The sequence below is a fragment of the Aeromonas sp. 19NY04SH05-1 genome, from assembly GCF_040581895.1.
In the GTDB taxonomy this organism is placed as follows: domain Bacteria; phylum Pseudomonadota; class Gammaproteobacteria; order Enterobacterales; family Aeromonadaceae; genus Aeromonas; species Aeromonas enteropelogenes.
In genome coordinates, this window is record NZ_CP095328.1 from 1,662,583 (window position 1) to 1,720,253 (window position 57,671).

Here is a 57,671-nt window from a genome sequence, read left to right on the forward strand (position 1 = left end):
ACCACCCCGGTCACTACTGTGGGAAAGAGCGGCATCAGGCGGCCGATGAGGGGCACCAATAAGGTTGAAAGGATGCCCGCGGCTATGGTGGCCCCGAAGATGCCGGTCAGCCCCAGGTCCGGGTTGGCGCCGATGGCCAGCATGGGCATCACGGCGGCAAAGGTGACCGACATGATGACCGGCAGGCGGATCCCGGCAAAACGCCCGATGCCGAGGCACTGGAGCAGGGTGACGATGCCGCAGCAGAATAGATCCGAACTGATGAGATAGGAGATCTGCTCCTTGGGCAGTCCCAGACTGCCGCCGATCACCAGCGGCACCGCCACGGCGCCGGCATACATCACCAGCACGTGTTGCAGGCCCAGGGTGAAGAGCTGACCCGGCGGTAGCATGCGCTCTACCTCATCGACCGGGCGCTGGCATTGCCCCGCTTGGGGGAAGGGGGGATTGGTCTCGTTCATGAACACATCACTCCTTGCAACCCGGGCGACAGGCGCGGGCAAGATAGTGAAAGCCGAAGCTTCCGGTCATTGCGATCGTCTCTGGACTGGGCCCTTTTTCATCGACACAGGGGATGAGGGGGCCAGGCAGTCGTGGCCAGAGGGAGTGCACAAAGCGTGCTCGCTTGGTTATCAAGAGGCGCAGGGAGGAGGAAAGAGGGCCGTTTTGCGGAGCGGGTCACATCCTGGCGACCAGGATGCCGGGTTGGCGCTGTTTCCCGGTTGGGGGGCGATCTCAGATTGGTAGCCGGGTTATCATTATTCGGCCGTGCCCTCTCAGTTTGATAGAGAATCTGTGCCAACCGCGCTATCACTGGGGTCATGGCCCCTGCCAGCGGGGGCATCTGGCGTGATCCAAAGCAAGAAAGCAGGATGTTTTGGTGGCGCATGAGGCTAGCGCGGGGTAGTTTCGATAGAACTGACACAGATCTTGAGGTCTTATCCATGATCATCTATCTGCATGGCTTTGATGCCACCAGCCCCGGCAATCATGAGAAAGTGCTGCAGTTGCAGTTTATTGATGATGATGTGCGTTTCGTCCACTACAGCACGGTTCACCCCCGTCACGACATGAGCCATCTGCTCAAGGAAGTGAAGAAGCAGCTCGACATGAGCTCGGATCCCAAGCCCCTCATCTGCGGGGTAGGGCTCGGTGGCTACTGGAGCGAGCGTATCGGCTTTTTGTGCGGCATCCGCCAGGTGATCTTCAACCCCAATCTGCACCCGGAAGAGAACATGCAGGGCAAGATCGACCGGCCGGAGGAGTACGAGGACATAGGCACTAAATGTGTAACTGAATTTCGTAAGAAAAATTCAGGAAACTGCCTGTGCATCCTTTCCGTTGCGGATGAAGTGCGAGATAATCGGGACACTGAGCGTGAATTGAAGAACTATTACGACATCGTATGGGATGAGCGCGAGACCCATAAATTCAAGAACATCTCGCACCATCTGCAACGGATGAAGGCCTTCAAAGAAGCCTGATCCGGTACGTCGACCGATTTCGTTTTAGGGAGCCGAAGGCTCCCTTTCGTTTTGAGGAACCGAGGAAAACCATCATGATGAATATTGTCGTTGTAGGCGGCGGCGCCGGAGGCCTGGAGCTGGCCACCAGTCTGGGCCGCAAGCTGGGCAAGAAGAACAAGGCCAGGATCACCCTGGTGGATCGCAACCGTACCCACCTGTGGAAACCCCTGTTGCACGAAGTGGCCACCGGCTCCATGGACGCGGGTATCGATGCCCTGAGCTACCAGTCCCACGCCAAGAACCACGGTTTCGACTTCCAGCTCGGCACCCTGACCGATATCAAGCGTGAAGAAAAGCGCATCGTGCTGGCGCCCATCCACGACGAAAACGGCGAAGTGGTGGTCCATGAGCGCGAGCTGCCCTACGACTACCTGGTGATGGCCATCGGCTCCGTCTCCAACGACTTCAACACCAAGGGCATCAAGGATCACTGCATCTTCCTGGACAGCCCCTCCCAGGCGCACCGTTTCCACAACAGCATGATGAACCGCTTCCTGCAGTTCGCCACCGAATACCAGCCGGGCGACAAGGTGAAGATCGCCATCGTGGGTGGCGGCGCCACCGGCGTCGAGCTCTCTGCCGAGCTCTACAACGCGGTGGAGCAGCTCTACGCCTACGGCTTCAAGAACCTCACCACCGACAGCCTCAAGGTCACTCTGGTGGAAGCGGGCCCCCGCATCCTGCCGGCCCTGCCGGAGCGCATCAGCGGCGCAGCCCATCAGGAGCTGGTCAAGCTGGGCGTGGACGTGCGCACCGCCACCATGATCACCGAGGCGACCGCCGAGGGTCTGCACACCAAAGATGGCGAGCTCATTGAAGCAGACCTCATGGTGTGGGCGGCCGGCATCAAGGCGCCGGATTTCATGAAGGATATCGCCGGCCTTGAAACCAACCGCATCAACCAGCTGGTGGTGAAAGAGACCCTGCAGACCACCCGTGACGAGAATATCTTTGTCATCGGTGACTGCGCCGCCTGTCCGCAGCCGGATGGCAAGTTCGTGCCGCCGCGCGCCCAATCTGCCCACCAGATGGCGACCCAGGCGTTCAAGAATATCCTGGCCAAGATGAACGGCGGCGAGCTCAAGCCCTACCTTTACCATGACCACGGCTCCCTGGTGTCCTTGAGCCGCTTCTCCACCGTGGGCAGCCTGATGGGCAACCTGATGCGCGGCTCCATGATGGTGGAGGGCTACATCGCCCGTCTGGTCTACATCTCCCTCTACCGGATGCACCAGATTGCCCTGCACGGCTACATCAAAACCGGTCTCATCATGCTGGTGGGCCGCATCAACCGGGTATTGCGCCCGACTCTGAAGCTGCACTGACAGCGACCAGGACCCGGCGGCTGCCGGGTCCTACCCATCTTGTAACCATCGACGAGGCACGATCATGAATACGACCTCTTGCGAAAACATCCCTTTTCTCGGCCTGACCGGCCCCTTAAGCATCCTGCTGCGCGCCATCTGCGACGTATTGTTTCTCCTGGTTCTGACCCTGATGCCGGCCGTGACGGTCGTGCTCGATCTGCACTGGTTGCACAACGGGGTCGGGGAAGACTCCATCACCGAGCTGCTGCAGGAGGGAGTGCTGCTCTCCATCGTCATCGGCCTGTACTGGAAAGGGCGGACCATACCGGCGGTACGCGCCTTTCTCTGGTTGCTCGCCGGTTTCTTTGGTTGCCTGCTGATCCGTGAACTTGACGTCTACTTCGACAGGGTGTGGCACGGCTTCTGGCTATATCCGGCCCTGCTGTTGGCCAGCCTGACCCTGGTGCATACCTGGCGTCACGGGCGTGACACCCTGCTAAGCGGTGGTGTCCAGTTTGTCCGGCACAGAAGCGCGCTGTTCACGCTCTTTGGCCTGCTGCTGGTTGCCGTCTTCAGCCGCGTGTTTGGCAGCGGCTCCCTCATCTGGAACGATCTGCTGGGCATGGACAGTGGCTTCGATTTCAAAACCGCGCTGCAGGAAGGGATCGAGCTGCTGGGATATAACTATGTCGCCTACGGGATCCTCACCCAGGGCGGTTACATGCGCTGAGGCGCACTCCCTGCCAATCTGCGGTCAGCCTTCTCTTCTGGCCGCATGCTTCTCTACTCCTTTCTTGACGCCCGGTTTGGTCGATAACGCCGGGCAATGCCTCTTCGACCGCACCGCTCTGCCATCTTGTTCATGTTGATTGGAACGATGAGCCGGGCTTGTGGCGGGGCCAGCGAAAGAAGCCGGCCCCGGCGTACATGGCGGGTGACAAGAGATGCCCCTCGATCGTGCCTCTTGTCAGAACTGCTTGCTGTAGTTGACTGCGAAGAAATAGAAGCTGGGGTTGTCGTAGCTGCCTGATAGGTAGTCCGCCTGGACGCTGGCGCTCTCCTGATCGATGTACTCCATGGCGGCCCCTATGCTCTCCCTGGGATTGAGGGCATATCTGGCCCCGAACCCGATCCGGACGGCGGCGCCGCTCGGAATGGTCAGGGAGGTCTTGTCCTGATCCTTGTAGACGCTGCTGTCATAGGCCAGCCCGCCATTGAGCACCCACTGGGGTGTCAGGGTGTGCTGCAGCCCCACGGCCACGTGATAGGTATCCTGGAAGAGCCCCTTGTTCCCCTTGCTGACGCCGACGATGCTCACGTCGTTGCCGTTGTAGCGGCTCCAGTCCTGCCAGCCCAGGTTGCCCATCAGGGCCCAGTCGGGGGCCAGTTCGTGGTAGCCGCTCAGCATCAGCTGCTGCGGGCTGTTGACCATGCCGGAGATGGGCAGCTGGGCAGAGATCCCTGGCATGCTGGGCCTTTGCAGGGTGATCTGGGTCTGGACATCAAAGTGATACTTGATTTCGCTGCTGTAACCGAGGCCAAAGCGGGTCGCCGGGGTGAGCTCATAGAGCACGCCAACCTTTCCATTGATGGCCCAGTCGCTGTCGTCGAGCTTGCTCTCGCCGTGGTCTGTCTCGCGCTTGAGGGCAAACAGTCCGTAGTTGAGACCCACTGCCGCTCCGAGGGACCAGTGCTCGTCGATTCGGTAGGCGACGGAGGGTTGCATCGTCAGCGCCATCAGGGTGGCCTCCTTCACCAGCTGTTGCCCGGCCCAACCGCCAAAGTCGAGCCCCAGGCCGAAGTTACCGTAGGTGGCAAAACCCAGGGTCCAGCGGTCGTCGATCTGCTGGCTGTAGTAGAGGGAGGCAGAGGGAAACCAGCCCACCACGGTATCGACATCTTGGTAGGCGGTGTCCGCCAGATCGTAGGGCACGTCCCCGTAGAGCGCCTGGCCACCCATGGTGAGATGGCGCCCCTGCAGGCGGCTGAGGCCAGCCGGATTCATGAACTGCACCGTGGCATCCTGTGCCCGCGCGGCCATGCCTGCCGAAGCAAGGCCAACATCATCCGTGCCCGTTTCATAGAGGTAGAGGCCGCCAGCCTGGCTGGTGGCGGTGAACAGCAGACACAGGGACCACAGCGAGTCGAGTCGTTTCATACAAGTTCCTTTTTCATGCAACGTTGAGCCGGGTAGTGAGCACGGGTGATCCGGACAGGCATCAATGGCGCTATCTCCATTTATATTGGGTTCTGTTGGGGCTGGCGAGAGGAGGCTCAGCGCCCCAGATAGGTACGGTCGAAAAAGGTGTTGACCCAGTGGGGGCGATAGATGGCCAGCACTGTCATTGCCATGCCGTTGAGCAGGGCCTCCGGAAACAGCAGGAGCGGCCAGATGGAAAGATAGTCGGCACTGATGGTATGCCAGGGATAGGTGCCGCTCACTCCCATCAACAAAGCGCTGGCTACCACCTTGACCGAGATGGTGACGGCGCCGCCGAGAAAGGCCGCGACGAAGAGATAGACGAACAGATGGCGGGGCAGCCAGGCCCAGCTCGCCAGAAACAGCAGCCAGCTGGTTGCCACCGGCAAGCCGATACCGATGAGGGCCTGCCAGCCAAAATCAGCCAGGTTGGTGACGCCGAAATAGCCGAGCACCAGCAGGGTCAGGCAGGGAGCGAGCAGAGCCAGTCGCCAGCCCAGCAGCAGGGTGAGGGTGGTGAGGCCGAGAAAGTGGACCTCCAGCCCCTCGTGTAGGCCGGCGCGCAAATACCAGAGCGGGATCAGGGCGATGGCGCTGCCCAGCAGCAGATGCTGGTAAAGGGGATTGTCATGGAGGGTTTGCCACAGAGGGCGGCGCAGGCTGAACACCAATAGCAACAGCCAGATCAGCAGGGCGGCGAGTTGTCCTTCACTCATGGGGGCGTCCATTGCCTGGAGAAGTTGCCGGGCAGCGCACTCCCTGCCGCCCGGGCCTGAAGCAGGCTAATGGTCCAGCCTGCCGTTGGCATCAATATTTCACGTTGGGGTGATACTTGCCGATGATGGCCTTGACCCTGTCCATGGTCTCCTTGCTGGGGGGCTTGATACCGCTCAGCTCGTAAGGATCCCCCAGCACGTCCCACTTGTGTTTGCCGAGTTCGTGATAAGGCAGCAGCTCCACCTTCTCGACGCTCTCGCCCAGCTCGGCGATGAACTTGCCCAGCTCGTCGGCGCTCTCGTCGTCGTCGCTCCAGGTGGGGACGACGACGTAGCGGATCCACATGGTCTTGCCCCTGGCGGCCAGGTGACGGGCGAACTCCAGGGTGTATTTATTGCTGACGTGGGTCAGGGGAATGTGTTTCTCGTCATTGATCTGCTTGATGTCGAGCAGCACCAGGTCGGTCTGATCGAGCAGGGCGTCGACCTGGTCGTCGAGATGGCGGACGAAACCGTTGGTGTCGAGGCAGGTGTGAATGCCCTTCTCCTTGCAGGCGGTGAAGAGCTCGGTGATGAAGGCCGGTTGCAGCATGGCTTCACCGCCCGATGCGGTCACACCGCCGCCGGAGGCATTCATGAAGTGGCGGTAGCTGGTGATGTCCTGCATCAACTCCGGCACTGTCACCTCACGGCCACCCTGGGTATCCCAGGTGTCCCGGTTGTGGCAGTACTTGCAGCGCATCAGGCACCCTTGCATGAATACGATAAAGCGGATTCCCGGACCATCGACAGTGCCGCAGGTTTCAACGGAATGGATCCGGCCAATGACCCCTTGGGGCTTGGCTTGTTCGCTGATTTCGACGGCAGGGATCCGGTTAGTGACAGACATAGGCAACTCCAACGATTCGCGCAGGCCGTTATTTTATTACATAAATCCTTATTGTTCCTACACCTTTAGTCTGCCGGATGGCCGCCGAGCAGTTGTTCGAGTGCCCTGACGGGGAGCGGACGGCAAGTGAGGAAGCCCTGGTAGTGCTGGCAACCCAGCTCCTTGAGGATGGCTAGCTGGGCCTCATCCTCGACCCCCTCCGCCGTCACGGTGAAACGGAACACCTGGGCCAGATCCAGGATCGCCTTGACGATGGCCTTATCCTGCTCGCTATGTACCAGGGTCTGGATAAAGCTTCTGTCGAGCTTCACCTCGTCGGCGGGCAGGTCGCGCAGATAGGCCAGCGACGAGTAGCCGGTGCCAAAGTCGTCGATGGAGAGCAGGATGCCGAGCTCTTTCAACTGGTGCATCCGGGCGATGCTCTCGCGGCGGTTTTCCAGCACCACGGACTCGGTCACCTCCAGCAACAGGCGGGAGGGTGGGACGCCGGTATCGCGCAGTATGTACTCCACCTGCTGCACGAAGCCCTGGGTGTGGAATTGGCGGGCGCTGACGTTGACCGAGAGGTGAGGGATCTGAAGCCCCTGGTTGAGCCAGAAGCTGTATTGGGCGCAGGCGGTTTTCATCACCCAGTAGCCGATCTCCAGAATGAGGCTGGTCTCCTCGGCGATGGGGATGAACTCCCCCGGCGGCACCATGGTGCCATCGCTGCGCTGCCAGCGCAGCAGGGCCTCGATGCCGGAGAGGCTGCCGTTGTCGACCCGGTACTGGGGCTGGTAGTGCAGCAGCAGCTCATGGTGGCGCAGGGCATCGCGCAGCTGGTTGGTCAGGGTCAGGCGATTTTTCTCCTGCTGGGCCATCGCCTCGCTGAAGAAGACATAGCTGCCCTGACCGGTACGCTTGGCTATGTGAGTGGCGGTATCGGCCTGCTGCATCAGGGTCAGGTGATCCATGCCGTTGCTGGTAAAGAGGCTGATCCCCACAGAGGCGCTGCAGTGCAGCTTGTGATCGCCGATGTCGAACGGGGTACGAAACAGCCCCATCAACTCGCGGGCGAAATGTTCCGCCAGGATCTTGGCGGTGACCTCTCCTTGCCCCAGCTGGGTGAACAGCAAGGCGAATTCGTCTCCCGAGATGCGGGCCTGGATCAGGTTGTCCTGGGGCAACTCCCGAAAACGGCGCACCACCGCCTGCAGCAGCTGATCGCCGCAGGCGTGGCCAAGGGAGTCGTTGATCGACTTGAAGTTGTCAAGATCCACCAGCAAGAGGGCACCCCACTGGCCGCTGGATTCACCCAGGGTGCGCTGCAGCGCATCGTTGAGACTGCGGCGATTGTAGAGACCACTCAGATCGTCGTAGTAGGCGAGCTGCTCGATATGTCTGGCAGCCTCCTTCTCCTGGGTGATGTCGTAGAAGCTGCAGATGAAATGGCTGATCTCTCCCTGCCCATCCTTGACCCCGCTCACCATCAGGCGCACCGGAAAGAGGTGGCCATCCTTGTGCAGGCACTGCTCTTCGCCGAGCCAAAATTCCTGTTCGGTGACCGCACGTCGCACCACTTCCTTGAGATCGTCCCCATAGTAGGTGGGGCGCAGCTGGCGAATGGAGTGACCAATCACCTCCACCTCGCTAAAGCCGGTGATCCGGCTGAAGGAGAGATTGACCTTGAGCACGATGCCATGGTGATCCATCACCACCAGGCCGTCATGGGTATTGAAGGCCACTTCGGCCAGGCGCAGCGCATCGTCGGCAGCGAGTCGGCGCAGCTCGATGGCGGCCCGCTCATGCTGGCTGCTCAGCTGATCGAGCAGGGGCTCGGGATCGGCCAGCGGCGCATCGAGCAGCAGGGAGAGGTGACCCATGATGGTGCCGTCGGCGCCGTGCAGGGGGATGCCGACATAGGCGTTGGCATTGGTGGCCAGCAGCTTGGTGGCATTGGGATAGCGCAGGGGCAGATCTTCCACATAAAGGGCCTGACCGTGCTCAAAGAGCTCCCTGCCCGGCCCCGGGTCCATCTGGATGGGCTTGAGGGTGGAGAAGGTTTGCTCATGAAAGACGCAGCGGGGGATGATCCAGAGCTCCTGGCCGCGAGGCTGGTACTCACCGATGAGGCCGATTCGGGCCCCGCTGATGGTCATGGCCCACTGCACCAGGGTCTTGCAGTAGTCGATGCCGGTCAGCCGGTGCAGCTCGGCGGGCAGGGTCGGCTCGTCGTCATGGGATTCGTCTCCTGGCTGCCAGTGGCCAAGCAGCTGGGCGCTGTGGCGCACCAGCTGCAGCATCTCGTCGCTGATGGGGGTCTGCTCCAGGTATTCGAGGCTGAGGACACCAAACAGCTTGTCCTGCTCAAGCAGAGCGCAATCGAGACGTGAGCGGACGCCGGCGTTGGTCAGATAGAGATGCTGGCTCAGCATCGGCTGGTGGGCTGCCTCGGAAAAACTCAAGGATTTGCGGGTGCGCAGGGCGCGAATGTAGCGACTGTCACCCCGGATCGGATAGAGGCTCTCTACCCCCAGGGTAAACACCGGGCTGAGCTGTTCACCCCCCAGCTCGCCATTGGCCTGGTAGTGCCAGAGAATGAGTCGATCGGCCCCCAATGTCTCTTTCAGCGTCTCCAGCAGCGGCGCATACTGTTGCTGGCTTGCCATCTGGCTCAGCCGCGGCAGTTGCAGGGCAAGATCGGCCACCGGAAGCTGGCGCTGATGCTGCAGGCAGATCAGCCAGAAGTCATTTTGTTCATGAGCGATGGCGATGTGCCACTGCTGCTCGGCAAAGCGCAGGGAGATCTTGCCCCCCTGGCCATTAGCCAGCAGCTGTTCGATGGGGTGGCGCAGGGCGTCGGGAAGCTGGGCTGGCCAGGAGGCTCTGGGCTCATCGAGCCAATAGAGCGGTGTCTGCATCACGTCGGTCAGTGCGACCAGCCGTTGGCTGTGCATATCCAGACGAAAAAAGAGCGGCGTCTGGCGGGGAGAAGAGATCTGACTGAGTGCGGTAGACGACATGAACAAACAACATCCTGTTAAGCAACCGTCGGGCTTGCAAGAATACTGCAAAATCGAGGGAAACAAAATTTCATTGAACTCTAAATTAGAAAAAGCTAATTTATTGGTCATTAACGTCCATGAGGAGTCATGCTGATGAAAAGGATCCTGATTATTGGTGGTGTAGCGGGGGGCGCATCGGCGGCCGCCAGGGCCCGTCGCCTGAGCGAGGATGCGGAGATCGTGATGTTTGAGCGAGGCGAATTCGTCAGCTTCGCCAACTGCGGTCTGCCCTATCACATCGGGGGGGATATCCCTCATCGGGATGCCCTATTGCTGCAGACTCCCCAGAGTTTCAAGCGCCGTTTCAACGTCGATGTGCGTGTCTTCCACGACGTCATCGAGATAGACAAGGCCGGCAAGACCCTGCTGGTGCGCAATCTGCAAACCGGTGAAGAGCAGCGCGAACCCTATGACGTGCTGCTGCTAAGCCCGGGGGCGGCTCCCATTCGTCCGCCTTTCCCGGGCATCGACAGCCCCCACGTCCACACCCTGCGCAATATTCCGGACATGGATCGCATCCTGGCCGCCCTTGAGCACGATCAGCCACGGCACGTCACCGTGGTGGGGGGCGGTTTCATCGGCCTGGAGATGATGGAAGCCCTGCACCAGCGCAAGCTGGAGGTCACCCTGCTGGAGCTCTCCGATCAGGTGATGGCGCCGGTCGATAAAGAGATGGCCAATATGCTCCACGCCCGCATTCGCGAGGAGGGGATCGATCTGCGCCTGCGCACCGGCCTTTCTGCCATCGAGAGCCTGGATGTACTGGCGGAAAAAACCGCCGCCGTGGCCACCGAACAACGGGGTGGATTGCGCCTGACCCTGAGCGATGGCACCCATCTCGATACCGGGCTGCTGATCCTGGCCATCGGGGTCAAACCCGAGACCCTGCTCGCCGCCAAGGCCGGGCTGGAGCTGGGCCCGCGTGGCGGCATCAAGGTGGATGCCGGCATGCGCACCTCGGATCCCTTCATCTACGCGGTGGGGGATGCGGTGGAGGAGACCGACTTCGTGACCGGCGAGTCCGTGCTGATCCCGCTGGCAGGCCCCGCCAACCGTCAGGGCCGCATTGCCGCTGACAACATGCTGGGGCGCAGCGAGACCTACAAGAAAACCCAGGGGACCGCTATCTGCAAGCTGTTCGATCTGGCGGTGGCGAGCACAGGTCTCAACGAGAAGCGGCTGGTGCAGCTGGGTCTGCCGTTCGAGAAGGCCTATGTCCATCCGGGCAGTCACGCCGGCTACTACCCGGGAGCCCATCCGGTCAGCCTCAAGCTGCTGTTTGCCCCGGATGGCAAGATCTACGGCGCCCAGGCCATCGGCAAGGATGGCGTCGACAAACGAATCGATGTGCTGGCGGTCGCCCAGCGTGCCGGGCTCACCGTGTTCGACTTGCAGGATCTGGAGCTTACCTATGCACCGCCCTTCGGCTCGGCCAAGGACGTGATCAACATGGCCGGCTTTGTGGCCAGCAACCACTTGAAGGGGGATACCCTGCTCTGTCATGCCGCCGAGGTTGAGGCCCGTCACCCCCATCAGCAGGTGCTGGATGTGCGCAACGGCCCCGAGCTCGACAAGCTGGGTCGCATTCCGGGGGCGATGCACATTCCGCTGGATGAGCTGCGTGGCCGCCTCGCGGAGCTGCCCAAGGACAAGGAACTGCTGATCAGTTGTCAGGTGGGGCTGCGCGGCCATGTGGCCTGTCGCCTGCTGAGCCAACACGGCTTCAAGGTGAAGAACCTTTCCGGCGGCTTCAAGACCTGGCAGATGGCCACCGCCGACTGATTACTTTCTGTGCCTGTTTGCCCCTCTCCCTTGTGCGCGCAAGATGAGGGGCTTTTTATACCCGTCATTCAGTCCCCTCATCCGGCCTGCAACAGATAGACACACTTTTTTTGCTGACATTGTGAAAAATTAACGTGTTGTTCAGGGGCGTGCGGCTATAACGCGAGCCTTGTACACGAGAAACAGTGTGGTAGGGAGTGTGACATGCTGGATATGCTGATCGCCATTTGGCATCAGGACTTTGATGCACTGGTTCAGATGCAGGCCGTGCCTATGCTGATCGGCTGCCTGATGCTGGTGCTGCTGCTGGAATCCGCCTTCGTCTTTCTGCCCCTGCCGGGAGACAGCCTGGTGCTGCTGGCCGGTGGCCTGGTCGGGATGGGAGTCTTTGGCCCCGAAGTCACTCTCGGTTATCTGCCGCTGGCGGCGGGGATTGGCTCAGTGCTCGCCTACCTGCAAGGACGGGCGCTGCAGCGCACCCGCTTCATGGACCATATCGAGCGAATGCTGCCCGCAGAGAGCCTGCCAAGGGCAACCAACCTGTTGAAACGATATGGTTTTCTGGCCATGTTCTCGTCCCGCTTCATCCCGTTCGTGCGGGTGCTGACCCCCATGCTGATGGGGATTGGCCGCCTGAGCGTGCTGCGGATGTGCATTGCCAGCTTCGCCAGCGCCTTCCTGTGGGCGCTCTGCCTGAGTTTGGTGGGCAAGCTGGCGATGAAAACCTCCTTCTTCGCCCATCACAGCGAGCTACTGACCCGCCTGCTGCTGATCGCCTCCCTGGTGCTCTTCCTCGCTGCCGTCATGGCCATTCTCTTTCGCTGGTTCAAGGGGGGAGCGAAGAGGGAGACGACCCACGAGTAACGGATAATCTTGACTCCCGCTGGTGGAGTGCGGCGGTTGCCTGCCAAGGGATCGCCGCGTCGATAATGGGCTTTGTGTCGAGGGGGCGGGATGCCTTATCCTGTTCCCTGTCACGCTGCCATGGCAGCGCTTTACCCCGGGATGGATCCTATGCGCCTCTTTACCCTTCGCCCTGTTTTCCACCACGCCGTCCGTTCACCCTCTTTCCCCTTTATGCGCCGCGCAGCGGCCTTGCTGCTGGCCGGGGTTACCAGTCTGCTGCTGGCCGGCTGTGGTCCGGACAAGCCGGCCACTAAGGCAGAGGCTCCCGCAGCGCAGCAAGAGATCGGAGCCCCGGACGCCGTGGTGCAAGCCAATGCCCGTCAATACCGGGATGCACCGGCGCTGGCGCTGGTTTTCTCCGGTCCGCTCACCCCCAGCGCAAGCTGGCAGCGCTGGCTCGCGGTGAGCGAGGGGGGCAAGCAGGTGCAGGGGGAGTGGATCCTGGCCGATGATGGCCGCACCCTCTATTTCCCGAACGTGCAGCCCGACAAGCGTTACGAGGTGAGCCTGAAGTCGGGGCTGGGCCCATCCCCCCAGAGCTGGATCCTCAAGACCCGGCCACTGGAAGCGGGGGCCGCCTTTACCGCCAGCGGTATGGTGTTGCCGCTGCGCGAAGAGCTGCGCCTGCCCATCAGCGCGGTCAACGTAGACGAGGTCAATATCGACTTCTTTCGGGTCGATGCCGCCTATCTGCCGCGCTTTCTGGCCGAGTACAGACCCGGTTCCGGCATGGGCAACTGGGAGCTCGAACAGATCACCAAGCGGGCCAAACGGGTGTTCAGCGGTCGCTATGCGCTGGAGCTGGATCCCAACCGTCGCGAAACCCGCCTCATCAATGTGAAAGAGCCCCAGCTGGCCGAGGCCGGCGTCTATTTTGCGGTGATGTCCCCCCTTGGCAACTACGACTGGCGCAAGGAGACCACCTATTTCGCGGTGAGCGACATGGGGCTCAGTGCCCGTCGCTATCGGGATCGGCTGGAGGTGTTTGTCAGTTCGCTGGCAACGGCCGACCCACTCAAGGATGTGCAACTCTCTCTGCTCGACGAGAAGGGCAACCGGCTGCAGGTGCACGCCACCGACAATCGCGGTCATCGCCGGTTCGATCAGGTGCAGGGGGCGCGTCTGCTGCTGGCCGAGCAGGGCAAGCATCTGGCGGTGCTGCGTCTCGATGGTGCGGCGCTTGACCTCTCCACCTTCGATCTTGGCACCCAACCCTGGCAGGCCCAGCAGTTGTATCTGTTCAGCGGGCGCGATCTCTATCGCCCCGGCGAGAGACTCGACAGCGAGATCCTGCTCAAGGGGCAGGATGGCCAGCTGCTGCCGGGGATGGCGGTGGAGCTGGAAGTGAAACAGCCGGACGGCCAGCTGCTCGAACAGAAACGGCTGCTGCCGGACAACCTGGGCGCCGCCCACTACGGCCTGCGTCTGCCGATGGATGCGCCGCTCGGGCGCTGGAGCATCAACCTCAAGACCGTCGCCGGCAGCCGCTTCGAGTGGCCCTTCCTGGTGGAGGAGTTTTTGCCGGAGCGGCTGAAACTACAGCTCGGCAAGGGGCCCGATGGTGAAGTCACGGATCTGGACGCCGCCCTCACCCTGCCGCTCAGGGGGGATTACCTCTACGGCGCGCCAGCGAGTGCCACCAGGGCGAAGGCGGAGGTGAAAATAAGCCGCGCCACCATGCCCTTTACCCGGTGGCAGGAGTTCACCCTGGGGGACGTGCTGCTCGGCGAGCAGGCCAGGGAGCTCGAGCCGCTGAGTCTCACCCTCGATGCGCAGGGGCAGGGGACTTTTTCGTTATCTGATGAACTCGACGGCGTGCGTGCCCTCGGGCCGCTGGAGGTAGCCTATCGGGTGTCGCTCTCCGAGCCCGGCGGCCGCGCCGTCAATCGCAGTCGCACCCAATACGGCTGGCCCGAGGGGAGCCAGTGGCCGGCGCTCAAGGCCGATTTTGTGGCCGATCGGGTGAAGGGAGGCAGGCCGCTGCCGTTCCAGATCCTCAACCTCGATAAACAAGGGCAACCGGTGGCGGGTGAGGTGAAGGTGCGCCTCATCAACGAATACCGCGACTACTACTGGCACTACGCCGATGGGGAGGGGTGGAAATACGAGTTCAACAGCCAACCCTATCTGGAACAGGAGCAGACCCTGCAGCTTGACGGCAAGGGGCCGACGTCTCTCAGTCTGACGCTGGCTGCCGGCTGGTATCGCTTCGAGGTGGAAAACAGCCAGGGCCATCAATCCAGTCTGCGGCTGGAGATCGGCAGCTACGCCTGGGGCGGTGGTGGCGAGCAGGCGCGGCCCGACAAGATCGTCATCACCCTCGACAAGCGCGCCTATCAGGCCGGTGACAAGGCAAAAGTGACTCTGGTGGCGCCGCGCCCGGGCAAGGGGTTGCTGCTGGTGGAGGATGGTGACGGTCTGCGCTGGTGGCAGCGTATCGAGCTAAAAGCCGAAGGTAGTGAAAAAGAGGGGCGTGGCGAGTTCGAGATCCCCGTCAGTCCCGAGTGGCAGCGTCATGATTTGCATATCTCGGCCCAGATCGCCGCACCGGATAGCGACTCCAAACCGGCCAGCAGCCAGCAAGGGCAGAGCCTGCGCTCGGTCGGGCTGGTGCCGCTGACCCTGGACAGGGAGTCCCGCCGCCTGCCGCTCACCCTGAGTGCGCCGGACAAGGCGGTACCGCTAACCCGTCTTGAGGTGACCGCTACCTCGACCCCGAATAGCCAGGGGCGGGTGGTGCTGGCGGCGGTGGATCGGGGCGTGCTCAACATCAGCGACTATCGCCCCCTCGATCCGTTCGAGCTCTTCTTCGGTCGCAAGCGCTTCGCTCAGGATTTGTTCGATAACTATGGCCAGGTGATCCCGCCCCAGGATGGCAAGCTGGCCCGTCTCAACTACGGCGGCGATGCCCCGGCCCTGAAAAAGGGCGGCGCGCTGGAGAGCAGGGTCGAGATCGCCGCGCTCTGGAGCGGCGAGGTGAGTTTTGACGAGCAGGGCATGGCGCTGATCCCGCTCGAACTGCCCAATTTCAACGGCGAGCTGGCGCTGATGGCGCTGGCCTGGAACGAGCAGCAGGTGGGGCAGGCAGAGCGCGCCGTCAAGGTGGTGGCGCCGCTGGTGGCCGAGATAGGCTGGCCGCGCTTTGGCGCGAGAGGCGATGAGACCCGCGCCTTGGTGCAACTGCGCAACATGAGCGGCGAGGATCAGACCCTCTCCCTTGATTGGACCCTGAATGGTGGGCTTAAGGCGAACGGCAATCTGCCCAGCACCCTTTCCCTTAAAAATGGCGAGGAGCAGTGGCTGACCCTGCCGCTCACGGTGACCGGAGCGAGCGGGGTAGCGCGTTTGCAACTCGCCGCCAGCGGCAAGGATATCGCGATAAGCCGCGACTGGTCGCTGCCACTGCGCTCTCCCTGGCCGGCCCAGACTCGCCAGCGCTATCAGATGCTGGCCCCCGGCCAGCAGATGAGTTTTGCGCCAGACGAGCTGGCCGGGCTGGATGGCGCCAATTTGCAGGGGCTGCTCAGCCTCTCCGGTACGCCCCCCTGGGATCCGGCCGCCCAGTGGCAGGCGCTGGCCGATTATCCTTACGCCTGTCTGGAGCAGACCTTGTCGCGCGCCTGGCCCTATCTGCTCACTACGGCAGAGGAGCGCAAGAGCTGGTCTAAAGGTTTGCCCAAGGCCGACAAACCGCTGAGCGAGGCGGAGCTGCAGCGCGCCTTGCTGCAACGGTTGCAGCGGTTGCAACTGCCAAGCGGCGGCTTTGGCCTCTGGGACGGCCGCTCCGACGAGGAGCAGTGGCTCACCACCTATGCCGCCGACTACCTGCTGGCTCGCCAGGAGGTCGGCGATGCTGTGCCGGAGGCCATGTTGAGCCAGGCCCTCAAGCGCCTGCAGAGCTACCTCACCGACAGCCAGTACTGGGAGCGCTGGAGCAGTGCCCCCGAGCACAGCCGCCTGGCCTATCAGGCTTATAGCGCCTATGTGCTGGCGCGGGTGGGCAAGGCGCCGCTCGCTACCCTGCGGCTTATCTGGGAGCAGCAGGCGGATCACGCCCGCTCCGGTCTGCCGCTGTTGCACCTCTCGCTGGCCTTCTCGGCCATGGGGGATGAACAGAATGCTGCCAGAGCCCTCGACCGGGCACTGGCCGCCGAGCGTGCTGACGGCTATCTGGGGGATTATGGCTCTGCGCTGCGCGACCAGGCCCTTGAGCTCTCCCTGCTGCGCCGGCACAAGCTGGCGGAAGATCGCTGGTCAGCCCTCAGTGCCCAGGTGGCCGATACCCTGGCCCATCGTCAGTGGCTCAGCACCCAGGAGCGGCTCGCCCTGCTGCGCCTAGCTCAGGCCGATCCGGCCGCCGGGTGGCAGGCGCGGATCACCTCGTCATCCGGTGCTCAACCGGTTGCCGGTGACACCAGCCTGCAGCTTGGCGCCCCCGAGGCGCTGGCGGCCAGCACGGTTACCAACGAGGGCAAGGGCTCGCTCTATGTGCAACGCACCCTGATTGGCTACCCAGAGCAGGCTCCTGCCCGGTTGAGTCAGGGGATAAGCGTGACCCGCAGCTGGTTCAATGCCGATGGCCAGCGTTTTGATCCGGCCAGGGTGCGGGTCGGCGATCTGGTAGTGGTGCGGCTCAATGTCAGTAGCGAATCGGCGGTACCCGATGCCCTGCTGGTGGAGATGCTGCCGGCGGGCTTTGAGCTGGAGAATCCGAGCCTTGGCAACAGCATCAAGCTCGAAGAGCTCTCCATTGAGGGGAAACCGGCCTGGCAGAGCGAGTGGAACGACTATCTCAAGCATCAGGAGTTTCGCGATGACCGCTACACGGCGGCGCTGGATCTGAGCGAGGGGAGCAACCAGCAGTTGGTCTACCTGATGCGGGCGGTGACGCCGGGTCACTATCGGGTGCCGCCGACCCAGGTGGAGGATATGTACCGGCCCGAGCTGCGGGCTGTGGGTGAGGATATCCATGAGGTGACCATCTCTGAGTAGCGCACCGATGGGAGAGGGCGGGAGCCTCGCCGTACTGCGCGCCCGGGCCGGTCAGTGGCTGCGCAATCTGGGGCTTGCCCTGCGGCGCCTGCCACGGGGATTGCGGCTGACAGCCATGGCGCTGGGGGGGCTGGCACTGACGTCGCTGGCGCTGGATCGCGCCTTTCCGCTGCCGCCGCTCGATCCTGCCTATGCGCGGGTGGTGCTCGATATGAAGGGGAGGCCGCTGCGCGCCTTTGCCGATACCAGTGGGGTATGGCGCTATCCGGTGACTTTGGATCAGGTCTCCCCCCGTTATATCGAGGCGCTGCTTGGCTACGAGGATCGCTATTTCTGGCGCCATCCCGGGGTCAATCCGGTGGCTATGGTGCGCGGGGTCTGGTTGTGGCTGCGCTACGGGCGGGCGGTATCGGGAGGCTCGACCCTCACCATGCAGGTGGCCCGCTTGCTCGAACCCTATCACAGGAGCGTGCCCGGCAAGCTGCGCCAGATGGCGCGGGCGCTGCAGCTGGAGTGGCACTACGACAAGCGCACCCTGCTCACCGTCTACCTCAACCGGGCGCCCTTTGGTGGCAATCTGGAAGGCGTCCAGGCGGCGAGCTTTGCCTATCTTGGCAAGAGCGCCGCCAAGCTCACCCATGCCGAGGCGGCCCTGCTGGCTGTGCTGCCCCAGGCCCCCAGCCGTTATCGGCCGGACAGGCATCCCGAGCGGGCCCGCGCCGCCCGTGACAAGGTGATGCTACGGCTGGTCAGGCAGGGCGCCTGGCCCGAGGCCGTGTGGCGGGAGGGACGCATCGAACCTGTGCTGGCCCGCGCCCGTTTCACCCCGATGGAGGCGCCGCTGTTTGCCCGCCTCGCCGCCGCCAGTCAGCCGGGGGCCTTGGTGCACACCACCATAGATGGCGATCTGCAGCGTTGGCTGGAGGGGCGGGTAGAGAGCTATATCCGCCGCTTCCCCGAGCAGACTTCCGCCGCGCTGCTGCTCGTCGATAACCGGACCATGGCGGTGCGTGCCTACGTAGGCAGCGCCGAGTATGGCAATTTGCGCCGCCACGGTTATCTGGACATGGTGCAGGCGATCCGCTCCCCCGGCTCCACCCTCAAACCCTTCATCTATGGCCTGGCGCTGGATGAGGGACTGGTTCATTCGGCCTCTCTGCTCTCTGATGCGCCAAGGCTTGGGGCTGATTATCGCCCCGCCAACTTCACCGGCGCCTTTCAGGGGCCGGTGACCCTGACTCGGGCCCTGCAGCAATCCCTCAACGTGCCGGCAGTGCAGGTGCTGGAGGCACTGGGTCCGGACAAGCTGGTCAGCCGGCTCGACAACGCCGGGGTGAGGCTGGCGCTCTCGGACAAACCCAACCCGGCCATTGCGCTGGGGGCGGCGGGCATTCGGCTCGAGCAGCTGGTGGCACTCTACAGCGCGCTGACCCGCCAGGGGCAGGTGGCGATGCCGGTCTGGCTGGCAGATCAGCAGGCGGTGTCGCGCCCCTTGTTGAGCCCGGGGGCCGCCTGGATCATCTGGCAGATCCTGAGTGCTCAGGGGCGGGCGGATCAGCCCTTTGCCAGCGAGGCGACCGGCCGGGTCAACCGGCTGGCCTGGAAGACCGGTACCAGCTATGGCTATCGCGACAGCTGGGCGATGGGGGTCTCCGGTCGCTGGACCCTGGGGGTTTGGCTCGGGCGCCCCGACGGCACCCCCATGCCTGGTTTCTATGGCCAGAGTGCGGCAGTGCCGCTGCTGCTCTCGGTCTACTCGCGGCTCGGGGACGACAGTCTCCTGCCGATACAGCCCAACACGGTGAGCGAGGCCGAGATTTGCTGGCCGCTGGGGCGGCGGGCGAGCGCCACCCTGCCGGAGACCTGCCTGCAACGACAGAGTGCCTGGCTGCTGGAGGAGCGGGATCCCCCCACCTTGCCCGATCCGCTGGACTGGCCTTCGCCGCTGCGTCAGGTTGCGCTGACCGATCAGGGAAAACCGACCCTGGCCCGTTGTCGCGAGGCCGCAGGCTCAGGCTGGCGGGCACTTTGGCCGCTCTCGCTGGAGCCCTGGCGGGCTTTTGGCGAGCGGCGTCAGGCATTGTTGGCCGGCGGCTGTGCGGGAGAGGCGGCGCGTACCGAGTTGCAGGCGCCCATCCGCATCCTGGCGCTGGGAGAGGGGAACCTTATCCGCAGCGAACGTTACCGCTTGCAGCCCAGGGTGCTGGGTGGGGTGGGTAAACCGTTCTGGTTTCTCAACGGTCAGCGGCTGCGCTGGGACGGGGATCAGGTGCTGAGCAAGGCGGGCCGTTACCAGCTGGTGGTGGTGGACGAGGCGGGCAATAGCGACCGCATCGAATTTCGCCTGGAAAATCCCTCCTGATCGGGAGGGAGTACGCTCAGGATTTGACCTGCCCCAGGCGGGTAAAGAAGTGCTGGCTCTTGCGCTGGTGGAAGTGACTCTTCTTGATGGAGTGGAATACCAGCGCGCTGCCTGGGTGGCTCGCCTTGAGGCGGTGGATCATCGCCATGGCGGGCAGACTGGTGCTGATCATGGTGGTGAGGGGCAGGCTTCGGGTTTGTGGCCCCAGCAGCTGGTTGAGTGCCTGCTGGGCCTGCTCGAAGCGCGTCAGTGCCGCGGGTTCCGGGTAGCCGCTGCCGAGCATGGCGAGCAGGGCATCGAGGGCCTGATGAAACTCGGCCAGCTGCTGGCGAAACCCGCTGCGCCCACGCAGGGCGATGAGCTCCGCAAACGGGATCTCGTTCAAGTGAGTGGGGACTTGCAACGGGATCTCCAGATGGAAGCAATCCTGGCCGCCACGGTTGTGATAACGGGATTCGAGCAGGTGGAGCAGCCTGTCCAGATAGTCATGATCCGTGATGAGGGCCCCCTCATTGGCGAGTGCCCACTCACGGGCGAGGCGCATGGAGAGCAGGTTGGCAAAGCGCCGCGCCATCCTGAACCCTCCCTCGTCCCGGCTGGCAAAGCCGTTGTCGAGGCAAAAACCGTGCAAGCGCTCCAGGCCTGCCTGGGCCGGGCAGAAGCAGTCGTGGTTGACGCTTTGGCGCCAGCGTGCGATGAGCTCCTTGTTGCCAAACACCTTGTGGCGGACAAAATCGGGGGCGATAAGGCCGCCGAGCTGACTCTCCAGCTGGGGGGTGATGGCGGCAAAGAAGGCGGGTTCTGGCCGCTCTGCCAGCAGATCCGTCTCTGTTTCGAGGGTCTCCAGCAGGGCAGTCAGGCCGCTCTTTTCGCTGACGGTGAAGACGAAGGCGAGCCGCTCCAGATAGAGCAGGGCAAACTTGAGCCAGAGCTCGTCACGTACCTCCATGCCGGGGTAGTAGATATAAGTCTTCATCGGATCAATCTGTTGTCGGGATCTTGCCAGGGCGCAGGGTCGGGAATATACGCAAAATCGCCGCCATGCGGCAAACATTGCGTGGCGGTCTGTGAGCAAACGCTCATCCAGTAGGCGCTGGGCATAAAGTTCTGATATAATTCGCGCCCTTAAATCAAGGTCACCCGAGTTAATACCATGAAGTTCATTATCAAGTTGTTCCCGGAAATCACCATCAAGAGCAAGTCGGTTCGCCAGCGTTTCATCAAGATCCTGCAGGGCAACATCCGCAACGTCCTGCGACGCTTCGACGACGACGCCCGGGTGCGCATGGATTGGGACAAGCTGATCGTGAGTTCGCGCAATGACCAGTTCCGTGACCAGGCCATAGAAGCACTCGCATGCATCCCCGGCATCCAGTCCTTCCTCGAGGTACAGGCCAGCAAGTTCACCGATCTGCACGACATCTTCGAACAGGTCAAGGCTGTGTGGGGCGACCAGCTCAAGGGCAAGACCTTCTGCGTGCGTGCCAAGCGTCACGGCAAGCACGAGTTCTCCTCTCTTGAAATTGAACGCTACGTAGGTGGTGGCCTGAACCAGCACTGCGAGAGCAACGGTGTGCGCCTGAAGAACCCGGATGTGAAGATCAACCTCGAGATCGACGGTGAGGAGCTGTTTATTGTCAGCGCCATCCATCAGGGCTTGAGCGGGATGCCCATCGCCACCCAGGAGGACGTGTTGAGCCTCATCTCCGGCGGTTTTGACTCGGGCGTCGCCTCCTTCCAGTTCATCAAGCGCGGCTGCCGCGTGCACTACTGCTTCTTCAATCTGGGCGGCGCGGCCCACGAGATCGGTGTCAAGCAGGTGGCTTATCACTTGTGGAACCGCTTCGGCTCCTCCCACCGGGTGCGCTTCACCGCGGTGGACTTCGAGCCGGTGGTGGCCGAGATCCTCGAGAAGATCGACAACGGCCAGATGGGCGTAGTGCTTAAGCGGATGATGATGCGTGCCGCCGCCAAGGTGGCCGACGAGTTCCAGATCCCGGCGTTGGTGACCGGCGAGTGTGTGGGCCAGGTCTCCAGCCAGACCCTCACCAACCTGAACGTGATCGACCGGGTGACCGACAAGGTGATCCTGCGCCCGCTGATCACCTGGGACAAGCCGGACATCATCAGCGAAGCGCGCCGCATCGGTACCCTGGAGTTTGCCGAGACCATGCCCGAGTACTGCGGCGTCATCTCCAAGAAGCCGACCGTGAAGGCGGATCTTGCCCGCATCGAAGCGGAAGAGGCCAACTTCGACTTCGCCATCCTGGACAAGGTGGTAAGCGAGGCTCGCTACCTCGACATCCGTCGCATCGGTGAGGAGACCGCCGCCGAGGTGCAGGAAGTGGAGACCACCGCCTCGACCGGTGACAACGAGGTGATCCTGGATATCCGCTCCATGGATGAACACGAAGAGAAGCCGCTGCTGGTGGAAGGGCGCGAGGTGCAGCATATTCCCTTCTTCAAGCTGGCTACCGCCTTTGGCGACCTGCCGAAAGAGAAGACCTACCTGCTTTACTGCGATCGCGGCGTGATGAGCAAGTTGCAGGCGCTTTACCTGAAAGAGAAGGGCTTTGACAACGTCAAGGTGTACCGTCCGTAACGGTTAAGTGACTCTTCATAAAAAAATCCGGCCAATGAGCCGGATTTTTTTATTGCACATCGTGACGGCCGCCCTCAGGGACAGGGAACCGGGGTGAAGGTGGTTTGACCCTGGCAGCGCCAGCCCATTTCGGCCTGACGCATCTGCCACAGGTTGTTGCTGCGATAGAGGGTCAGGATGTAGAGCATGTCGCTCTTGTTGCCATCAAGGGCAACGGAGAGCACCAGATCGTTGTCCAGTTGTCTGGCCTGGATACGACTGGGTATGTCATTGTGGCCGACGAAACGCAATGCCACTTCACGATAATCATTGACCCAGTTCTGGCGAGCGCTGCTCGCCTGGCGGATCTGCTGGTTGAACTGCTGTACCGGGGTTGACGCGAGACGGCCGAACAGCACCTGCGCCTCGGCTTGCGCCGTTGTCGCATAGATCAGTAACAGTGAAGTGATGAGTCCAAGTTTTTGCATGAGGAATTCCGGCTTACAACACTGGATCCTATGACAACAGAAAAGCCTGTTTGGTTCAACGAACAAGGCCGGGAGGCAAGCCCCCGCACTTGTCATTGGCTGCGCTGCAACGAGAAAGTGGGCAGTGACAGGTGCCAGTAGATGGCTGCGACCCGCAAGCCAAAGACGGTTGTCATGCAGATGAGCATGGCCGTCACCCGATCCACGTTGGCCTCCAGCGCCAAGGTATAGAGGATGCCCCCCAGGATGCAAGCGGTGGCATAGATCTCCTTTTGCAGCACCATGGGGACTTCCCGGGCCAATACGTCCCGGATCATGCCGCCAGCGACCCCCGTCATGGTACCCATGATCACCGCGATGAGCCCGGGGGTACCGAAGTTGAGGGCCTTCTGGGCGCCGATCACGGTAAACAGGGCAAGACCGAAGGCATCGGCTACCGGCAATACGAACCAGGGCATGCGCTTGGGTAACTTGACCATCCACATACCGATCAGGGCCGTGGCGATGACTACCCAGATATAGAGGGGGTCACGCACCCAGAATACCGGGGTGGCCCCCAGGATCATGTCACGGATGGTGCCGCCACCGATGGCAGTCACGGCCGCCAACACCATGACGCCAAATCCGTCCATCCTTAGCCTCCCTGCAACCAACACTCCCGAAAACGCGAATACCGCAGTACCAAACATGTCGCTGATATAAACAATCTGCTCAACCAGTGTCTGCATGGAGAACAACTTACGTCCAGTTATTGATGGGGTCGCGATTTTAGGGGGCGCGCCGCCTCTGACCAATGGGCGTCTGCAAGAAGTGGGAGCCAGACCAAGTTTTTGTTTGCGGCGACATGGATGGCGAAGCTTATGCGGCGGGGGAGCTGGTGTGTAAAGGGATATGATGATGCCCGTGTGAAACCAGTCCTTCTTTGCTCCATGCCTTCGTTGAAGGATGGATGGCATTTTTTCCTCAAGTTAAGAGAGAACATGCCGATAAATAGGGTAAGCGGCGCTAATGCGATGAAGCGTTAAAAAAACTGCTAAAGACATCGAAAAAGCAGCCGTTAAATAAGACGCATCAGGCAGGAAAAACAATAAAGCCTGAGTAAATAAAAGAGCAAATTTAATAGCTTAGGAGAATAGTCATGAGTATGTATGTAAATACCAACGTTTCGAGCATCAATGCTCAGCGTAACCTGCGTAATAGCAATATCAATCTGGATACCGCCTATCAGCGTCTGTCATCCGGCCTGCGTATCAACAGCGCCAAGGACGATGCCGCCGGTCTGCAGATCTCCAACCGTCTGGCCTCCCAGATCAACGGTCTGAATCAGGGTAACCGTAACGCAAATGACGGTATCTCTCTGGCCCAGACGGCTGAAGGGGCGATGGAAGAGCTCACCGGTATGTTGCAGCGGATACGTACCCTGTCCCAACAATCTGCCAACGGTTCAAATAACAGCGATGACCGGATTGCTCTGCAGCAAGAGGTGAATCAGCTTTCAAAAGAGATTGACCGTATCTCCAGTGATACAACTTTTGGTGGTACCAAACTGTTAGACGGTAAGTATGGCGGGAAATTCCAGGTGGGTGCCGATGCCAACCAAACCATCTCGTTCAGTTTATCGACCTATGCCTTTAATGTGGCCGGGCTTGCAACTGAAGCTAAGGTCACAACAGCCTTTGCTGCTGGCGATAACGGTATCAATATCACGAAAGCTTCATTCGCACAGAATGTGCTTGGGGCGGTCGACAAAATGATCAAGACGGTTGATAGCAAGCGTGCCGAGCTGGGTGCGGTGCAAAACCGGATGGAATCAACCATTCGCAACCAGTCCAACATTGCGGAAAACGTCAGTGCAGCGCGAGCTCGGGTACGTGATGCAGACTTTGCGGTAGAAACTGCGAACCTGACGCAGTTCAACATCCTGCAACAAGCGGCATCAACCGTACTGGGCCAGGCGAACCAGCGACCCAATGGCGCACTGCAACTGCTGCGTGGTTAAGAATAAAAAAATGAAAGGCGGTTGTTCAGGCCGCCTTTCCGGAGGACGCATCAGAGGGTGTTCGGGAAATCATGTCTCTGATAAGTCACAACACTGTAGTACACTACTAAGCTCAGCGGGGCAGTTTATAGTCTATAAACCTTCCCGCCCAATTCTCCTGAGCTAAAGCTCGTTGGCCGACCTTGATGTCGGCCTTTTTTATTTTCAACGTAACAAAGCATAACCCATGCCAGTTCTGAAATGCTTTCACCAGCGAGAAAAAGGAGTCGTACGCTTCTGCTTTATCGTGAACCGTCAAGGTTTTGAGGTGGTAGACAGATCCTGTCATCTTTTCAGGCTGTCAAATTGTTGGCTCAATGGGCGCTTATTGCCATTGGCCCGAGTCAAAACAATGACCCTATCTTGAGTTTCTGCTCCCCCTTTTTCTGATATACACCTGTGACAATTCAGTTACTTATCTGTTCTTAACCAAAGGTCGTCGATGTGTTTGAGCTGCTCTTTGGGGGGGATTGATCTGAGGGGGCAATCATTTGCCGCAGGCGGCAAAAAAAAGACTAAAGCTTCGTTCAGCGTGGCCGTTAACCAAGGTAAGCAAAAGATTGGGTGTTCGGGACTCCTGGATTTTGCGGTGTGGTGGGTGATTGTCCGTTCAAACAATCCCCACTGGTCGAGAGTAGACGGGCTCGTTCAACCCTCTACTCCCGGATTGCAACAAGGCTGATGTAAGCGAGGCCTGCAGTCTGTATCGATTGGGAGATTAAATCATGGCTATGTTTATTAACACCAACGTGTCCTCGCTGAACGCTCAGCGTAACTTGATGAATACCAACAAGACACTGGACACGTCATATCAACGTTTGTCGTCCGGTCTGCGCATCAACAGCGCCAGGGATGACGCCGCCGGTCTGCAAATTTCCAACCGTCTGACCTCCCAGGTCAATGGTCTGAACCAGGGTAACCGTAACGCAAACGACGGCATCTCTCTGGCGCAAACCGCAGAAGGTGCGATGGAAGAGATCACCGGCATGCTGCAACGCATGCGGACTCTGGCACAACAGTCTTCGAACGGTTCAAATAACAGCGATGACCGACTTGCATTGCAGCAAGAGGTGAATCAGCTTTCAAAAGAGATTGACCGTATCTCCAGTGATACAACTTTTGGTGGTACCAAACTGTTAGACGGTAAGTATGGCGGGAAATTCCAGGTGGGTGGCGATGCCAACCAAACCATCTCGTTCAGTTTATCGACCTATGCCTTTAATGTGGCCGGGCTTGCAACTGAAGCTAAGGTCACAACAGCCTTTGCTGCTGGCGATAATGGTATCAATATCACGAAAGCTTCATTCGCACAGAATGTGCTTGGGGCGGTCGACAAAATGATCAAGACGGTTGATGGTAAGCGTGCAGAGCTGGGTGCGGTGCAAAACCGGATGGAATCGACCATTCGCAACCAATCCAACATCGCCGAGAACCTCTCTGCTGCCCGTGCGCGTGTACGTGATGCGGACTTCGCGGTCGAAACTGCAAACCTGACTCAGTACAACATCTTGCAGCAAGCCGCGTCGACCGTGCTGGCGCAAGCCAACCAGCGTCCGAACGGTGCACTGTCGCTGCTGCGTTGATAAGCTGATACAGGTATGGAAAGTAGTTGGAGGACATCATGGCAAATGAAGTAAACCTTGGCTCGGCCTCCTCCTATGCTTTTCCAAAAACTGAAAGCAGTAGCCGTGAGGCTACTGCTTTTGTTTTGGCGCAGCAGAAAGAGGATGTGGCGAAGAAGCGTCAACAAGAGTTGGATGAAGCTGCAAAGCAGGAAGCCGTCGCCAAAGATGAAACAAAATCAGCATCTTTGGAAGAACAGGTACAAGAATTGCAGTCGGTCGTATCGATCAAAGGATGGTATCTGAATATTTCCAAGGATAATGAGCTTGGCAAGACCATCGTCAAGCTGCTGGACAAGGATTCGGGAGAGGTGATCCGCCAGATCCCGAGCGAAGAGTTACTGTCCATATCCAAGCGGTTTCGTGAACTTGAGCAGTCGGGGCTCGATGAGAGTCATCGCAAAGGGCTGCTGTTTGATAAATCAGTGTAGAGGGAGGTTTTTATGGGCTCGATAACATCTGCTGGCGTGGGCTCCGGATTGCCACTGGAAGATCTCATCAAAGCATCTTTAGATGCTAAGAAAGCCCAGTTTGAAAAACAGGTTGTGACCCGGGAGGCCAACCTGAAAACCTCGCTTTCTGGGGTCGGCAAGTTGAAATCAGCCATCGACACTTTCAACACATCCCTTCAAAAGTTGGCAAAGCCGACCGACTTTGCGGGGCGCAAGGTCACCATAAGCCAGGATACAACCAATCCGGTGCTGAGCATGACGGCGACGGATACGGCCAGCCAGGGCAAGTATGATATCCAGGTGGATCAGTTGGCCAAGGGGACCAAGCTCACGTCTCAGGCTGGGACATTCAGTTCGCCCAAAGACGTGATTGCCACTGCCGATGGCAAGTTGACCTTTACCGATGGTGACAAGTCCTTCGAGGTTGATGTCAAGGCGGGGGATACCCTCGAACAGCTGCGCAAACGGATTAATGCCAAGAGTGACAGCAATTTTGGCGTATCGGCCAACATCATCACCAGCAATGGTCAGTCCCAGCTCGTGCTGGAATCGTCTGTCACCGGCAGTAGCGGCAATCTGCAAATCTCGGCCAGTACACCAGAGCTGCAGAAATTCGATACAAGCAGCCCCTCTTCATCTTTTGATCGGGAAAATGGTGTCGATGCCAAGGTGACCATCGACGGCGTGGAGGTGACCAACTCCTCCAATACCTTTGACAACGTTATTCAGGACTTGAAGTTCACTGTACTGCGAGTCAGTGACAAGGAGTCAGACGGTGTGACCGCCAAGAAAACCAGAGTCACCGTCGAAGACAACATCGATAAAGCCAAAGAAAACATCAATAATTTCGTCAAGGCTTACAATGATTTGCAAACAACCATGGATGACTTGGGCAAAAGGCCCGTGATTGTCGGTGGTAACCGGACCGGGGACCCGGGTGAACTCGCTGGTGATCCGACTCTGTTTGCAATCCGGAATACCCTCTTTAAAGAGCTGTCCAGTGAGACAGGCAGTGGGGCCATCAAGTCGCTGTTTGATATCGGCATCAAGATGGACAAGGATGGAAAACTCTCCGTTGACTCCACAAAACTCGATGACAAATTGAAGTCGGATTTTAATGGCGTATCTGCGCTGTTTTCCGGGAGTGATGGCCTAGCCAAGCGCATTGACCCGCAGATGAAGGAATATACCAAGTCTGCCGGATTGCTGGCTCAGCGTCAGGACGGGATCAATACCCAATTGAAAGACATTGCGCAGAAACGAACCGACTTCAATGCCTATATGGTGACTTATGAAGAAGGCTTGCGTAAAAAATATGCTTCACTCGATGTGATGATCGCCAAGATGAACTCTTCTTCCAATGCCTTGGCTGGTATGTTGATGTAAATATAATTGAGACGGTGTTATGTATCAGCGAAACATTAAAGCATATAAAGCTGCGTCACTTGAAGCCGAATTGTCGGTGGCCGATCCCCATCGTGTCATTCAATTGCTTATGCAAGGTTTTCTGGAACGTTTGGCCAAGGCAAAAGGAGCCATTGAGCGCAAGGATTATGAACAGAAATCGATGCTGATTTCGTCTGCTACCGCCATTTTGAATGGTTTGCAAGACTCCCTTGATATGGAACTGGGTGGCATTACCAATGATCTCTATGGCTTGTATGCCTATATGAAGGATCGTTTGCTCGATGCATCCGTGAACATGGATATTGCCGCGATTGATGAAGTCATCGGGCTGATGCTTCCCATCAAGAGTGCCTGGGATCAGGTACCGGAAGAGGAGAAGCAAAAAGCGTATGCGATGCGCCGTGAAAGGGGAGAACTTTCCTGATGCCTGATCTTCGCAATGAAATCATCAGGCTGACGCAACGCATCATGGTATCGCTGGGTGGTGAGGACGAAAACCTCACTACCGCTCTGATAGACGAACGACGAGTGGTGATCGACAAGTTGATTGCCCATCGTGACCCTCAAGTCGACTATAGCGAATTTGTTAAGCAGGTGTCTGAACTGGATGCTCAGATTGTCGACGCGCTTTCCCAACATAAAAATGAAGTGGCTGAATCAATTTCATTGCTCAGCAGAAGTAGCAAAGCGTTGGCGTCATATAATAAAAACCGTGGAGAGTTCTAATGCCATCGTTAAATGATATCATTAATCGTTCGGAAGATGAGCTGCAACGTTTGACATTGCAACATCAGCAAGAAATTGCATTGGCACAACTAATTCCGGTTCGTTTTTCACAGAATATCGATGCCTTCCAAAAATATATTCCCTCGATAGCCGAGCAGTTTTCATCCTACAAGCCAAGCGCCGATTTCGAAATATTTTGTAGCGAAAATGGTATTGCCAATCTGCGTTGGCAGGAGAGCGGCCATATTTTATATGGCGAAAATCCATTTGATGACTGCCTGCAGCAGCTTGAAGCTGCGTTGGCCTCCGGTGGATTGATAAAATTTGGTATCGAGCGGCAGTGGGATCCTTTCCTGCAGCAACACTTTCTCTATACCAATGTATTGGAGAATGTGCTAGCAGAGTTCCGCCAACAGATTGATTCTGGCTTGGATGAACTTCCTCACGATATTCCACTGATGCTTATGTTTGGTTTGGGCCTTGGCTATCAGTTGGGATATCTCTACGAGCGTAAAAATATCGTCAATCTGTTTGTTTTTGAGCCTAACCTGGATCTTTTCTACGCCTCCCTGTTCTGCTTTGATTGGGCGCCATTGCTGGATTACATTGCTGAAAATAAGCTGGGTATTCACATCTTTCTGGGGCAGGATGAACACGTCATCATGCAGGATCTCAAGGATGCGGTGAATAAAAAAGGTGCATTTTTATCCTCCCACGTGTTTGGCATGTCCCACTACCAATCAGCAGTGCTCTCATCGCTACAAGCTCAAATTGCCAAAGAGTTCTATTCGCTGGCGATGGGATGGGGCTTTTTTGATGACAGCCTGTTTGGCCTCGCAAATGGCGTTGACAATATCCTTGCCGGCGCCCGTTTTCTGAGTCTGAAAAACCGACTGCCGGCATCTCTTAAAAAAACACCTGTCTTTGTCATCGCCAATGGCCCGTCGCTGGATGCGGATATCGAATTTATCAGAGCACATCAGCATCAGGCCATATTGATCGCATGCGGTACGGCAATCTCCTCGCTCTATAGGGCGGGCATTACGCCGGACATATATGTTGCGGTCGAGCGGGTCAACATGGTTGCGGCACATCTTGCCCAGATGAATGCCAGCGAGTATTTGCAGGATATCCTGATGATTGCCCCGGATGTCATTCATGCCGATACCAAGCGTATGTTCAAACGATATGTGCTCGGTATCAAGGCTGATGAGCCGCTTTACGTCCTGTTGTGCAATCATTTTGACTGGGCGGCAGAACTGCAGTGCTTGAGTTGCATCAATCCGCTGGTGGGCAACCTGGGGATCAGTTTGCCGCTGCACCTGGGTTTTGAACGCGTTTATCTATTCGGGCTTGATAATGGATTCAAGTCTGCCGAGCACCATCACTCCCGTCTGAGCGGTTATTATGATGACAAGGGCAAACCTATCGCCGCTTATAAAGATATGGCGTTGGCGCTGGCTGACAATATCAGGCCTGCCAACTTTGGCGGTGAAGTGCAAACCAATCAGCTATTTTCTGCCTCTGTGATGATGGCTGAATTTCTGGTTCAGCATTGCCCGGATGCAAACATATACAACTGCTCCGATGGCGCTTTGATCAAGGGTTGTGAACCGCTGAAAAGCCGGGATATTGTGGATTTGCCACCTATGCTCGATAAGAAGGTGCTGGTTGATTATATCTACAACGACATGGCCATCTCGTTGGATACTTCCCGTGATGCGATCGAGCCGCTGCTTGACGTTGAGCTGTTTGCCCGGGTGATGGAGTTGATTAAACAGGATTGGGCTGCCGACTTTACCTCACGGGCCATGCTGGTGGATGCGATGCAACGCAGCATGGAATATATCAACGTGATCCGGGAGAGCAGACAGTCTCATATCCACAACATACTGTTTGGCTCTCTCAACGGCATGTTTACCCTGTATCTGGCGATAGCCTATTTCAACGATGATGAAACCTTGTGCATGGCATGTGTCAATGAGCACAGGTATCTCTTTGTGGAATTTCTTGACCGTATGGGAATGATTTATCCCCATGCCCTCGATTATATCCAGGGAAGACACATCGCGGCTGTGCCTGGTCTGGCTTATCAGTTGTCATAATATTTTGACATCTTGAGCTGTCAGAACAATCAAAGCCCTCCCGTCAGAGACGATGGAGGGCTTTTTTGTATGAGGTGTAGAACGTGAAGCCGGGGAGGGCGTCACCCCTTGTCGGTCATTTCGAAGAGGGTGACGAGTTCATATTCGAGTTCGTCAGCCAGAGCCAGCCAATCTTCACGCTCTTGTTGCTCCAGTATGCGCTTGATGAGCATGGGCAGCGGTTGCTGCTTTTGTGCAGGCCAGCTCAGGCTCTCGGATGCGGCTTGCTCCAGCAAGGCAGGAAGCGTCTGGATTGCCTCCAGAGACAAGCCAAGGCGAAAACGTTGCGCCAGTGCAGTGAGTTGGGCTGTCAGAGAGGCACTCATTGGGTTATCTCCGGGTGATAGTGGCAGCCTTGGATATGCGCACCATCCTTGCAGGTGTTCCAGAAACGAACCTCGGGGTGACGATCTATGTAGCGCTCCAGCTCACACAGGTAGCCGGCAAAGTTCAGGGTCGTGGCCACCCGATTGCCATGGCCATCGTGCACCCAATGACGCGCTGTATGGGCACTCGGGCCAAGTGAACCATCTTGCCAACCGGTATGGGTTTGATTGCCCGGGAATGCGAAGTCGACGCCCATCAAGATGACATTGTTGGCCCCCATCTTGACGGCCAGATCCACGGCCGGGTGGATCACGCTACCTCCTGAATGCAGTACGCCTCTGGGCAAGCTGGTGCGCAGGGCCTCATAGGTCTGGCTCATCGAGTAGGCGCCGTAGCGCGGTCCCTGCCAGGCGGCCAGCGTCTCATGGGGTAGCATGGGGAAGTAGACCAGCTTGACCTCTTCGGAGCCGTGAGCTGGCAGCCTGTCCTGACCTATCAGGTGATCGATCGTGACGACCAGATCCGGCTGGATGTGGTGCGCCAGCAGCGTCTTGTAGGCTGTATCGACGCAGATGAGCAGTGGCCGTGTGGGTAGTTTCGCAAGTCCGTCCAGATAGGGCAGGTGACGTGCCAGTGTCGGGCCGGTGGCGATGATCAGCGCCGTGCAGCCAGGTCGGGAGCCAAACAGCTTGGTCACGTCGGCATCGTGCGCCAGTAACTCGCGATTGCTTTCTAGTCGCGCCAGGCGTTCGGGGTCATCGGCTTTGAAGCGCCGATTGACGAATGGCAGGTTGATCTCGCTGATCAGCCGATCCCGGATGCGGACGGCTGCATCGTCGACCAGCAGCAGCTCGGCCGGCAGGGCGAAGAAGGGTAACCGGATCTCCTGGTCATCTCCCGCCATGGTGAGCACGACCCTGGGATCAGCGAGCCAGTCATCCTGTTCCAGCAGGCGCAGTACCAGCGCAAACAGGGCGCCATTCATGATTTTTACTTCCAGACGGCGCAAGCTGCTGCGTTGCAACAGCACGCGGGGTAGATCGCCAAGTCCGGTGCCATAGATATGCAGTACGGGATCTTCGGGAAGGCTGGCGGCCTGTAGCTCGGCCTCCTTTACCCTGTCGTGACGGCTGGTGAGCTGGATCCCGTCGACGCTGAGGGTGGAACCCAGTCCCTCGGTCAGTTCAACCTGGAGGTGCGTTACATCTTGCGCCAACAGGCGGGGCCAGAGGGTGGGCCAGCGCTCGCTGATAAGCTGGCCATGGCGAGCAAACAGTTCCTCATTCATCCTGTGCTATCCACTCCCAATCCAGCGGTTGGTTGGCGCTCATGTCCCGGGTAACCCGCTTGCCGAGGAGGCGATCGTAATCGGCCGGGGGCAGGCCAATGGCGGGCCGAACCGACTTGATGTGGGCTTCGGTCAGGCGCTCTCCGGCTGCAATCTCCTTGACCAGATAGAGGGAGCGGCGAAATGCGCGGTTGCCCTGCTCGCTCGGGGTGAGTTGATAGTCGGCCACGCCGAGCGCTGCCTGGGCGGTATTGACCGAGGCAACCAGCTCGGCAAGCTCGGCGGGCTCCATGGAGAAGGCGCAATCCGGTCCGCCATCCGCCCGGGCAAGAGTGAAGTGCTTCTCGATGAGGGTGGCACCGAGCGCGGTTGCCGCGATGGCGGTGGCGCTGCCCAGCGTATGGTCAGAAAGCCCCACCTCGACGCCAAAGCGCTGGCGCAGCATGGGGATGGCCCGCAGGTTGTATTCGGCCGCGGGCGCGGGATAGCCACTGACGCAGTGCAGCAGCGCCAGCTGGCCGTTGCCGTGTTTGAGCGCCATCTCGACCGCGGCGGCGATCTCGGCTTCATTCGCCATGCCGGTGGACATGATGAGGGGCTTGCCGGTCTGGGCGGCATAGCGAATGAGGGGCAGGTCCACCAGCTCAAAGGAAGCAATCTTGTAAGCCGGGCAATCAAGAGATTCCAGCAAATCGACTGCGCTGAAATCGAACGGGCTGCTAAATACCGTGAGCCCCAGCTCGCACCCCTTGGCAAACAGTGCCTGATGCCACTCCCAGGGAGTATGGGCCCACTCATAGAGGTCATAAAGGCTGTGGCCATCCCACAGGCCGCCATGGATCTGGAATTCGGGTCTATCGCTTTTGAGGGTGATGGTATCGGGGCGATAGGTTTGCAGTTTGACTGCGCTGGCTCCCGCCTCCTTGGCGGCGGTCATGATGGCCAGGGCGCGCTCCAGGTTGCCGTTGTGATTGGCCGACAGTTCGGCGATCACATAGGGGGGCTGCGTTGGGCCGATGGATTGATGAGCAATCTGCATCTGTGTTCAGGTTCCTGTGCCAAGTTGCCAGCCTTGTGGCGCCAACTGCCAGGGGGCTGGAGGCGCATCTTGCGGCGGTTTGGCAAGATAAAGTGGGAATTGGGAGAAAATCTTTAGCAAGCGATATGCCAGCTCTTGCCAATCTTGTGGCCTGAGTGGCTGGTGTGCCTGCCAGGCCAACTGCTGGCCGCTTAAGTCAAGGGTGAGCAGGCATGTCTCTTCCTGCCCGCCATCATTTTGTAAAAATTGCCAGCGTTGGCCATCGGGCCGCAGTTGATAACCGGTTTGCGGCAGCAGCCAGGCGGTGAGGCGATCGAGCCCGAGGCCATCCACTTGCTGCTGACCGCGTTGGCGATACGCCTCGGCCTTTTGTTCCAGTGAACACAAGGCCTGCGCGAGCCGCGAGGGGTCAGCGAGCTCGCTTAGCGTCAGGCGTTCGGCCAACTGGAGGCGGTCGATCACCTCATCATTGAACTGCTGGTTGTCGACGATGGGCACCGCCAGAGTTGGCAGGCCGAGGCAGGCGCGCTCCCAGGTCATGCCGCCGGCGGCACCGATGGCAAAATCGTGGCGCGTCATCAACTGCGCCATCTGATCGCTCTGGCGCAACAAGTCGATGCCAAGTTCGGGCAGCTCGGCAACCCTCTGCTGCAATTCGTCCCAGAAATGGTTGGCGCCGCCCGCCACCAGGGTCCACTGGATGGTGCGGGCCCAGGGTAGACGAGCCAAGCTGTTGAGGGTGGTGAGACAGGCGCCGGCCGGATCGGCGCCGCCAAAGCAGATGAGCCCCCGTTGCCACTGAGCGATCTCTTGGCGTGCAAGCTGTCGGAAGGCCGGGCGCAGCAGCGCGTAATCGGTTCCCAGCAGCAGGCGACAGTTGTCTGGTATCAGGGGCTGATAGTTGGCTGCGGTGCGAAGAGGTCCCTGGTCCAGCAGGAGCTGACCGTGATGCGGTCGATCCGCCAGATCGTCGATCACCAGCAGTTGACAACAGTGGCGCGCCAGCGAGGCTTCAAGGGCTTGGTCGATGGCGTAGTGATCGACGATGAGCCAGGCCGGTCGTAGTTGGGACAGGGGCCCCGCATCATCCAGCGCAGCCAGAGGGTGGTAGTGGTGCAGCTTAAGCAGAGGCTGCAGGTGAGCCGGCAACCCATAACAGAGAAAGTGGCACTCGGCCCCCGCCACCTGCAACCGATCGGCGATGGCCAGGCAGCGCATCAGATGGCCCAGCCCTATTTCGGGGCTCGCATCGAGCCGAAACGCGATCTCAAACGTCATGCTGCTGCAATACCCGATAGAGCAGTTCGGCCAGGCGCCAATCTTCCGGCGTATCGATGTCGACCACCCTGTGCCTTGGCAATATGTGTCCTATTCCTTCTCCGCCCACCGGGCTGATGCCGCCCAACCAGGCGGCGCGGCTGCCCCAGTAGAACTGCCCTGCATCCTGATAGGCGGGCTCCAGATCCTGAGAACGTTTGACCATCTGTTCCGGCCAAAAGGGGGTGACGCGTCCCTGCTCATCCATGCGTACTGCCCGTTGAACGGGAAAGCCGAATTCCGCCACCGAATAGACGAAGGGAGCCTGGCTTGCGAGCAGGCGCTGGTGGGCCGCCTTCAGGTCATCGGCCTGGATGAGCGGCACGGTGGCATAGATGCAGCAGTAGTGATCGCTGGTGACACCGAGCTCGTCGAGTCGCCGAATGGCATCGATCACCACCGGGGTGGTGCCGGTGTGGTCGTCGGCGAGGCTGGCGGCGCGTAAAAAGGGCACGTCGGCGCCGAGCTGGCGTGCCACGCAGGCGACCTCCTCATCATCGGTAGAGACCACAATCTGGCTGAAACACCCTGCCGCTTTGGCGGCGTTGATGGCATAGGCGAGCATGGGCTGGCCGCAGAAGGGACGGATATTCTTGCGCGGGATGCGCTTGCTGCCCCCTCGGGCCGGGATGATGGCGATGGCCATGAAGTTTCTCCATGAAAAGCCGATATGACAGTAATAAGCAGGATTGTAACCCTGAATCCGTGAATGATGACAGTTGGCATGACCCAGGATCTTCGATTGAACTCATTGATGGCAAAAGAGATAATTGAAAATCACCGTGAAATGGACAGTGATATGACAGGTTTGAAAGAGTTTGCCCGCTACGGGGTCAAGCTGGTGGCGCTGGCACAGGATGATATCGAGATGGTGCGCCAGTGGCGCAACGATCCCAAGATTGCCGACCTGATGCTGGACAAGACCCATATCACGAGGGAGATGCAGCAGCAGTGGTTTGCCAGGCTGCAGCACGCCAAGGATCAGTTTTATTATCTGGTCTGGTTTAAAGATCAGCCCATCGGGGTCGCTTCTCTTATCAAAGTCAATCGTGACGCCGGGCATTGTGAACCGGGCATGTATATCTATGTCGATGAGTATCGCAACAACATAGTGCCCTTCTGCGTTGCCTTCGCCCTCAATGATCTGGCTTTTGAAGGGCTGGGTCTGTCACAGCTGTTTGGCAAGATATTTGCCAGCAATCAGGCTTCTGTCCGCTTTCACGAGGCGTGTGGCTACCGTCTTTACGAGACGCAGGAGGATGGCCTCGGTTTGTATGTGCTCGAGCGGGAGGCCTATTTCGCCGCTCGCGCCAAAATCGCTCGTTTTATAAGGTATTGATGATGCAACTAGAACAGATTTTCTCCGATGCATTGGGCATCGAGCTTGAACAGGTTTCCGATGCGCTCAGCTATCAGGGGATCCCCCAGTGGGACTCCGTCGCCCATATGGGCTTGATTGCCCAGCTGGAGGATCACTACGGTGTGCTGCTCGATACCGATGACATCATCGACATGAGCTCGGTCGGCAAGGCGCGGGAGATCCTGGCCAAATATGGCGTCGCCCTCTGATGACCGGCCTGTTGCAGGGTAAACGGGTAGTGATCACCGGCGCTGGGCGCGGCATCGGTCTCGCCATCGCCCGGCAGTTTGCCGCCCAGGGCGCCGAGTTGTGGCTCAATGGTCGCGATGAGCAGGCCATCACCCAGATGGCAGAGGCGCTCGGCGTCGAGTTTGGAGTGCCTTGTATACCGCTTTGCTTCGATGTGGCCGATCCGCAGGCGGTCAAGCAGGCCTTCCAGCAACTCTTTGGCCAGACCCGCCAGCTGGACGTGCTGGTCAACAATGCAGGGGTGCTGGACGATGCTCTGCTCGGCATGGTCCAGCAGCAGCAGATAGAGCGCACCTTCGCGACCAACAGTTACAGCACTCTCTATTGCAGCCAGTATGCGGCTCGCCTGATGCAACGCTCCGGTGGGGGCAGCATCATCAACATGGCGTCCATCATTGGCCGGGTAGGCAATGCCGGCCAAGCCGTCTATGCCGGCAGCAAGGCGGCGGTGATCGGGATTACCCAGTCACTGGCCAAGGAGCTGGCCGCGAGCCAGATCCGGGTCAATGCCATCGCCCCCGGCTTCATCGACACCGATATGGCGCGCTCTCTGCCGCCAGCCAAGTTTGACGAACGGGTAGCCAGCATCGCCATGGGGCGCATCGGCACGCCGGACGAGGTCGCCAGTGTGGCCCTGTTCCTGGCCTCGGATCTGTCCCGTTATGTCACCGGTCAGGTGATCGGGGTCGATGGAGGCATGCTGATTTGAGCGCACCCGACTTGCTAACCCATCTGGTGGTGGGCAATAGCGCCCCTGCCTGGCGGGATCCCGATGAGGGCTGGCTCAGCTACGGCGAGCTGGCGCAGCGGGTAGCACGGCTCGCCAAGGCCTACCCGAGCGGGCGTCAGCTGATCTATCTGCCCTTTGTGACCTCAACTCGTCACCTGCTTCACTACTTGCTGGCCTTGCGTGATGGTCATGCAGTCATGCTGGCCGATCCGGCCCAGGACGAGGAGACGCGCCGTGCCCTGTGCGAGCGGTTTGGCGCGAGCCTGGTCGTGACAGCGGAAGGTTGCCTCGTGCACCTTGGCGAGGCACCCGCTTTGCATCCAGAGCTTGCCTTGCTGCTGCCAACCTCCGGCAGCACGGGATCCAGCAAGTGGGTGCGGATCTCTCGGAACAGCCTCAATGCCAACGCCGCCGCCATCGCCGAGTATCTGGCGCTGGATAGTGCGGAGCGGGCGATCACCAGCTTGCCGCTCTTCTACTCCTTTGGCATGTCGGTGCTCAACAGCCATCTGCTGGTGGGAGCCTCGCTGGTGCAGAGCGCGGCCAGCCCTCTCGAACGCCAGTTTTGGGAGGAGGTCAATGCCCATCGGGTCACCAGCGTGGCCGGGGTGCCTTTCACTTTCCAGATGCTGAGTCGTTTGCGTTTTGACTGGAGCCGTTACCCCAGTCTCATGACCCTGACCCAGGCCGGTGGGCGCCTCGAACCGACTTTGGCGAGCCAGTTCGCCCATCAGGCTGCGTCACTGGGGCGTCGTTTTTTTGTCATGTATGGCCAGACCGAGGCGGCGCCGCGTATCGCCTGGCTGGGGCATGACGAAGTGCTGGTTGCCCCGGATGCCATCGGTCGCGCCGTACCGGGAGGGCATCTCTCCTTGCGCCCCGAGCCGGGACTGCCCGAAGGGGAGGGAGAGCTGGTCTATGAAGGCCCCAACGTCATGCTGGGTTATGCCGAAGGCATGGCTGAGCTGGCGCGCGGGCGCGAGGTGGAGGCTCTCTTTACCGGTGATCTGGCCCGCTGCGACGAGGCCGGACGGTTCTACCTGACCGGGCGTCTCAATCGCTTCCTGAAGCTCTTTGGCAAACGGGTGAGTCTGGCCGAGGTGGAGAGCTGGTTGCAGGCTCGGGGCCACTCCTGCGCCGCGACCGGTCGCGACGATCGCCTGCTGGTAGCCATCGAAGGGGAAGAGGTTGCATGCGATGTGCTGCAGATCGAGGTTGCCCGCTGGTTGATGGTACCCCCCTCCTGCGTTCGCATTCGCATGCAGCCGCTGCCACGACGCAGCAATATGAAGATTGATTACCCGGCCCTGCTGACCCTGTTGGAGGCATCATGAACAGGTTGCTGGAGTCCCCCGTTTTCGACCTTGTCCAGCAGGAGAAGTCGGCTCTGTTGCTGGCGCGCCTCAACGAGCTGACTGCCCGGCATCAGCAAGCTTGTCCCCCTTACGCCAATATCTTGTCGGCCTTTGGCTGGGGGCAAGCTACGTCTTGCGCTGAGCTACCCTATCTCGCCGCGCGCCTGTTCAAACTGGCCAAATGGCAGAGCGTGCCAGAGGAGGAGGTGTTCAAGGTACTGACCTCATCGGGCACCACGGGGGCGCCGTCGCGGATAGTGCTGGATCGGGAGACCGCCGCCCTGCAGAGCAAGGTGCTGGTGAAGATCCTGCAGGAGTTTGTCGGCAAGCAGCGTCTGCCCATGTTGCTGGTGGAGCAACCCGCGCTTATTCAGAATCGCAGCGGTTTTTCGGCTCGCGGGGCGGGGGCCCTGGGGCTCTCCTTCCTCGGGCGTGATCATACCTATGCCCTTGATGAGCAGATGCGGCCCAACTGGCCGGTCATCGAGGCATTTTGTGACAAATACGCCGGTCAGCCCGTGTTACTGTTTGGCTTTACCTTCATGGTGTGGCAGTGCCTGCTGGAGCCGCTACGCGAGCGTGGTATACAGCTGCCCTTTGCCGAGGGCATCCTGTTTCACAGTGGGGGCTGGAAGAAATTGCAGCATCTGGCGGTGGACAATCCGGCCTTCAAGCTGCGCTGTCACGAGCAACTGGGTTTGCGTCGGGTGCACAATTTTTACGGCATGGTGGAGCAGGTGGGCTCGGTCTTCGTCGAGTGTGAACAGGGTCATCTCCATGCCCCCGTGTTTGCCGATCTGCTGGTGCGTGATCCGCTGACCCATCAACCGCTGGGGATGGGCCGGCCGGGCCTGTTGCAGGTGCTCTCGGCCATTCCCGGCAGTTATCCGGGTCACAGCCTGTTGACCGAAGATCTTGGCGTCTTGCTGGGAGAGGATGACTGCCCTTGTGGCCGCCGTGGCCGTTATTTTCATGTATCAGGGCGCCAGCCGGGCGCCGAGGTGAGAGGATGCAGCGACACCTTCCAGTAACCCCTTCGCAGGCTTCGCAGTGGCAGGGAGGTCCCGAGGTCAGTTTCGTGGCCCCTCTGACGGATTGGCATGGTTTTATTGCCCAACCCTTGCCTTGCTTTGCCCCCGTCATCTGCGATTTCGTGGCGGCGCTGTCGACCCGTTTGCAGCAGGAGGGGCGGCGTTATCCCGATCTGGCCGCGCTGGGTTTCTGGCTTCGCCCGAGGAATATTGATGAGCAGCGCAAGCGCATGGCGGGGCGCATGCCGCTTGGTATGGTTTTTCATCTGGTGCCCTCCAACGTCCCGACGGTGGCCTTCTACTCCTGGTTGATGGCGCTCTTGACGGGCAACAGCTCGGTGGTGCGTCTCTCATCACGGATTGATCCGATGCAGGAGGCCATGCTGGCCATCCTGAACGAGCTGTTTCAACAACCCGGGTGGCGCCCTGTTGCCGAGCGTACCCGCTTCGTGCGTTACGGCCATGACGAGGGGATCACCGCCTGGCTGTCGGATCGCTGTCGTCTGCGCATCGTCTGGGGTGGCGATGAAACCATCCACCGGGTGCGAGCCATTCCGCTCTCCCCGAATGCCCAGGAAGTGGTGTTTCCGGATCGCCGTTCCATGGCGGTGCTCGACAGTCGTTGGCTGGCAGGGCTGGCGCCAGAACGATTGCAGCAAGTGCTGTCGGCCCTGCAGCAGGACTGTACCCGCTTCAATCAGCAGGCGTGCGCTTCGCCGACAACCCTCTGCTGGCTGGAAGAGCCAGATAATGACCTGCGCCGGCATGTGCTGGAGGCGGTGTTTTCTCCCTTCGCCCAGGCTCCCGCGTTGGCCATGGAGCGCCTCATCAACAGTCAACAAAATGCCGCCATGGCGGGTGAGATGCAGTTGAGTACACTCCCGGGCGTCACCTTATTGACTCCTGCCACTTCGCTGCGACTCCCTCATATCGGGGGAGGTACAGTTGCCGAATTTGTGGCCGATAACCTGATTGAGTTGCTGCAACAACCCTGGGACATGCAAACCTGTGTCTGGGTGGGCGAACAAAAAGCGCAATGCGAAGCCGCATTGGTAGAAGCAACAGCCTGTCGCATCGACAGGGTCGTGGCACCAGGACAGGCACTGGCATTCGAATGGCACTGGGATGGACTCGATATGCTGCGAGTGTGCAGCCGTGGGCACACAAACGCGCAATAATGGTTGCGATCTCACAAAAAACCAGACATTTCAATGAATTAACTTTATTTGGCACAGGCTTTGCAGTAAAAGTTCCCATCAAGGGGGAGAAAGGTTGACACAGACCGTGCGGTAGCCTTGCCGATTTTCCCCCATTCGCTTCTTTTCTACTCATTTTCCTGGATCTCGTCATGAAACTCAGCGTATTGGTGCCGGTCTACAACCTGGAGCGCTTTATCGAACCCTGCCTGCTCAGCCTGCTCGAGCAGACAACCAATTTCGATTTTGAAGTGATCGCCATCGATGACGGCTCGAGCGATGGTTCCTGGTCCATCATGCAGCGGCTGGCAGCCCGGTGGCCGCAGCTGCGGGCATTGCAGAATCCGCAGAATAGGGGGCTAGCCCAGACCCAGAAACGTCTGCTTGCCGAGGCGGGAGGTGAATATATTGCCTACGTCGATGGTGATGATCTTGCTCTGCCTGGCAAGTTGCAGGTACTGGCCGACTATCTGGATGTCCATCCCGGCTGTGCGCTCTGTTATCACGAGGCAGAGGTATTTGACAGCGAAACAGAAGAGGTTACGGCCCATTACAGCCGCGATTATTACAATGCTGCTTATATTCCCAGCCAGGCCAGTGCAGAACACTTGATCCGCTACGGCTGTTTCCCCAATGCCAGTTCGATCGCCTTTCGACGCCATCCTCACTTGCAGGAGGCGGTGGATGCCGATTGCAAGATCATCCTCGACCATCCGTGGCACATCCTCAACGCCTTGTATGGCAAGGGGAGCGTCGATTTTATTCCCGAAGTGTATGGCCGTTACCGGATCCACTCCCATAGCTTTGGGGGACAAACCAAGCGTTCGCCAGAGCGGCGGGAACAGGTACTGGCTGATCAACTCAAAGCCTGTGACAACGCGCGTCCATTCGGGGTCGCCGAATCGGTTATCGCGGCAGGCAAGGCGCACTACCGTTTCGCGACGGCACTCTATTTTCTCAAGCAAGGCGATGTGGCGCGTTTCGAGCGCTTCATCAATGAATCCGTGGTGGATGGCTGGTTCTTCGATGAGCGACATCAATTGGCCTGGGAGAATCGTGCTCAACCCACAATCGTGGCGCAACAGCTTTTCGGAGCTTCTCAATGAGTTATCAGGCGATCGTCATTGGCGCCGGGCTTTCCGGTGCCGTCATGGCTGAGCGAATGGCCAGCCAGCTTGGTTGGAAGGTGCTGGTGCTGGAACAGCGCGACCATATCGGTGGCAACTGCTTTGACGAGTATGACGAGCATGGTGTGTTGGTCCATCGCTATGGTCCACACCTCTTCCATACCGACAACAAAGAAGTCTGGGATTACCTGTCGCAGTTTACCGAGTGGCTGCCTTATGAGCATCGTGTGTTGTCACGTATCGATGGACAACTGGTGCCTATTCCGTTCAACCTGACCAGCATAGAACGTTGCTTCCAGGCCGACAAAGCTGCAGCCATGATTGAGGCCCTGCGCACCCGGTTCGGTGATGGCGCCAGAGTACCGATCTTGGAGCTACGCAAAGAGGCGCATCCCCTGCTGGGTGAGCTGGCGGACTTCATCTATCGCAAAGCGTTTGTGAACTACACCAGCAAGCAGTGGGGGGTGCCTCCCGAACAGATATCCCCTGAAGTAACGGCGCGGGTACCCGTGGTGGTCAGTCGGGATGATCGCTACTTCACCGACCCCTGGCAGGCGGTGCCGGCCGCAGGCTATACCGCCATGTTTGAGCGCCTGCTTGCACACCCGCTGATTGACGTGCGGCTGTCTACCCCCATGGTGCAGCGTGTCAGATTGGATTGGCAGCAGAAGCAGGTGCTGCTTGATGGTGCACCGTTTGGCGGCCCCTTGATCTATACCGGTATGCTAGATCAGCTGATGCCGGCAGAGGGGAATTGCCTGCCATACCGTTCACTGCGCTTTGAGCATCGCCATCTGGCGCAGGAACAATTTCAACCGGTCACCACCGTCAATTATCCGAATGAAGAAGCCTTCACGCGGATCACCGAGTTCAAGCATTTCAGCGGGCAGGTACATCCCGGTACCAGCATCGTTTACGAATATCCCTGTGACTATCAGCCGGAACAGGGGCTAGAGCCTTACTACCCGCTATTTACCGACGCGGCCAAACAGCATTATCAAGCGTGTCGTGATGAGTTGACCCAGTTCTCGCAGCTGATCGCCCTGGGGCGCCTTGCTGAGTATCGCTATTTTGATATGGATGATGCGGTGAGTAATGCATTAAATAGTTTTGGCTCAAGTTTTGAAAAAACACCCAGTAAACCCTTGGTTTCGGTTATTATGTCTGTTCATAATTGTGCTAATTATATCGAAGATGCGCTGGATAGCATATTGAAGCAGACCTATAAGAATCTGGAAGTGATAATATTTGATGACGGCTCAAGCGATGAAACTGGATCCGTAATTGGCAGGATGGCAGCAAAGGACAGTCGGATCATTCATTATCACCGGCGGCAGCAGGGAATTGCAAATTGTCTGAACGAAGCGCTATTGCTAGCTCGGGGGGAATATATAGCCAGGATGGATGGGGATGATATTTCGTTACCAGAGCGGATAGAGAAACAGATGGCATTTTTACACGAACATCCGCATATAGATCTAGTGGGGTGTTGGCTGAAACTGTTCGGTGTTCGTGATGAGGTATGGCATTACCGACCTTATGATAACTTTATCAAAAATACGATTCTGCTATTTAGTAACGGAGTTGGACACAACGCGATTCTGGTGCGTGCTGATGTTTACAAGCGTTTTCGATATGACCCCGAATATACGGATGTTGAAGATACCGAGTTGTGGACCAGAATGGCTATCAGCAAGCCCGAAGTTCGTTTCGCCAACTTGCGTGAGGTGTTGGTGCTGTATCGTATTCATAGCGCCCAATCGTCCATATTGCGCAAAGTAAGGCAACGAGAGCTTTACCGGCGTATTGTCAGCAAGTATCTGGATTCGCTTGGTGTTTCAGCTACTGAGCAAGATATGGAGGTTCATGAATGGCTGGTGGATCAACCGTCTAACTTGTCGGATTCGCAACTGTACCGCGTGGCCAATTGGCTGAACCATATTGCGGTACTCAAGCAAAATGCATTGCCAGATGAGTATGGTGTATTGGCCGAGCGCTGGCATCACCTGTGTCAAAAGAACCGAGCCTGCCTAGATATTTATGAGCGCTATCACGCAGAGTTCGATATTTGCTGGCTTCCACCGATGTCTGCGTAATGAAGGGAAGATGGACATGGTCGTTAAAAATATCCCCCTAGGATCAGAGATAGCTATGGTTGGGGGTTGCCATGAGATTTGAGATCGTCGGTCGGCAAGGGGTCTGCTCATTATCTATTGCTGAGCTGCCTTCATCAGGGTACTTGTTGGCTGGTATGGGAAATTACAGTCAACTGATCCTGCAACGGTTACAAGAGATGCAGCGTCCACTGCCTGTTGCCCTGATCGATACAATGACGAGCGATTGTTCGGAAAAGTTCGGGCTCCCGGTGATCGATATGACGCAGGCGAGCCAGCATGATCTGAGCATCATCATTGGTTCTTCTCCCTATGACTATGAACAGGAGGTGATGACCAAATTGCGGCAACATGGCTGCCATAGGCTGGTGGCTCTTGAGCCAGAAGAGATCCTGCCACCCTTGCTCGATCCTTTGGCCGATTCGTTGGCCGATACAGAGACTTGGCCGGTGTTGTTACTTGTCTGCATGTTGGATCACCATGTTCAGCAGTTGGCTAGTCTTATGACTTGGCTACATCAGCGGCAGATTCTGTGCAGAGTTGTCCGCTCTTATGATGCTCATGCGATTATGGCTATTCCCCCTTCACGCCTACTTGGCGCCATCATCTGGAATGGTACACCGGCCTACTATGACAGCGTAAAACAGTATCTGCAGGATATAGGGAAGCGATATCTCTATGCCGAACTGGGTTTTTTCCCGCAAAGGGAGCATGTTTATCTCGATAGGCAAGGCGTCAACCTGGGGCGATGCATGGGGCTAATGCCATGCCAGAAAGATGACGCTGAGCAGGAGTTGGTGAGAGTGAGGGAACGGCTTCTGGGTGGGCGCCTATGGGTTCCTGGGGATGCCGTTCTTGTGCCTTTACAGATCGCTACCGACACCAACGTGCGTCTCTATTCCAACTATGGAGGCAAGATGCAGCAGTTTATTGACGATGTGATCCGCGATCACGGAAACGAACGGCTGCTCTTTAAGCCCCACCCGTTGGATCCTCTGGGAGACACATATGATTTTCATGGCCGTGAAATTGTTAGTGGCGATTTCATGACGCTGGCGCTATCGAGCAAGTTTATTTGCGGTATCAACTCCAGCACTCTGTTTGAGGCTCGTCTGGTTGGAATTCCTGTGCACTTTTACGGTCGTTCATTGTTAAGCGAGTGCCCCGATGAGCAAGAGGTGATGTTGCAAATGGTTCAAAACCAGTTCCGGGTTGATGGGCGCGATTTAGTACGAAAAATCGGGCCTTACATGCAGCAGTTTGGAATTGAAATATAACGATGTTTATTCAATATCGGACAGTTAAAGGATGTATAAAATGAGAACGCTGGTGGTAACCCGTGCAACCTGTGGGCAGGTCACTCTGCGGGTCGAGGGACAGTCCGAGGTGAGTTGTCCGATCCCTGAAATTGCACATCAGTTGGATAGCGAGTTTGAGTTGATCCAAGTACTGGATTTGCAATTCTTGACCAGTATGGAAGCAGATACCCTGTTAACACGTCTAGTCGATAAACTTGCAGTTAATGGTCACTTACAGGTTACGGTTCCCGATCTGGATTACGTCGTGGGCCAGTGGCTACAGGCTGAGTGGGATGAAGGGACTTTACGAGATGTGACCTCAGTCGCTCGTCAGAGCTTCGCCGGGCTCTTTGGCCCCCAGCACGATGGTAATCCCATGCTACCGGGCTATTCGACGCATTATTCGGGCTGCAACAAGTCTGGTTATAACAGTAAACGACTGGCTTTTTTGCTCGCCCGCCAGGGGTTGGTTGACATCAACATCGTGACTGATGATACCCACCTATTACAGGCTTCGGCTCGGCAGTCGATGGTGCGTGGTGAGCGACAAGTGGCACCGGATTTGCGTAATATCCGCCAAGACCACCTGAATCGCTACCAATTTGCAGCAGACAATCTACATATTGAAATGCCGCAACGAGTGCTCGATTTGGCATGTGGGATTGGTTACGGCAGCCAACTGTTGGCTAACCAGCTTAATTGTCAGGTCACCTCCGTCGATATTGAACCCGAAGCACTGGCTTATGCGCGACAACACTATAGTTCGCCGAAGATTACTCATCTGTGTGCCGATGCAAGCACTCTGCAGCTAGAGTCTGCATCATTTGATGCCGTTGTCTCTTTTGAAACCATCGAACATGTGACGTTTGATGAAGCGTTACTGGGAAATTTTCATAAATGGCTACGGGCTGGGGGCAAGCTAGTGATGTCGACGCCGAACGAGAGTGTCATGCCTTTTAGTGCCGCACAATTTCCCTATCACGTGAAGCACTATACCTATGCCGAGTTAGAGTCGATGCTGGTGCGTTGTGGCTTCCGCCTGCAGCAAGTCAGCAAACAGCAAAATCTCCAGAATCCAGAGATTGTTCCTGGCAGTGATGGCTGTTTCATGATCGTTATCGCGGAAAAGGTGTGAAATCGGGATGAGCGCAGCATTTGTGCGGTTTAGTATCATCATCCCGGTCTATAACCGGGATGAGCCGTTACGGCGAGCTCTTCTTTCAGTTGCTCGACAAACATTCGGGAACTATGAGGCTATCGTTGTTGATGATGGTTCGGATCCGGCATTTAGCGAACGGATCCAAACGTTAGTCAACACGCTGGATGATTCTCGATTCTCGTTAATCAGTTATCAGCCTAACCGTAACGGCGCTTATGCACGCAATTGTGGCATTGAAGTGGCGCAAGGTGAGTACCTCTGTCTTTTAGATTCGGATGATGAGTGGTTACCAGAAAAACTTACGTGTATCGACCAAGCGTTACAAAAAAATGCACACGGGCAGGTAATACATCATTCATATCAGAATGTGATCAATGGTGTGCGCAGTGCTCCTTTTCCGCAAATAGCCCGTCGTATCGGTGAAAGTGTTGCAGAGTATTCATTCTGTACCAATCGTGTTGGTGGAATTCAATCAAGCTGTCTAATTGTTAAGCGTGAACTAGCACAGAGGGTGCGCTTTAATGATACATTGCGAGGTCATCAGGACTGGGATTTTGCATTGCGACTTGGTGCAGAAACAGATCACTTCTTGTTTATCGATCAGGTGTTGACGCTGCGTCATGTCGCTGACGCAGCGTCTGGCATGGTGTCCCGTTCTCTTGATTACGCATACTCGTTGACCTTTTTACGCGAGTATCAAAAATATTTTTCGTGGCGAGCACAGGCTGGTTATACAGCGCACATTCTGTTACCTAAAAAAATAATATCAGATGATAATACATTTACTCGCTATGAGTGGCTGATGATACTTTTTCATCCGCTGCAGTTTGCAAAGTACAAAATAAAACAGTTTAAGCTGCATTTACGATGTGTCAAATTATTATTGTGGTGTCGGCTACATAAAAAAAATAATTTGGCGTTGATGGGATGTAATGACTATACGAAATTTTTTATCAAACACTATGCATCTGGCGTGTCAATAAAATTGCTAATCGACAAAAATAAGAAGAATTTTGGAGTGCGGGCAGTGTTTTCGGTGGGGGAGATATCAGAAGATTTATGGGACGGGATAGATTGCGTCGTGACAATGACGGATATTCACCATAAAAGTATGCATGCAGATATAAAGAGTCATGTACCTCATCTATCGGTCATTTATTTTTGAAAAGTTTACGCTTATGTACGAGGGTGCGTGATGGAATATGGGTTATACGGTCCAGTAGTTGGACTCGAAAATTTTCATTGTCCTTTATGTGATTATCGTGGGAAATTTCTTATAGTACGTGGTCGCCCTTATGCACAATGTCCCCATTGTTATAGTCTCGAGAGGCATCGTTTCCAGTTTTCTGTGTTGAAAAAAGTGCTTGATGAACAAGCTATGAAGAACATGAAAGCTCTGCATTTTGCTCCAGAACCTAGTATGAAAAAATATTTTTCAACACGGTTTGGTTGTTATAAAACAGCAGATTTGATGAGAAATGATGTTGACTATAAAGTAGATATTCAAGCGCTGCCATTTAGCGACGAAAGCTTCGACTTCGTTTTTGCATCGCATGTGCTTGAACATATTCCTGATGATCGAAAAGCGTTGTCTGAAATTGGTCGAATTTTAAAACCTAATGGAATGGCAATATTGCCTGTGCCGATTGTTACCGAATCAACTATCGAATATCCAGAACCCGATCCTTTGCAAGACCATCATGTAAGAGCGCCAGGTATGGACTATTACGAGAGATATGTAGACTATTTCTCTACGTGCCAGTTTTATTCTTCAGAAGAGGTTGATGCCGAGTGTCAGCCCTTTGTCTTTATTGGAGGAAATTACAGACATCCTCTGCGCGTTGATGAGTATAAAATGAAAGATATCCTCCCTATTTGTTATCGATAAAGGTGGTGTGTCGTGGATAAAATATTGCATGTTTTTTGTGAAACACATCATCATAATGTCTCAATTATTGATTATTTCACCAAGTTGAATTTGCAAGGTGTACAGCATCAGTTTCTGGTGTTTGATCGAAGAAAAATGTCTGAGCCATATGCAAGCTTATCTGCAGATGTTATTTTTTTTGAGCAGAACATGGATATGTTTCCATGGCTAAGGTCTCATCATCATGAATTTGACGAGATATTTTTTCATGGTTTCTTCAATCACATTCTTTGGGAACTGATTCTTGAAGATGAAGCTTTTTGCAGAAAATCTAACTGGTTGATGTTTGGTGCTGACTTACTTATGGACCTTTATTTCAAAGAGAATGATCCTGTATACGTCAAGACCACTGAAATCCGGAAGAAATGTGTGCACAATATGCACTCTATATTTTCCAATGTAAGCTCTGATGATGATGAAAGAACATGCATTAATCGCTACGGAAAACCAAGAGTCTGTCTCAAATATGCTTATTACAACAACTATGATGTTGAGCCACAAATTTTGCCGGAAGGACTTTCTCTATTTCTACAGGCAGGGCACGTGGTTGTTATTGGAAATTCAGCTGATGTGACCAATCGTCATAAAGAATTTATCACTTCGGTACATGAGAAATGGCCAGAGAGTAAAGTGCTCTGTCCTCTGACATATTCAGGTAATAAAAAATATATCCAAGAAGTGATAGCACATGGCAAGGGGTTACTGGGAGACAAGTTTTATCCTCTATTAGATATGTTACCGAAGGCTGCCTACTTTTATGCATTGAGCCTATGTCAGGTGCTTTTATTGGGCCATCAAAGGCAACAAGCAGGTCACCATTGGCTGTTTTGGTTAAAAAGTGGAAAGCCACTATTCGGTGCCTGTACTGCACCTATCCCATCAGATCTTATTACTAAGGGGGCTAAGATCATGGATATAAAAGTACTTCCAGATAAAGCCAAATTAGATGAACTTGAAGCTGACTTTACGAAGAATCAAGACGTATTTGAATGTCATTTTACTAAGCCGCATATAGATATGTTGTGGCAACGTAATTTCGCAACGTTGCATGCGACACGACAAGGTTAAAAATTAAATCCAATGCAATAATTGGGCGAGGTTTTTCGTAGATGAGCAAAAACATACCGGTAACTCAACCATTTTTACCTCCTTTGAGCGAATTTATTCCGGCGATTGAACAGATATGGGAAAATAAATGGTTAACAAATAATGGACCATTTCATCAGGAGTTTGAAAAAGCGCTTTGCGATTACCTAGGGGTGGAGCATATATCCTTATTTACTAATGGTACTTTGGCATTAGTGACTGCGCTGCAGGCATTGCGAGTAACTGGTGAGGTCATTACTACACCATATTCTTTTGTAGCAACCAGCCATGCATTAATATGGAATAACTTAACGCCTGTTTTTGTAGATATTCAGCCGGGTTCATTCAATTTGGATCCAGATAAGATTGAGGCGGCAATTACTCCGCGAACAACAGCCATCATGCCTGTTCACTGTTATTCTGAACCTTGTGCCATACATGAAATACAACGCATAGCAGATAATTATGGCCTTAGCGTGATTTATGATGCTGCACATGCATTTGGTGTAAAATATCAGGGGCAGAGTATATTGCAGCATGGTGATATGTCTGTTTTGAGCTTCCATGCGACAAAAGTATTTAATACCTTTGAAGGTGGGGCAATTATTTCTCGTTCCAAAAAAATAAAGCAGCGCGTCGATTATCTTAAGAACTTTGGGTTTGCTGATGAGGTTACCATAGTTGCGCCAGGTATTAATGGAAAAATGAGTGAGATTAATTCGGCATTCGGTTTGTTGCAACTAAAATATATTGATAAAGCCATTGCTCTACGAACAACGATAGATAATCATTATCGTATTGAACTGGCAGATATTCCAGGTGTGTCTATCCCTCCGCTCTCAGCAGAAACGGAACATAACTACTCTTATTTTCCTATATTGATTGAAGCGGAGTATCCACTGACTCGTGATCAGTTGTATCAAAGATTTCGTGATCACGGTATTTTGGCTAGGCGCTATTTTTATCCGTTGATAAGTAATATGCCAATGTATCGTGGTTTGTCATCTTCTATTTTAGACAATTTGCCGTATGCCAATATGATTGCAGATAAAATTTTGTGTTTGCCCATTTACCCAGATCTTGAAAGTGGTGAGCAGCGACGGATTATTGATATTATTCGAGGACGAACATGAAGCGTATCTATGCTGTCTATGGTGCTGGTGGGTATGGCCGCGAAGTAATGCCTTTACTGCGCTCTCGAGTTGACGAAAATGCTGCTCTAATATTTGTTGTCGATGAGGCAGTGCCAAATATGGCTGTCAACGGCCATCATGTTATTTCTTACGCCGAGTTTTGTCAGTTGAGCGCGGATGAGAAGTATTTTACTGTGGCAATAGCTGACAGTGTTATTCGGGAGAGAATCTATAATAGGTGTCTTGTTGACGGTATCCATCCTTATTCAATATTTGCCAACAATGCGGTCATAATGGATGATGTCACCATCGGTGCTGGTGCAATATTAAGTCCATTTTCCTGTCTGACATCTAGCATCAACATAGGTATTTGTTTTCATGCGAATATATACTCTTATGTTGGACATGATTGTCGGATCGGTGATTTTGTAACCTTAGCTCCTGGCGTTAAATGTAATGGCAACGTCGTGATTGAAGACCATGCTTATATTGGCGCTGGTGCCATTATTAAACCCGGAACATCTGAACATCCGACAGTGATTGGTCGTGGAGCCAAAATAGGTATGGGTTCAGTAGTCATTCAATCTGTGCCAGAAGGGGCAGAAGTTTTTGGTAACCCAGCCAGAATATTCTCTATTAATAAGTCGTAGTATGTGATTGCGGGGGTGGTATGTCGTCTTGTGAAATATGTGGGGGAAGAGTTGGTTTCTATTTTAGGAAGAACTATGAGTCATCACCTTATTCACGACTGATGCAAGACTGGGGCGACATCGAGTATTTTCGATGTGAAAACTGCGGCTTTGTTCTTTCTTTTAGTCATAAGATGGCATCTCATTCGGATTGGGAAAAACTGAATCATGATTATCATCATTTTATCGAGAACTGTGATGGTTCATTTAAAATTCCTAATCAACCTCCCTATGCAATGCAGGCAATGCTTTTGCAGTTGCTCTCTGTAAATAAAATTATCAATGTTGCTAACGGTCTTGATTATGCAGGTGGATATGGGCGTCTTAGTCATTTGTTAAATAAATACTATAATATTCGATTTCCTGTCTATGACCCCTTTGTTACATCGGATAATGAAAGTGTTCTTTATCTTGATGACATCAAAGGGGAAGAATTCGATACAGTCTTTAACTCTGCAATGTTTGAACATGTACGCTGTCGTGATGAGCTGGATCAAGTTAATGCCTTGATTAAACCTGATGGTGCTTTACTCATACATACTGTTGTCACAGAGAATGTACCGAAAAATCCTGACTGGTTTTATCTCGAACCGCCAGTGCATTCTGCCTTTCATACTAATAAGAGTATGGGGATTTTAATGAAGCAATGGGGCTTCAATGCATCTATTTATGCTCCACTCAGCAAGACTTGGTGTCTACTACGATATCATGATAAAGCAATCGCACAGCGGATAGATTTAATCAATCATGAGTTACAATCGAAATTTTTGATCTATAGCTGTGGTTTTGTAGATTATTGGAAATAGGTGTTCCCGGCGTTTTTGATAAAACTCGAGATTAATTGATTCTTTCGATTGCAAAACTCAGGCTTTCTGAAATATCCATTGTTAAATATTTAATCCGGTAGTTCTCTACAACACAAAATTCATGCACGGCTTCAATGACCCCATATCGACACTGTGCATGCCAGTTACCTTGCATATAGTCATGCCCGGCAATGATACCATTGGGCTTGATTTTATTGGCATAGCCGCGTAATTCATCACGTGTAAATTCGTAGCTGTGAGTGGTGTCGATATAGATCCAGTCAAGGTAATTATCTGGAAACTGTTGCAGAGCATTGAGTGAGGTCTGGCGGTGTATTGCCACCTGTCCCGCTGATACTTCGTTGGCAAACTGAGATCTGACCCCAAGGTGGAGTGCATTACCATAACGTTCTGAACCCTAGGGATCGATGAGGTGGAGCCGTCGAGGTTGTGTCAGTTCCATGATTTGGCGGCTGAAGTCCCCAGCGGCAACACCCAGCTCGGCGACGATCCCATGCTTGGGTAGCTGTCGGAGCAAGGCCAGTCGATCCGTCAACAGGGTTGCTCCTTCGATGTGCTGTTGCAGCAATGGGATCTTGGGTAGGTTCTCCTCGGTTTTGTTGCGCACTGCCTGCAGTGCATTGCAATATTCACGGTTAGTCTCCAGGACTTCGGCAAGTTCTGTGACCGAAATACCCGGTGCTATTCCATAGCTGGCCAGAGTCTGATTGATTTCGTTGACAAAACAACTGGCGATCAGGATTTTGTCGAAACGGAGCTTGCCAAGCTGACTGGGGTGATAAACCGGTTTATTCATCCAGCTCGTATCCTGTTTGGCGGGATCGCTGTCGATGAAGCCCAGCAACGTATAGTTTAGTGCCAGGGCTGGTAAGAAATGCAGTGCTTGAGTAGAGGTTCCGTAGATCAGGATGTGCATAGGTATTCCGAAGAGGTTGATATTAGGGTGTAGGCAAGAGGGAATGATTAATCGCGTCTTGCTCTATGTATGTCAGACTCGGAAATAGCGGCAGCGTGATGGCGCCGGAATAAAACTGTTCAGCATAGGGCTGGGGAGTTGGAGCAGATCGTTGATACCAAGGCTGCTTGTAGATCGGCATATAGTGCACGTTAGCACCGATGCCTTGGGCCCGCAGTTGCTCAAAGATACGGAGGCGCTGCTCGGGGGCTACGCGGTGTACATAAAGATGGAAGGCACTGCGCCTTTCTTCACTGAAATAGCGAGGGAGTAGCTCCGGCGCTAATGCTTCGAAGTAGCGGCGGGCCAGCTTGCCGCGCTTTTGAATCCAATCTTCCAGATTCTGCATCTGGCTTAACCCCAGAGCGGCCTGGATATCGGTCATACGGTAGTTGAAGCCGAGCATCTGTTGCTCGTAGTACCAGGGGCCGTCCGGTTCGTTGATAAAGTCTTCCGCTTCGCGGGTGATGCCGTGGCTGCGCAGCAGGCGCATTGTCTTGGCTAGGGCGGGGTCATTGGTCATGGCCATGCCACCTTCCCCCGTGGTGATGATCTTCACCGGGTGGAAGCTGAAGACAGTGATGTCACTGTAGCGACCGTTGCCGGTGGGTTCGTCGTGATAGCGGGCACCGAGGGCGTGGCAGGCATCTTCGATGATCCTAAAACCATACTCTTGCCCCAAGCGGTGGATCTCTTTCATGTCGCAGGGCAGGCCCGCGAAGTGCACCGGGATCACCACCTTGGGCAGGCGTCCTTCGGCCTTGGCAGCCACCAGTTTTCGCTCCAGCTCCACGGCACACATATTGCCGGTATCGGGTTCGATATCGACAAAATCGACCTGGGCGCCACAATAGAGGGCGCAGTTGGCGGAGGCAACGAAGCTGATGGGGGAGGTCCAGACCCAGTCTCCGGGGCCCACTCCCAACGCCAGGCAGGCAATGTGCAGGGCGGCGGTGCCGGAGTTGACGGCGACCCCGAAACGGGCGCAGCAATAGTCGGCAACAGCTTGCTCGAAACGGGGAACGACCGGCCCCTGGGTCAGAAAGTCGGATCTCAGGACCTCCACCACGGCCTCGATGTCCGCTTCACTGATCGATTGTCTGCCGTACGGGATCATTCCATCACCACTTGCTGATTGAGTTGCTTGAGCTCTTCTATGGTCAGAAAGACCGGGTTGTTGCGAGAGTTGTACTCAAACCCCGAGTTGACCATCTTTCCCTTATCGCCGGCGGCGGTCTTCGAGAAGTCGTTGTTGCGATTGTTGAAGTTGATGGTCGGCCCGATGATGAAGAAGTCGTCGAACTCAAAGGTGTGATAGGAGTCGTCAGCAGGGCACATCACTTCGTGCATTTTTTCGCCCGGGCGGATGCCGACAATCTTGTGCGGCAGCTCGGGTGCCATGGAAAGGGCGAGATCCGTGATGCGAACGGAAGGGAGCTTGGGAACAAAAATTTCCCCCCCCTTCATCCGCTCGAAGTTGCGCAGCACAAAATCCACCCCCTGCTGCAAGGTGATCCAGAAGCGGGTCATCTCCTCGTGGGTGATGGGCAGGGAGTCTACACCCTGATCGATCTGCTTTTGGAAAAAGGGGACGACTGAACCACGGGAACCAACCACATTGCCGTAACGCACCACAGAGAAACGGGTCGGATCCTGGCCCGCGATATTGTTGGCGGCGACAAACAGCTTGTCTGAGGCCAGCTTGGTCGCACCATAGAGGTTGATCGGGTTGGCGGCCTTGTCGGTGGAAAGCGCGATGACTTTCTTTACCTGATTGATCAGGGCGGCCTGGATGACGTTCTCGGCCCCGTGGATATTGGTCTTGATGCACTCCATGGGGTTGTATTCAGCGGCTGGAACTTGCTTGAGGGCGGCGGCATGAACCACGTAATCCACCCCGCGCATCGCCATGGTCAAGCGGTTGGCATCCCGCACATCGCCAATGAAATAACGCATGCAGGGAGCATCGAAGACCTGCTGCATCTCGAACTGTTTCAGCTCGTCACGGGAATAGATAATGAGGCGCTTGGGTTTGTAACGCTCCAGTACTGTCTTGACCAGTTTCTTGCCAAACGAGCCGGTGCCACCCGTGATGAGTAGCGTTTTATCATTGAACATTGCGGGCATCTCGTCAGAAAAACAGTAGATGAATCATATGCTAGCAAATAAAGTACCAGCTTTTTATGCAAAGAGTGTGATCCATTCGCAAAAACGCTTTTAACACGCGAACTTAGGTCATCACTCTCAAAGTTAATTGTAATGACGACTTAAGGCGACGTAACGGGCGTAGTCCGGTTCTGCCAGATGGCGGAGCAGATCTGCTCCACGGCATTGAGGGCTCTCGGGGTGAAACGGTGCAGCTCATCCGAGTTGATGAGGGTCAATCGTCCCTGCTTGACTGCGTCTATCATGGTCCACTGTTGCCAGTGCGCCAGAGCGCCCGGATCGCCACTGCCCGCTAGAATGAGCTCGGGGTTGGCCTTGATCACCTGCTCCTGGCTGACTTGGGGGTACGGGGTCTTGGCATGGGCCATCACATTGATGCCGCCACACAGCTCGATGGCTTGGGCTGGCCAGGCGTGGCCACTGGCACTGGTCAACGGCGGGTACCAGAGCTGGTAGAACACCTTGACGCCGGTCGGGTGGTTGTAGCGTTGCCTGAGAGCCGCCAGCCTGGCCAGATAGCGATTGGCCGCCTCGTTGGCGCGTTGCTCAATCCCCAGCATCTTGCCAAGGGCCCGCATCTCGCCAGCAAGTGAATCAAAATCGGTGGGCTCGGAGTAGAACACCTGAATGCCAAGCTTTTCCAGCGGTGCCAGCATGCGCGACTGGGCGGAGCGCCAGGCGAGGATGAGATCCGGTTTCTGGGCCAGCAGCGCTTCCACATTGATGCTGCGGTAATTCGCCACCTTGGGCTTGCCTGTCACCTCGGGGGGATAGTCGGAGGCATCATCAACGGCCACCAGCTTGTCGCCGGCCCCTATCTCATAGAGAAGCTCGGTGAGGTGGGGGACCACGCTCACCACCCGCTCCGGGGTCGCCGCCATCGCCAAAAATGGCAAACCTGCCAGCAACCCCATCCATTTACCTGTGTGTCTAAGCATGCCAGCGTTCCACCAGAGTCAGCGCCAGGGCGACCAGCAGCCATCCCCAGCCTGTTCCTTGCAAGACATTGAGCATCCGCGTGGCCATGTCGGCGCCGGGATCCTGTCCGAGCCCCAGCACGGGCCAGCGTTGCAGTGTGCCCTGGTAGTAGCGCGGGCCCCCCAGCCGGGTCTGAAACTTGTCCGCCAGCAGCACCAGCAGGATGCCCATGGCAGGATAGGGCCAGAGCACACCGTTGCGTAGCAGCCAGCCCGCACGCTTGAGACGGGTCAGTAGCAGGGGCAAGCCAAGCAGCAGCACGGTCGGGGCATTGAGCGCCTGATAGAAGGCGCTCGCCGCGCGGCCAAAGTGGCTGAATGCGGGATCCTTCATGCTCCAGCCCAGGTTCATCAGTTGGGCCAGCCGCCAGAGCAGGGCCCCCTGCACACCGGCCAGCGCATAGCCCAGCAGGGGGCCGGCCCATTGTCCCACCAGGCGCAGGGCACAGCTCTCGCTCACAGCCTTGGCAATCCCCATGACCGAGAGTTTGCCGGTCTCCCGCTTGAGCCAGGGCACGGCCTGCAGTCGTGCCAGTGGCAGCGTCTCCTGGCAGGCAAGGGTGCGGGTGGCGCTCGCCAGCTCCCGCAGCGGACGGGATTCAATCATCAGCAGCAGAAATAGCAGATCGAACAGAGGTTCGCTCAGGGCCAGATTGCGCACCGACCAGAGGCCAGCTGCGCAGGGCAGCCAGACTACCAACATCGCCAGCACGCCGGCTTGTAGCTGCTGCCTGGGCGAGCCGTCCGCCCTGTGTACCTTGTGGCCAAGGCGAGTGAGCAGCGGGGTGAGGGCCGAGAGCCGGATGTGGGCGGGGCGGGGAATGAGGGCCTCCAGCAAGGCGGCCCCCAACATGATGGCCGCCGTCGTGGAAAGCAGATCGGTGGCCATCGGTTCGAGCGATTCGATTGGGATCACAGCTTGCCGAGCATCTTGATGATCACTTCGGCCGAGTGCTTGCCAGCCACCTCGATAAAGGCGTCGAAGGATTCCACCTGCTCCTTGCCCGCGATGTCAGACATGGCGCGCACCACCAGATAGGGCACCTTGAACATGTGGCATACCTGGCCGATGGCGGCCCCTTCCATCTCGACCGCCAGCATTTGCGGGAAATCGGCGCGCGCCTTGGCGATGGCCTCCG

At 56.7% G+C, this 57,671-nt stretch carries 51 protein-coding genes and 1 pseudogene (2 of these 52 only partly in view); 32 read left to right on the plus strand and 20 right to left on the minus strand.

The window, feature by feature from the left end; all coding sequences use genetic code 11:
- Positions 1–461, minus strand: the 5' end (the start) of a protein-coding gene (locus MRK42_RS07795; protein WP_338612109.1) for a nucleobase:cation symporter-2 family protein. Its footprint begins 946 nt before the window's first position; 461 of the gene's 1,407 nt are visible here — the first part of the coding sequence; it begins with the start codon at positions 459–461; its stop codon lies beyond the left edge, outside the window.
- A gap of 483 nt (positions 462–944) precedes the next feature.
- On the opposite strand from MRK42_RS07795, the gene ycfP reads away from it, so the two are divergent.
- The 3 genes from ycfP (at position 945) to MRK42_RS07810 (ending at position 3,563) form a co-directional block, all read left to right on the plus strand.
- Positions 945–1,484 (plus strand): alpha/beta hydrolase YcfP, encoded by a 540-nt coding sequence (ycfP, locus tag MRK42_RS07800; protein ID WP_026457291.1) that lies wholly within the window; start codon positions 945–947, stop codon positions 1,482–1,484.
- Between the two features lie 74 nt (positions 1,485–1,558).
- Entirely contained in the window at positions 1,559–2,851 is a 1,293-nt protein-coding gene (locus MRK42_RS07805) for an NAD(P)/FAD-dependent oxidoreductase (protein WP_026457292.1), read from the plus strand.
- Between the two features lie 64 nt (positions 2,852–2,915).
- A complete protein-coding gene (locus tag MRK42_RS07810) occupies positions 2,916–3,563 on the plus strand; it encodes a hypothetical protein (RefSeq protein ID WP_201977115.1) in 648 nt (215 codons plus the stop codon).
- A gap of 237 nt (positions 3,564–3,800) precedes the next feature.
- Here the strand turns inward: MRK42_RS07810 and MRK42_RS07815 are convergent, their stop codons facing one another.
- The 4 genes from MRK42_RS07815 to MRK42_RS07830 all read right to left on the minus strand — a co-directional run bounded on the left by MRK42_RS07815 (position 3,801) and on the right by MRK42_RS07830 (position 9,640).
- Positions 3,801–4,991, minus strand: coding sequence for an outer membrane protein transport protein (locus MRK42_RS07815; protein WP_338612110.1), 1,191 nt, complete (start codon positions 4,989–4,991; stop codon positions 3,801–3,803).
- 116 nt (positions 4,992–5,107) lie between these two features.
- Positions 5,108–5,749 (minus strand): energy-coupling factor ABC transporter permease, encoded by a 642-nt coding sequence (locus tag MRK42_RS07820; RefSeq protein WP_042025555.1) that lies wholly within the window; start codon positions 5,747–5,749, stop codon positions 5,108–5,110.
- Between the two features lie 91 nt (positions 5,750–5,840).
- Positions 5,841–6,638 carry a pyruvate formate lyase 1-activating protein gene (pflA, locus tag MRK42_RS07825; RefSeq protein ID WP_026458147.1) on the minus strand — a complete coding sequence of 266 codons (798 nt, stop codon included), beginning with the start codon at positions 6,636–6,638 and terminating at the stop codon, positions 5,841–5,843.
- Positions 6,639–6,703: 65 nt separating this feature from the next.
- The gene (locus MRK42_RS07830; RefSeq protein WP_338612111.1) at positions 6,704–9,640 is read right to left on the minus strand and encodes an EAL domain-containing protein; all 2,937 of its coding nucleotides are present in this window, start codon (positions 9,638–9,640) and stop codon (positions 6,704–6,706) included.
- 135 nt (positions 9,641–9,775) lie between these two features.
- Between MRK42_RS07830 and MRK42_RS07835 the strand changes: the two genes are divergently transcribed.
- The 4 genes from MRK42_RS07835 to pbpC all read left to right on the plus strand — a co-directional run bounded on the left by MRK42_RS07835 (position 9,776) and on the right by pbpC (position 19,724).
- Entirely contained in the window at positions 9,776–11,464 is a 1,689-nt protein-coding gene (locus MRK42_RS07835) for an FAD-dependent oxidoreductase (protein WP_338612112.1), read from the plus strand.
- Positions 11,465–11,668: 204 nt separating this feature from the next.
- The gene (locus tag MRK42_RS07840) at positions 11,669–12,328 is read left to right on the plus strand and encodes a DedA family protein (protein ID WP_026458498.1); all 660 of its coding nucleotides are present in this window, start codon (positions 11,669–11,671) and stop codon (positions 12,326–12,328) included.
- A gap of 72 nt (positions 12,329–12,400) precedes the next feature.
- Complete coding sequence (locus MRK42_RS07845) at positions 12,401–17,362, plus strand: alpha-2-macroglobulin (protein ID WP_338612113.1); 4,962 nt, start codon at positions 12,401–12,403, stop codon at positions 17,360–17,362.
- A gap of 115 nt (positions 17,363–17,477) precedes the next feature.
- A complete protein-coding gene (gene pbpC, locus MRK42_RS07850; RefSeq protein WP_338612451.1) occupies positions 17,478–19,724 on the plus strand; it encodes a penicillin-binding protein 1C in 2,247 nt (748 codons plus the stop codon).
- 16 nt (positions 19,725–19,740) lie between these two features.
- Here the strand turns inward: pbpC and MRK42_RS07855 are convergent, their stop codons facing one another.
- The gene (locus tag MRK42_RS07855; protein WP_338612114.1) at positions 19,741–20,700 is read right to left on the minus strand and encodes a hypothetical protein; all 960 of its coding nucleotides are present in this window, start codon (positions 20,698–20,700) and stop codon (positions 19,741–19,743) included.
- A 177-nt stretch (positions 20,701–20,877) separates the two neighbouring features.
- Here MRK42_RS07855 and thiI point away from each other — a divergent pair, with 177 nt between their 5' ends.
- Positions 20,878–22,326 (plus strand): tRNA uracil 4-sulfurtransferase ThiI, encoded by a 1,449-nt coding sequence (gene thiI / locus MRK42_RS07860; protein ID WP_042025513.1) that lies wholly within the window; start codon positions 20,878–20,880, stop codon positions 22,324–22,326.
- Positions 22,327–22,400: 74 nt separating this feature from the next.
- Here thiI and MRK42_RS07865 read toward each other — a convergent pair whose 3' ends face one another.
- Positions 22,401–22,793 (minus strand): hypothetical protein, encoded by a 393-nt coding sequence (locus MRK42_RS07865; protein WP_185377882.1) that lies wholly within the window; start codon positions 22,791–22,793, stop codon positions 22,401–22,403.
- 92 nt (positions 22,794–22,885) lie between these two features.
- On the minus strand, positions 22,886–23,521 hold the full coding sequence (locus tag MRK42_RS07870; protein WP_201977123.1) for a trimeric intracellular cation channel family protein: 636 nt from the start codon (positions 23,519–23,521) through the stop codon (positions 22,886–22,888).
- Between the two features lie 410 nt (positions 23,522–23,931).
- Here MRK42_RS07870 and MRK42_RS07875 point away from each other — a divergent pair, with 410 nt between their 5' ends.
- The 7 genes from MRK42_RS07875 to MRK42_RS07905 all read left to right on the plus strand — a co-directional run bounded on the left by MRK42_RS07875 (position 23,932) and on the right by MRK42_RS07905 (position 31,143).
- The gene (locus MRK42_RS07875) at positions 23,932–24,792 is read left to right on the plus strand and encodes a flagellin (protein ID WP_102948266.1); all 861 of its coding nucleotides are present in this window, start codon (positions 23,932–23,934) and stop codon (positions 24,790–24,792) included.
- Between the two features lie 764 nt (positions 24,793–25,556).
- Complete coding sequence (locus MRK42_RS07880) at positions 25,557–26,414, plus strand: flagellin (protein ID WP_102948267.1); 858 nt, start codon at positions 25,557–25,559, stop codon at positions 26,412–26,414.
- Positions 26,415–26,452: 38 nt separating this feature from the next.
- Positions 26,453–26,884: a flagellar protein FlaG gene (locus MRK42_RS07885; protein ID WP_127904493.1), complete on the plus strand. Its 432-nt coding sequence runs from the start codon at positions 26,453–26,455 to the stop codon at positions 26,882–26,884.
- Between the two features lie 12 nt (positions 26,885–26,896).
- A complete protein-coding gene (fliD, locus tag MRK42_RS07890; protein ID WP_202007546.1) occupies positions 26,897–28,291 on the plus strand; it encodes a flagellar filament capping protein FliD in 1,395 nt (464 codons plus the stop codon).
- Positions 28,292–28,310: 19 nt separating this feature from the next.
- Positions 28,311–28,736, plus strand: coding sequence for a flagellar export chaperone FliS (gene fliS, locus MRK42_RS07895; protein WP_102948270.1), 426 nt, complete (start codon positions 28,311–28,313; stop codon positions 28,734–28,736).
- Positions 28,736–29,038: a hypothetical protein gene (locus MRK42_RS07900; protein ID WP_102948271.1), complete on the plus strand. Its 303-nt coding sequence runs from the start codon at positions 28,736–28,738 to the stop codon at positions 29,036–29,038. The genes fliS and MRK42_RS07900 overlap by 1 nt, the downstream gene beginning before the upstream one ends.
- A complete protein-coding gene (locus MRK42_RS07905) occupies positions 29,038–31,143 on the plus strand; it encodes a 6-hydroxymethylpterin diphosphokinase MptE-like protein (protein WP_338612115.1) in 2,106 nt (701 codons plus the stop codon). Before MRK42_RS07900 ends, MRK42_RS07905 begins: the two co-directional genes overlap by 1 nt.
- A gap of 101 nt (positions 31,144–31,244) precedes the next feature.
- On the opposite strand, the gene MRK42_RS07910 is transcribed toward MRK42_RS07905, so the two are convergent.
- Genes MRK42_RS07910 through pseF form a run of 5 tightly spaced genes read right to left on the minus strand, consistent with a single transcriptional unit; the run spans position 31,245 to position 35,799 of the window.
- Positions 31,245–31,508, minus strand: a complete 264-nt coding sequence (locus tag MRK42_RS07910; protein ID WP_338612116.1) for a hypothetical protein — start codon at positions 31,506–31,508, stop codon at positions 31,245–31,247.
- Entirely contained in the window at positions 31,505–32,797 is a 1,293-nt protein-coding gene (locus MRK42_RS07915) for a 6-hydroxymethylpterin diphosphokinase MptE-like protein (protein WP_338612117.1), read from the minus strand. The genes MRK42_RS07910 and MRK42_RS07915 overlap by 4 nt, the downstream gene beginning before the upstream one ends.
- Positions 32,790–33,836 carry a pseudaminic acid synthase gene (gene pseI / locus MRK42_RS07920; protein WP_338612118.1) on the minus strand — a complete coding sequence of 349 codons (1,047 nt, stop codon included), beginning with the start codon at positions 33,834–33,836 and terminating at the stop codon, positions 32,790–32,792. The genes MRK42_RS07915 and pseI overlap by 8 nt, the downstream gene beginning before the upstream one ends.
- Positions 33,837–33,842: 6 nt before the next feature.
- Complete coding sequence (gene pseG / locus MRK42_RS07925; RefSeq protein ID WP_338612119.1) at positions 33,843–35,114, minus strand: UDP-2,4-diacetamido-2,4,6-trideoxy-beta-L-altropyranose hydrolase; 1,272 nt, start codon at positions 35,112–35,114, stop codon at positions 33,843–33,845.
- Positions 35,104–35,799, minus strand: a complete 696-nt coding sequence (gene pseF / locus MRK42_RS07930; RefSeq protein WP_338612120.1) for a pseudaminic acid cytidylyltransferase — start codon at positions 35,797–35,799, stop codon at positions 35,104–35,106. The genes pseG and pseF overlap by 11 nt, the downstream gene beginning before the upstream one ends.
- A 153-nt stretch (positions 35,800–35,952) precedes the next feature.
- Between pseF and MRK42_RS07935 the strand changes: the two genes are divergently transcribed.
- From MRK42_RS07935 to MRK42_RS08015, 17 genes and pseudogenes are all read left to right on the plus strand, one after another.
- Positions 35,953–36,492, plus strand: a complete 540-nt coding sequence (locus MRK42_RS07935) for a GNAT family N-acetyltransferase (protein ID WP_338612121.1) — start codon at positions 35,953–35,955, stop codon at positions 36,490–36,492.
- Positions 36,489–36,722, plus strand: coding sequence for an acyl carrier protein (locus tag MRK42_RS07940; protein ID WP_338612122.1), 234 nt, complete (start codon positions 36,489–36,491; stop codon positions 36,720–36,722). Before MRK42_RS07935 ends, MRK42_RS07940 begins: the two co-directional genes overlap by 4 nt.
- Complete coding sequence (locus MRK42_RS07945) at positions 36,722–37,471, plus strand: SDR family NAD(P)-dependent oxidoreductase (RefSeq protein ID WP_338612123.1); 750 nt, start codon at positions 36,722–36,724, stop codon at positions 37,469–37,471. Before MRK42_RS07940 ends, MRK42_RS07945 begins: the two co-directional genes overlap by 1 nt.
- Positions 37,468–38,826 (plus strand): AMP-binding protein, encoded by a 1,359-nt coding sequence (locus MRK42_RS07950; protein ID WP_338612124.1) that lies wholly within the window; start codon positions 37,468–37,470, stop codon positions 38,824–38,826. Before MRK42_RS07945 ends, MRK42_RS07950 begins: the two co-directional genes overlap by 4 nt.
- A complete protein-coding gene (locus MRK42_RS07955; protein ID WP_338612125.1) occupies positions 38,823–39,878 on the plus strand; it encodes an acyl-protein synthetase in 1,056 nt (351 codons plus the stop codon). Before MRK42_RS07950 ends, MRK42_RS07955 begins: the two co-directional genes overlap by 4 nt.
- Positions 39,857–41,056 (plus strand): acyl-CoA reductase, encoded by a 1,200-nt coding sequence (locus tag MRK42_RS07960; protein ID WP_338612126.1) that lies wholly within the window; start codon positions 39,857–39,859, stop codon positions 41,054–41,056. The genes MRK42_RS07955 and MRK42_RS07960 overlap by 22 nt, the downstream gene beginning before the upstream one ends.
- 170 nt (positions 41,057–41,226) lie before the next feature.
- Positions 41,227–42,180 carry a glycosyltransferase gene (locus tag MRK42_RS07965; RefSeq protein ID WP_338612127.1) on the plus strand — a complete coding sequence of 318 codons (954 nt, stop codon included), beginning with the start codon at positions 41,227–41,229 and terminating at the stop codon, positions 42,178–42,180.
- Positions 42,177–43,304, plus strand: a pseudogene (glf, locus tag MRK42_RS07970) (UDP-galactopyranose mutase); the annotation flags it as partial. The gene MRK42_RS07965 and the pseudogene glf, both read left to right, overlap by 4 nt.
- Before the next feature lie 57 nt (positions 43,305–43,361).
- Positions 43,362–44,297 carry a glycosyltransferase gene (locus tag MRK42_RS07975; protein WP_338612452.1) on the plus strand — a complete coding sequence of 312 codons (936 nt, stop codon included), beginning with the start codon at positions 43,362–43,364 and terminating at the stop codon, positions 44,295–44,297.
- A gap of 71 nt (positions 44,298–44,368) precedes the next feature.
- Complete coding sequence (locus MRK42_RS07980; protein ID WP_338612128.1) at positions 44,369–45,592, plus strand: hypothetical protein; 1,224 nt, start codon at positions 44,369–44,371, stop codon at positions 45,590–45,592.
- 40 nt (positions 45,593–45,632) lie between these two features.
- The gene (locus tag MRK42_RS07985; protein ID WP_338612129.1) at positions 45,633–46,748 is read left to right on the plus strand and encodes a class I SAM-dependent methyltransferase; all 1,116 of its coding nucleotides are present in this window, start codon (positions 45,633–45,635) and stop codon (positions 46,746–46,748) included.
- 7 nt (positions 46,749–46,755) lie between these two features.
- A complete protein-coding gene (locus MRK42_RS07990; protein WP_338612130.1) occupies positions 46,756–47,937 on the plus strand; it encodes a glycosyltransferase family 2 protein in 1,182 nt (393 codons plus the stop codon).
- A gap of 30 nt (positions 47,938–47,967) precedes the next feature.
- A complete protein-coding gene (locus MRK42_RS07995) occupies positions 47,968–48,660 on the plus strand; it encodes a methyltransferase domain-containing protein (protein ID WP_338612131.1) in 693 nt (230 codons plus the stop codon).
- 12 nt (positions 48,661–48,672) lie between these two features.
- Positions 48,673–49,767, plus strand: coding sequence for a TDP-N-acetylfucosamine:lipid II N-acetylfucosaminyltransferase (locus tag MRK42_RS08000; protein WP_338612132.1), 1,095 nt, complete (start codon positions 48,673–48,675; stop codon positions 49,765–49,767).
- Between the two features lie 41 nt (positions 49,768–49,808).
- On the plus strand, positions 49,809–50,918 hold the full coding sequence (locus MRK42_RS08005; protein WP_223380353.1) for a DegT/DnrJ/EryC1/StrS family aminotransferase: 1,110 nt from the start codon (positions 49,809–49,811) through the stop codon (positions 50,916–50,918).
- Entirely contained in the window at positions 50,915–51,568 is a 654-nt protein-coding gene (locus tag MRK42_RS08010; protein WP_223380354.1) for a NeuD/PglB/VioB family sugar acetyltransferase, read from the plus strand. Before MRK42_RS08005 ends, MRK42_RS08010 begins: the two co-directional genes overlap by 4 nt.
- 101 nt (positions 51,569–51,669) lie before the next feature.
- On the plus strand, positions 51,670–52,413 hold the full coding sequence (locus tag MRK42_RS08015; protein WP_223380355.1) for a methyltransferase domain-containing protein: 744 nt from the start codon (positions 51,670–51,672) through the stop codon (positions 52,411–52,413).
- A gap of 31 nt (positions 52,414–52,444) precedes the next feature.
- Here MRK42_RS08015 and MRK42_RS08020 read toward each other — a convergent pair whose 3' ends face one another.
- From MRK42_RS08020 to mtnN, 7 genes are all read right to left on the minus strand, one after another.
- Positions 52,445–52,756, minus strand: a complete 312-nt coding sequence (locus MRK42_RS08020) for a class I SAM-dependent methyltransferase (RefSeq protein ID WP_354689008.1) — start codon at positions 52,754–52,756, stop codon at positions 52,445–52,447.
- Between the two features lie 75 nt (positions 52,757–52,831).
- Positions 52,832–53,350, minus strand: a complete 519-nt coding sequence (locus tag MRK42_RS08025) for a hypothetical protein (protein WP_338612134.1) — start codon at positions 53,348–53,350, stop codon at positions 52,832–52,834.
- Between the two features lie 22 nt (positions 53,351–53,372).
- Positions 53,373–54,506, minus strand: coding sequence for a UDP-4-amino-4,6-dideoxy-N-acetyl-beta-L-altrosamine transaminase (gene pseC, locus MRK42_RS08030; RefSeq protein ID WP_338612135.1), 1,134 nt, complete (start codon positions 54,504–54,506; stop codon positions 53,373–53,375).
- Positions 54,503–55,507, minus strand: a complete 1,005-nt coding sequence (gene pseB, locus MRK42_RS08035) for a UDP-N-acetylglucosamine 4,6-dehydratase (inverting) (RefSeq protein WP_338612136.1) — start codon at positions 55,505–55,507, stop codon at positions 54,503–54,505. The genes pseC and pseB overlap by 4 nt, the downstream gene beginning before the upstream one ends.
- A gap of 149 nt (positions 55,508–55,656) precedes the next feature.
- Positions 55,657–56,493, minus strand: coding sequence for a cobalamin-binding protein (locus MRK42_RS08040; protein WP_338612137.1), 837 nt, complete (start codon positions 56,491–56,493; stop codon positions 55,657–55,659).
- Positions 56,486–57,448: a cobalamin biosynthesis protein gene (locus MRK42_RS08045; RefSeq protein WP_338612138.1), complete on the minus strand. Its 963-nt coding sequence runs from the start codon at positions 57,446–57,448 to the stop codon at positions 56,486–56,488. The genes MRK42_RS08040 and MRK42_RS08045 overlap by 8 nt, the downstream gene beginning before the upstream one ends.
- Positions 57,445–57,671, minus strand: the end of a protein-coding gene (gene mtnN, locus MRK42_RS08050) for a 5'-methylthioadenosine/S-adenosylhomocysteine nucleosidase (protein WP_338612139.1). The gene runs 466 nt beyond the window's last position; 227 of the gene's 693 nt are visible here — the last part of the coding sequence; the start codon falls outside the window, past its right edge; its stop codon occupies positions 57,445–57,447. Before mtnN ends, MRK42_RS08045 begins: the two co-directional genes overlap by 4 nt.

Excerpts from the sequence above, each read along its gene's own strand:
- ycfP (WP_026457291.1), top strand. The coding sequence starts at position 945 with ATGATCATCTATCTGCATGGCTTTGATGCCACCAGCCCCGGCAATCAT.
- MRK42_RS07805 (WP_026457292.1), top strand. The coding sequence starts at position 1,559 with ATGATGAATATTGTCGTTGTAGGCGGCGGCGCCGGAGGCCTGGAGCTG.
- MRK42_RS07810 (WP_201977115.1), top strand. The coding sequence starts at position 2,916 with ATGAATACGACCTCTTGCGAAAACATCCCTTTTCTCGGCCTGACCGGC.
- MRK42_RS07815 (WP_338612110.1), bottom strand. The coding sequence starts at position 4,991 with ATGAAACGACTCGACTCGCTGTGGTCCCTGTGTCTGCTGTTCACCGCC.
- MRK42_RS07820 (WP_042025555.1), bottom strand. The coding sequence starts at position 5,749 with ATGAGTGAAGGACAACTCGCCGCCCTGCTGATCTGGCTGTTGCTATTG.
- pflA (WP_026458147.1), bottom strand. The coding sequence starts at position 6,638 with ATGTCTGTCACTAACCGGATCCCTGCCGTCGAAATCAGCGAACAAGCC.
- MRK42_RS07830 (WP_338612111.1), bottom strand. The coding sequence starts at position 9,640 with ATGTCGTCTACCGCACTCAGTCAGATCTCTTCTCCCCGCCAGACGCCG.
- MRK42_RS07835 (WP_338612112.1), top strand. The coding sequence starts at position 9,776 with ATGAAAAGGATCCTGATTATTGGTGGTGTAGCGGGGGGCGCATCGGCG.
- MRK42_RS07840 (WP_026458498.1), top strand. The coding sequence starts at position 11,669 with ATGCTGGATATGCTGATCGCCATTTGGCATCAGGACTTTGATGCACTG.
- pbpC (WP_338612451.1), top strand. The coding sequence starts at position 17,478 with ATGGCGCTGGGGGGGCTGGCACTGACGTCGCTGGCGCTGGATCGCGCC.
- MRK42_RS07855 (WP_338612114.1), bottom strand. The coding sequence starts at position 20,700 with ATGAAGACTTATATCTACTACCCCGGCATGGAGGTACGTGACGAGCTC.
- thiI (WP_042025513.1), top strand. The coding sequence starts at position 20,878 with ATGAAGTTCATTATCAAGTTGTTCCCGGAAATCACCATCAAGAGCAAG.
- MRK42_RS07865 (WP_185377882.1), bottom strand. The coding sequence starts at position 22,793 with ATGCAAAAACTTGGACTCATCACTTCACTGTTACTGATCTATGCGACA.
- MRK42_RS07870 (WP_201977123.1), bottom strand. The coding sequence starts at position 23,521 with ATGCAGACACTGGTTGAGCAGATTGTTTATATCAGCGACATGTTTGGT.
- MRK42_RS07875 (WP_102948266.1), top strand. The coding sequence starts at position 23,932 with ATGAGTATGTATGTAAATACCAACGTTTCGAGCATCAATGCTCAGCGT.
- MRK42_RS07880 (WP_102948267.1), top strand. The coding sequence starts at position 25,557 with ATGGCTATGTTTATTAACACCAACGTGTCCTCGCTGAACGCTCAGCGT.
- MRK42_RS07885 (WP_127904493.1), top strand. The coding sequence starts at position 26,453 with ATGGCAAATGAAGTAAACCTTGGCTCGGCCTCCTCCTATGCTTTTCCA.
- fliD (WP_202007546.1), top strand. The coding sequence starts at position 26,897 with ATGGGCTCGATAACATCTGCTGGCGTGGGCTCCGGATTGCCACTGGAA.
- fliS (WP_102948270.1), top strand. The coding sequence starts at position 28,311 with ATGTATCAGCGAAACATTAAAGCATATAAAGCTGCGTCACTTGAAGCC.
- MRK42_RS07900 (WP_102948271.1), top strand. The coding sequence starts at position 28,736 with ATGCCTGATCTTCGCAATGAAATCATCAGGCTGACGCAACGCATCATG.
- MRK42_RS07905 (WP_338612115.1), top strand. The coding sequence starts at position 29,038 with ATGCCATCGTTAAATGATATCATTAATCGTTCGGAAGATGAGCTGCAA.
- MRK42_RS07910 (WP_338612116.1), bottom strand. The coding sequence starts at position 31,508 with ATGAGTGCCTCTCTGACAGCCCAACTCACTGCACTGGCGCAACGTTTT.
- MRK42_RS07915 (WP_338612117.1), bottom strand. The coding sequence starts at position 32,797 with ATGAATGAGGAACTGTTTGCTCGCCATGGCCAGCTTATCAGCGAGCGC.
- pseI (WP_338612118.1), bottom strand. The coding sequence starts at position 33,836 with ATGCAGATTGCTCATCAATCCATCGGCCCAACGCAGCCCCCCTATGTG.
- pseG (WP_338612119.1), bottom strand. The coding sequence starts at position 35,114 with ATGACGTTTGAGATCGCGTTTCGGCTCGATGCGAGCCCCGAAATAGGG.
- pseF (WP_338612120.1), bottom strand. The coding sequence starts at position 35,799 with ATGGCCATCGCCATCATCCCGGCCCGAGGGGGCAGCAAGCGCATCCCG.
- MRK42_RS07935 (WP_338612121.1), top strand. The coding sequence starts at position 35,953 with ATGACAGGTTTGAAAGAGTTTGCCCGCTACGGGGTCAAGCTGGTGGCG.
- MRK42_RS07945 (WP_338612123.1), top strand. The coding sequence starts at position 36,722 with ATGACCGGCCTGTTGCAGGGTAAACGGGTAGTGATCACCGGCGCTGGG.
- MRK42_RS07955 (WP_338612125.1), top strand. The coding sequence starts at position 38,823 with ATGAACAGGTTGCTGGAGTCCCCCGTTTTCGACCTTGTCCAGCAGGAG.
- MRK42_RS07960 (WP_338612126.1), top strand. The coding sequence starts at position 39,857 with ATGCAGCGACACCTTCCAGTAACCCCTTCGCAGGCTTCGCAGTGGCAG.
- MRK42_RS07965 (WP_338612127.1), top strand. The coding sequence starts at position 41,227 with ATGAAACTCAGCGTATTGGTGCCGGTCTACAACCTGGAGCGCTTTATC.
- MRK42_RS07975 (WP_338612452.1), top strand. The coding sequence starts at position 43,362 with ATGTCTGTTCATAATTGTGCTAATTATATCGAAGATGCGCTGGATAGC.
- MRK42_RS07980 (WP_338612128.1), top strand. The coding sequence starts at position 44,369 with ATGAGATTTGAGATCGTCGGTCGGCAAGGGGTCTGCTCATTATCTATT.
- MRK42_RS07985 (WP_338612129.1), top strand. The coding sequence starts at position 45,633 with ATGAGAACGCTGGTGGTAACCCGTGCAACCTGTGGGCAGGTCACTCTG.
- MRK42_RS07990 (WP_338612130.1), top strand. The coding sequence starts at position 46,756 with ATGAGCGCAGCATTTGTGCGGTTTAGTATCATCATCCCGGTCTATAAC.
- MRK42_RS07995 (WP_338612131.1), top strand. The coding sequence starts at position 47,968 with ATGGAATATGGGTTATACGGTCCAGTAGTTGGACTCGAAAATTTTCAT.
- MRK42_RS08005 (WP_223380353.1), top strand. The coding sequence starts at position 49,809 with ATGAGCAAAAACATACCGGTAACTCAACCATTTTTACCTCCTTTGAGC.
- MRK42_RS08010 (WP_223380354.1), top strand. The coding sequence starts at position 50,915 with ATGAAGCGTATCTATGCTGTCTATGGTGCTGGTGGGTATGGCCGCGAA.
- MRK42_RS08015 (WP_223380355.1), top strand. The coding sequence starts at position 51,670 with ATGCAAGACTGGGGCGACATCGAGTATTTTCGATGTGAAAACTGCGGC.
- MRK42_RS08025 (WP_338612134.1), bottom strand. The coding sequence starts at position 53,350 with ATGCACATCCTGATCTACGGAACCTCTACTCAAGCACTGCATTTCTTA.
- pseC (WP_338612135.1), bottom strand. The coding sequence starts at position 54,506 with ATGATCCCGTACGGCAGACAATCGATCAGTGAAGCGGACATCGAGGCC.
- pseB (WP_338612136.1), bottom strand. The coding sequence starts at position 55,507 with ATGTTCAATGATAAAACGCTACTCATCACGGGTGGCACCGGCTCGTTT.
- MRK42_RS08040 (WP_338612137.1), bottom strand. The coding sequence starts at position 56,493 with ATGCTTAGACACACAGGTAAATGGATGGGGTTGCTGGCAGGTTTGCCA.